The sequence below is a fragment of the uncultured Tenacibaculum sp. genome (genome assembly GCF_947495995.1).
Taxonomy (GTDB): Bacteria; Bacteroidota; Bacteroidia; order Flavobacteriales; family Flavobacteriaceae; genus Polaribacter.
Map to the genome: position 1 here is coordinate 1 of NZ_CANMAX010000011.1, position 57,671 is coordinate 57,671.

Consider the following 57,671-nt stretch of genomic DNA (forward strand, 5'->3'; position numbering starts at 1 on the left):
AATACTTACTACTTACTTACACTTCAAAGATAGGACTCTTATTCCTTGAAAGCCTTTAGAAATCGATGTCAAACATATCTCTGATGATTAGAAGGCAAATAAATACGTTAAAATGATTCTCCTACAATTCATCGATACTAAAAACTAATAAAAAAGAAAAAACCTTTTACAATTAGGGATTTGCAAAAGGCTCTTACTTATTAACCAAATAAATCTAAAACTGTTCTTAACACTAAAATTGAAAACTTACATAGTGTAATACTTACTACTTACTTACACTTCAAAGATAGAACTCTTATTCCTTGAAAACCTTTAGAAATCGATGTCAAACATACCTCTGATGATTAGAAGGCTAATAAATACGTTAAAATGATTCTCCTACAATTCATCGATACTAAAAACTCATGAAAAAGAAAAAACCTTTTGCAATTAGGGGTTTGCAAAAGGCTCTTACTTATTAACCAAATAAACTTAAAAACTGTTCTTAACACTAAAATTGAAAACTTACATAGTGTAATACTTACTACTTACTTACACTTCAAAGATAGGACTCTTATTCCTTGAAAGCCTTTAGAAATCGATATCAAACATAACTTTGATGATTAGAAGACAAATAAATACGTTAAAACGATTCTTCAGCAATTCATCGATACTAAAAACTATAAAAAAGAAAAAACCTTTTGCAATTGGGGTTTGCAAAAGGTTTCATTAATCAACCAAATAAATCTAAAAAACCTTCAATTTATGAAGAAGGGTGTTTTTCTATAATGAAAAAACAAAAAAACTTTTATGTAAACTTTATATATTTTTCTACTTATTTACACTTCAAAGATAGTTCTGTTTTCTCTTTATTTTTCACTTTTTTAGTTGTTATACATTTAACTATAGATCAATGGTTTAAAATAATCGACAAGCTGTTTTCAAACATTAAAACCTTATTTAAAACAAGATTAAACAAATAAAAAAACCCTTCTAAAAGAAGGGTTTATAATCAACCAAATAAATCTAAAAACTTCACTTGAGTTGTGAAGTGGGGAATTTCAAATAATGAAAAAAACAAAACTTTTATATATATAATTTGAACTTTGTAACTTAAATACAATACAAATATATCTAGGATATTATGATAAAATATCCAATATTCGATATAGTCAAATTGAAATGTCGATTAAATGAAGTGTTTAAATCGACGAACGGTAAATAGCTGTAAATGTTACAAATACAACTTAATTACAACAAGTTAAGTCTCTTCATTAATTCTGAACGATTAGATCTACTTACAGGTATTACATCTTTCTCTATTAATACACTATTATCCTCAATATCAACTATCTTTTTTAGATTGATAATATAAGATCTGTGTACTTTAAGAAATAAATCGTTAGGCAGTTTCTCTTCTATCTTTTTTAATGTAGAATGAACGGTGTAGTTTTTATCTTGAGTTTTAATTAAAATATAATCTCCTTTAGCTTCAACAATGTTAATACTAGGGATTTCTATTTTAATTAACCTTCTATCTATATTAATATATAATTGTTGGTCTTCGTCTTTCTCTTCTTTAGCCGCTGAAGAATTATTCTGTTTATCGGTAACTGGAGTTCTAAAAGTAAATTTCTTAGCTTTTTCAATTGCTTTTACAAAACGAGGAAGCGTAATTGGTTTAACCAAATAATCAACAATACATTCATACTCAAATGCATCTATAGCAAACTTCTCATCAGAAGTAGTTAAAATTATTCTTGGTGGCTTTTTTAAAGTTTGAATAAGATCGAAACCAGTAAAGTCTGGCATATGAATATCTAAGAAGATTAAATCAACATCATTCTGATTTAAATACTTTATCGCTTGAAGAGCATTCGAAAATTGGTCTATTACCTCTATAGTTCCCTCACTTTTACAAAGTTGTTCAACAATAACTCTTGCAGCAGACTCGTCATCAATAATTATACAATTCATGTATTTAAATCGTTTTATGCATTGTCTAAAAAACTAGACATTTTGGTTAATAATTCTTCAAAATCAGTGTGACCTTTCATATCTCCTTCAAGAAGTTCTTTTTCGTATTTTACAGCTGATTCATATGATTTCTCTAACCCTAAAATACTAATTTTATGTTTAATTTTATGAACAATTTCAGCTATTTGCTTAAATTCTTGATTTTCAACGTGATTTTGATACGTTTCTATTTCTTCTGGCAGTTCACTTTTTAAAATTGAAAGCATTTTCTGCTCAAACTCTTCATCTCCACCAGATAACTCTCTGATGTAACTTAAATTTGGTTCTTCTAAACTCATGGTTTTTTACTTATTAAATTCGATAAAAAATGTTGTTCCCATTCCCTCGATACTTTCTAACCATATTTTCCCTCCATAAACATCTACAATCTTTTTAACTATTGATAAACCAATACCTGTAGAATCTTTATGGTTTCCTAAAGATTGAAATACTTCAAATATTTTCGCATGATATTCGGGCTTTATTCCAATACCATTATCCTGAACACTAAATATATATCTTTTCTTTTTTTCTTTTACTCCAATAGTAATTAATCCTTCTTCTTTATCAATATAATTTACTGCATTACTCATTAAGTTCTGAAAAAGTTGTTGAATTCTAACTTTATCAGCTTTAATTTTAGGTAAATTTTTATCTATTTCTATTTTAATATGTTTAGGAACGTAAATTAATTTACTTATTCCTTCAATTACTTTATAAGTGTCGACCTCTTCTGTTGGTTCTCCATCATTATTAATACTAGAGTAATTTAAAATGTCGTTAATTAATCGCTCCATTTTTTCAACAACTTCTTGAATCATATCTACATTTCGAACTCCATCTTCACCTAAAACACCTCCATGATCTTCTTTTAACCAACTCGTTAATGCAGAAATACTTCGTAGCGGAGATTTTAAATCGTGAGAAACTATATGCGCATATTCTTCAAGCTCAACATTTCGTTGTTCTAACTGCTTTAATAATTGCTCTTTTTGTGATTCTAACTTTTTAATATTGGTAATGTCTAAAACAATACCAATAGAACCTGTGATATCTCCCTGAATATCAAAACTTGGCGCTGCACTAACTAGCAATACTTTTTCAACTCCTAAGTTGTTTATGAATTTGAATTCATACGATCTTGATTTGCGTTTTCCTTTTTTATCTTTATTTCTATCTTGAATAAAATCAATAATCTCTTCTTTTTTGAAAAGTTCTCTTATGTTTTTATCTAAGATTTTCTCTTCGTCAAAACCAGTCATTTTAACAAAGTTATTATTAGCAGAAAGTACTTTATTATTTCTATCTAACTCTACTAAACCAAGTTTCAAATTGGCGATAATGTTACTATATCTCTTTTTATGTGCTTCTAAACTTTTTCGATAATTTCTAGATAAAGTAACATCTCTATAAGTCCATAAATGACCTTTATATTCATTGTTTTTAGAAATCGGTATATAGTCTCGTTCTAATATTCTTCCATCAACTAATCGTAGTTCATCACCTAAAACTACTTTCTTGTCTTTAATTAGTTTATTAATTCTATTGACAAAATAATCTGGATTCTCAAAAATGTCTTTAGTTTCTCCTAACATCTGTACGCAATTCAATCCCACTAAATCAGTTGCTTTTTTAGGGATTGAAAATATGTCACAGAACTTTTTATTAGAAATTACGATTTCTCGTTGTTCATTCTCCAACAAAACAGCACTATCTAAATTAGATACTAAAGATGATAATCTATTTTCAGATTCAATTAATCTTTGTTCTGCCAACTTATTCTCTGTAATATCTTCAATAGTTGCCACCTGGAATTTAACCTTACTATCTTGATTTTTTACTGAGTTTACAATTGTTTTAGCCCAAAGTATATCTCCGTTTTTCTTGATATATCTTTTTTCTTGGATAAAATTATCTAATTCACCAGAAGCAACTTTATCTCTCATTTTTTTAGACTCTTCTCTATCATCAGGATGTGTAAAACCACCGATGGTTAGCGCTTTCATTTCCGGAACCGTGTAGCCTAGCATTTCTTTAATCGTAGTATTTACAAACAAAAACTCTTCATCTTGTTGCTCTGATAATACAATTCCGATAGGTGAATTATTAAAAATGATATCTAACTGATCTCTTTGTGCCTGAAGTAATTCTTGAATCTCTATTTGTTCTGTAATATCTCTCGCGATTCCTTGTGCTCCAACAACCTCTCCTTCAGGATCATAAACTAAACTACAGTTTACTTCAAGAGTTTTTATCGTTTTGTCTTTCGTAATTATTCTTGAGCGATATTTAGTGTAGAATCCTTCTTCTATTAAGTTTTTAAAAGCTTCTATCGTATATCCATAATCGTCAGGATGTACGACTTTCATTAAGTTTAGAGGTTTATTTTCTTCATAATCATAGCCAAACATTGTAACTGCTATGTCATTCATTTTGATCACATTTCCTCTTAAATCTATAAGAACAAATGCATCATTTATATTTTCAAAAATTCCTTTGAGTTCAGAATCTTTTTCTAATAACTTTTCTTCAAGTTGTTGGGCTTTCTCGTTTAAATCTTTAATTATGTTTTCAGACTTATCGAGATGATCCACTAGTTTTTTTTCGGCTGCTATTCTAGCTTTTCTTTCATTCTCTAAAGCCTGTTTTAAATCATTAATTACAATATCACTCATATCTTATTTTGGATATAGTATGAAACAAAACTGGTTTTATCCTGTAACAATTTACAAGATTAATTTGAAAAAGATTAAAACTAACGAAAAAGACTTTAAATAACTAGACTGAAATTAATTCATTTGCACTCCAGTAGGATAAAACTTTAATCAATTTATTTTGATAATCTTCATATTTAAGAGGCTTAACCATATAACCAGCAATACCAATCTTGTAACATTCTAACATATCTTTTTGATTTGTAGACGTTGTAAGAATAACAGTCGGTAGATATTTTAAAACATCGTCGTTTTTTAAAATCTTTAAAAACTCGATACCGTTAATCTTAGGCATATTAAGGTCTAGAAGTATTAAATTTGGTAAGTTATCTTTATCTGATAGGATTTTTAACGCTTCTTCTCCATTGTTAGCTTCAATTACATGATGCTTAGATTCTATCTTGGACAAGATTCTGTTAAATTTCATTACTTCTATTTGGTCATCTTCAATTAACAATATTGTTAATTTTCTTTGCATTTTTTAATTTTTTAGGTAGCTTTAAACTACAATTTACTATAATAATGCCTGTATTTTTTGTTCTTTAGTTTAAATCTTGATTTTGAACGACGAAATGTAAAAAAGTATAGACGAACAGTTTTCACTATTAACATATGTTTATAAGCTAAGCATGAAATTACTTTCGATATTTCCTAGAGTTATTTTTTACTCATTATTCTTTTTAACATTCGCTTGTACCAACCAAAAAAAAGATAAAGAACACGCATATACTAACGCTTTAATAAACGAATCGAGTCCTTATTTATTGCAGCATGCGCATAATCCAGTACAGTGGTTTCCTTGGGATAAAAAGCATTTAGATCGTGCTAAAAAAGAAGGGAAATTAGTCTTATTATCTATCGGTTATGCTTCTTGTCATTGGTGTCATGTAATGGAAAAAGAAACTTTTGAAAATAAAGAAGTAGCTGACTTTATGAACAAAAACTTTATCAATATAAAGATCGATCGAGAAGAACATCCTAACGTTGATAAAACATATTTAACTGCTGTTCAAATTATGACAGGAAATGGTGGTTGGCCATTAAACTGTGTTACTTTACCTGACGGAAAACCTATTTGGGGCGGCACTTATTTTAATAAAGAAAATTGGCTGGCTTCATTAAAAGAAATCCATAGAGTTTATAAAGAAAGTCCGAAAAAAACAGAAGGATTTGCAAATCAATTAACAGAAGATTTAAAATCGCTACAAGAATTTAATTCTGATATTTCTGATAAAGATTTCAACAGAGAAAACCTGAGTAATTTCGTCACAGAATGGAAAACTAAACTTGATACAATTAACGGCGGACTCGATGGTAGAAATCAATTTCCAAGAGCTAGTAATTATCAGTTTTTATTACGTTACGCTTATCAAACTGAAGATCAAGAACTAGAAAACTACATCTACAAAACTTTAGATAAAATTGCTAACGGAGGTTTAAATGACCATTTAGCTGGTGGTTTTGCACGCTACACGGTTGATAATAAGTGGCACATTCCTCATTTTGAAAAAATGCTATACGATAATGCTCAACTCGTTTCTTTATTTTCTTATGCGTATCAATTAAAAAAAGAAGATCAGTATAAGGAAATTGTGTATCAAACACTCGATTTCTTACACAAAGAATTTTATACTAATGGTTTGTATTTCTCTTCTTTAAATGCTGATAGTTTAAATGAAGAAAATGAATTTGAAGAAGGAGCTTATTACACTTGGAAAATTGAAGAATTACAAAATAGTATTACTTCAGACTTTTCTCTATTCAAAACATATTTTGGTATTGATAGTATCGAGAAAGTTGATGAAAAACATGCGTTAGTAAAAGTTTATGATGATGAAACTTTCAGTAAAAAACATCAATTACCTATTGAAGAATTAAAAAGTAAAATAACAAACTGGAAAGAAATCCTATTAAAAATAAGACAACAAAGAGTTAAACCTACAACAGACAAGAAAATACTTACATCTTGGAATGCTCTTTTATTACAAGCATATACAGATGCTTATAAAGTTTTTAATGACGATAATTTTAAACTAAAAGCTATTCAATGTGGTAAAACTTTAAAACGTAAAGCTATCTCTAAACATTGGGAAGTTTCTAGAAGTTTAAATACAAAAAACAAAAGCATAAAAGGTTATTTAGAAGATTATGCTTTGTTAATTAATAGTTTTATTTCTCTGTATGAAATTACTTTTGACGAGCAATGGTTGTTAAGCGCAAAAGAACTAACTGAGTATACGTTTACAAACTTTTTAAATACAGAAAACGAATACTTTAATTATACAGCTAAAAATGGTGATCAATTAATTACTGCGAATTATGAAATTGAAGATATTGTAATTCCTTCTTCAAATTCTGTGATGTGTAAAAACTTATTCAAATTAGGTCATTATTTTAGTTATGATGCTTACTTAGATTTGAGCAAGAAAATGCTACAAAGAATGTTACCAAAAATTGAAGATTACCCGCATATCTATTCCAACTGGTTAAATTCTTATTTAAATCATGCTTATCCTTTCTACGAAACAGCCATTTCTGGAAAAGATGCTTTATCTAAAGCTCAAGAATTACAACAACAATATATTCCTAATCAATTATTGATTGGTAGTTTAACAGATAGTAATTTACCGTTATTGAAAGGAAAATTTAACAATCAAAAAACATTGATCTATGTATGCGTAAACAAAGCTTGTAAATTACCTACTGAAAATATCGATAAAGCATTGGCGTTATTAAAAAAGAACTAATTACTTTTTCTGAAGAAATATTGAATAATCGTACATATTCATAATAACTGAAGTGTATGGCGCATTACTCTCTTCACTTGTTTCATCTATACTTTCAATAAATTGATTTATACTTTTTAATTGAATTTTTCCCTTTGTAGTATTTGGAAAATAATACAGATTCGTTTGAGTGCCTTCTTTCTCAATAACCAAATTACTTTTCTCTGATTTTGAATAGTAATTCGCCCCTATTTCCGATTCCTCTTGAAGTTGGAAGATTCCTGTTCTTGAAATTTCTTTATCTATTATACATCCTTCTTCAGCAAAACTAAAAGGTATTGTTTTCGGAAATGATATAGGGTTTTCATAAGGAATATTAAACTTTATTGTTGTACTGTAGCAATCTGGAGCTCCACAATCAAAACCATGCAAATCAAACACTAAATTGAATAATAAAGTATCTTCATTTCTATGAACTAAATTTCTTAAATACAATTCAGCTAACAGACTGTTTTTAAGGTTTTCGTCTGGTTTAGAAGCTAACAACTTTTGACGAAGCTTTTTTTGTTTTTCTTCAAAACTTTGTTCATTTTCAAGAAGTTTTTCTTTAAGCTGATTGACCTCTTCTTTTTCTGTAGTAATTTTTTGAATCATTTTATTCTCTTGCTTCTTTTCACCACAGGAAAACAAAATACATACTACTAACACTAAAGCTATTCTCATAATTTTTCTTTCGACAAAGTTACATCATCTATCCAAACTTTTCGATTACCTCCTCCTTTTTGGTAATCTACCCAGCCTAACGTAACTTTTTCAAAGACAGGAAAACTCCATTCTCCATTATTTCCATTTTCTAAACACCCCTTGTCAAAAGATTGATGTTCTTTTAAATCGTGAACTAATTCTTCATTAATCCACAATCGCATATTGTTTGTTTTTCTATTTACATACCAATTCACAACAAACCATTCGTTTTCTGGAATTTTCACTTTTGTATGATCCCAGCAATCCGACTTTATTGGATTTGTATCGTAATTTACCATTAAGCGTTTGTGATGTTGTCCGCCATAACGAACCTCAGCATGAAAACCTTGAGATGTTTTTCCACTAGTTTGAATCATTGTCCAGTGAACTCCATTTGGTGAAGCTTCTTCAACAAACATTTTTAAACTTCCATAATATTCATCTAGCTTCATCAATTTCTCACTTGAAAAAGATAAAAATGCACGATTGTCATATCCTTCTCCTGAAATAAACTTTAAAGATTTATTTCCTGAAACATGTTTTAAAGAATCTATTTCTATTTTACCGTTACCTGAAGTTTCCCAAGGAAAAAAAGTAGTTTGACCAGCTCTATAGGTTTCAAAATCGTCTTCTAAAATAATCTGATTTCGAAATTCTTTACAAGAACTTAAACACAATAAAACTAAAATTATACTAAGCTTTTTCATAATTTTAAATAAATGAAGTACACATTCTAACAATATGATATGGTGATTTCCACATGGCAACTTTGGGTACAACTATTGTTTTTTTATCTGCTGATAATTTCTCGTGCCATTCCCCATTTTCGTTATCAATAAAATATTGCTTGGTAAAATTAAATAACTTATTTCGATATGTAAGATATTTTTCTTCTTTTGTAAACTCTAATAGTTTTTGAAAAGCAATAATAGTTTCAGTTTGCATCCACCATTGAAATTCTTTGGTAAAATCTTTACTTTTTACATTCTGAAACATATACAAACCTCCAAATTTATCAATTAATTTCATTGAAAGTTGACAATAATTTTCAAGTTTAGAAATTAACTTTTCTTGATATTCATGCTCATCAACCAACTTCGAGAAATCTAACAACATAGAAGGAACTTCAGCATTATGACCAATTGAAATATTATCAGTCTTTGATTTCCAATTTTTATCAAAATCCAATTCACAAAACTCGTTTTGATGTAGGAATTTACTGATTAAAATTTCAAATAAATTCTGAATTCGGTCTTTAAGTTGATCTGTTTTATAAAATTGATAAAGATTAGTATATGCTTCTAAAAGATGTAAATGTGTACCTAAACTTTTGCTTTCAAAATCAATAGGATTTAATTCACGAGTAAGTTCATTATAATAAAAATTAGATTCTTTATTATAAAAATTGTCCTCAATACAAAGAAACAATTGAACACACTTATTCTTTATTTTTTCTTCTTTAGTAACCAAATAATATTCTGACAATCCAAGTAAAGTATAAGCTTGAGCTATAGCCTTTTTTTCAGTATGAATAACATTTCCTTGGTAATCTAATTCCCAAAAAACTCCATTATATTTTTCATCAAAAAAATACTGATCTACATACGCATAACTTCTTTCTAAAACATCTGAAAAATCATTACTTTTTGTATGATTTGCAACTTTTGCAAAAGACCATAATAAACGAGCATTTAAAATGATTCCTTTATTACTATTAGCTATAGGATTTCCATAAAAATCAAGTTTTCCATAAAAACCTCCATAATTAAAATCGACAGTTTTTTCGGACCAAAAATTCATGACTTCTGAAAGTACAGCAATCATTTCTTCTCTTAAAGAATGCATTATTTACGTAAGATTATTCGTTAGCTTCTGCTCTTTGAATTTTTAACTCTTCTTCGATTTCTTTCATTCTTTTTTGAGTTAATGGATAAGCTAATAATGCCACAACACCTAACAACACAAATACCGCCGGAACAATACTCATGTTTAATTTAATTCCTTGTAACATTTCTGCTGTTTTAACAGCTGCTTGTCCGTCGTAATTGTATAAATTCAGAACTGCTAAAGTGATAGCTCCAGCTACACCTCCACCGAATTTCATTGCGAAAGTTCCTGCTGAAAAAATTAATCCTGTAGCTCTTCTTCCGTTTTTCAATTCAGAATAATCAGCTGCGTCACCTAACATTGCAAAGAATAAAATAGGCATTAAACCTGCTCCGAATTCTGAGATAATTCCTAAAGTAAAAATTGATCCGATTTGATTTGCTTCTAACCAATACATTGCAGCAACAGAAGCTGCAGAAAATAAAATACTAAAAATGAATAATTTTACTTTTCCAAAAAACTTAGTTAAAGCTGGTGCAAAAAATGTAGAAATCATTGAAATAACTAACAGTGATAATAAATATAAACCTGCTAATCCGTTTTTACCACCCCAACTCGTTAAACTTCCGAAGAAATTATTTTCATCATTCACATAATGTGTAAAGTAGAACATTATTGAACTTTGCTTAATAATGTTGTATGTAACAAATACAAAACCAATAAATAATAAAATCAACCACGGTTTATTACTTGCTAAATCTTTATAATCTTTTGATAAATCGCCAGTTTCAACAGATTTTACACGCTCTCTTGTGGTATAAAAAGTGATAAAAGAAAAACAAACTAAAACAAATGCCAACACATACATAGTGTATTGATAGCCTGCATTTTTATCTCCATTTCCTAAAAAATCAACTAAAGTAATTACACCAATAGTAGCAATTACACCTCCTAAATATGCTCCAAAGAAGCGAAAAGAAGACAATACTGTTCTTTCTTTCTGGCTAGTCGTCATTACTCCCATCAAAGCAGAATATGGAACATTATTCGCCGTATATGCGAGAATATAAAATATAGACGTTGCATACGCCCAGAAAATTTTCCCTCCCAAACTTAAATCGGGAGTTGTAAATCGTAATACTAAAGCTACACCTAACGGTAAAGCTGTCCAAAGTAACCATGGTCTGAATTTTCCCCATTTTGTTCGGGTTCTATCAGCAATATTCCCCATGATTAAATCTGTTGCTCCATCTCCTAAGCGAACTACCAATAATAACGTTGCTACAGCTGCTGTTCCTAATCCGAAAACATCGGTATAAAAAATTGGTAAAAAAGGCCCCATTGTCCTCCATGCAATATTAGCTGCTGTATCTCCTAAGGCATAGCCTATTTTTTCTTTTAATGATAGTTTACTTAATTCTGACATATACTTTATTTGTATTTGGTTGTTTCTCTATGTATTAAACTGGTATCGATAACTAAAGTTTTGTTTTCTGATACGTCTTTTTTTTCTATTCTGTCTATTAATAATTGTAAAGCTCTTTTTCCAATTTCCTCGGTATGCTGGCTTATCGTTGTTAATTTTGGGTTGGTAAAAACCACCACATTCTTTCCTGAAAAACCTATGATAGAAAGTTCAGAAGGCATTGAAATGTTGAATTTCCTAGCAATATTTAATGCAACTACACCTAACACATTATCGATTGCAATTATTGCATCGATATCTTTATGTGTTGACATGATTTTTTCAATACTATCATCGACATTAGCATCGTTGGTAACTTCAAAAATTATTGGTGAGTTTTTATATGAAGTAGATTCTTCAATTGCTTTTTTATAACCGTCTACTCTTAACTTTCCAACATTTAATCCGGTTAAAGAATCTAAGAGTATAATCTTTTTTCTTCCTTCAGAAATTAAATAATTCGTTGCTTCGTAAACAGCTTTTAAATCATCTATAATCACTTTATCACAATCGATAGATTTTATAAAACGATCGAACATTACCACAGGTAATCGATTGTATAACATTAATTCTTCTAAATGTTCTACTTCACCTGAAGTTTGCGTTTCTTCTGCCACAGAAATTAAAAATCCATCTACACTTCCATCAGTTAAAAGCTCGATACTCTTTTTTTCTTTATCAATAGATTCATTTGAAATACATGTAATAATGCTGTAATCGTGCTTCGAAGCTTCTTGCTCTATACTATGCAGTGATCTCGCAAAAAATGGATTTAAAATATTAGGTAAAACAACACCAATAGTTCTTGTTTTACTTTTCTTTAGACTTAGCGCAGCTTTGTTTGGCTTGTAATTATATTTTTTTGCTAACTCTTTAACTTTAGCAATGGTATCTTCACTGATTTCGTAACTGTTATTTAATGCTTTAGAAACAGTAGAAATCGATACATTTAATTCTTTGGCTAAATCTTTTAGTGTAATCATGGCTTAAACGAGTAATGATAAAATGGTTATTATAGTAAAACTTGTTAAAGCTAATATAGTTGTCATTACCGTCCAACTTTTAAACGTTTGTTTTTCTGTTAAACCTAAATATTTTCCAACGAGCCAAAATCCACTATCGTTAACATGAGACATTATTGATGCGCCAGAAGCAACTGCGATTACCAATAATGCTTTACTAGGTTCACTTAAATCTGCTCCAGTTAACAAAGGAGCCGTAACTCCTGCTGCTGTAATCATTGCAACAGTTGCTGAACCTTGAAGAATACGAACTAAAACTGCTATAAAGAATCCGAAGAATAAAACTCCGATTCCGATAGTTGAGAAATAATTTGCTAACATTTCTCCTGTTCCTGTATTCACTAACATTTGTTTAAAAACACCACCCGCTCCTGTTAACAGAATAATTAATCCAGCTGGAGCCATTGAATTTGTTGCAATTTTCAATAATTCATCTTTTGACAATCCTCTTTTTATTCCCAATAAATACCAAGCGATTAAATTCGCTATGATTAATGCGATAAACGGATTACCAATCATTCCTATCCAATCTTTCACATTTTGGGAAACTAAATCTTCACCTATTAACGGACTGTTTAATAATGTATTTGCAACAATTAAAACTATTGGAATTCCAATAATCATAATAATTAATCGTACCGCTGGATAATTCTGAATTTCAGTTGTATCGGAAGATAATTTTGGTGCTTCAATATGAATTTTATTAGCAATATAATTTGCAAATATTGGTCCGCATACCACAGCTGTTGGAACTCCAACAATAAAACCAAAGAGAATTACCCAACCTAAATCTGCTTTTAAAATATCGGAAACCGCAACTGGACCTGGCGTTGGCGGAATAAATGAATGTGTAATTGCTAAACCAGCTAATAAAGGAATTGCATACAATAACAATGACTTTTTTGTTCTTCGCTGTAATGAGTATACTAACGGAATTAAAATGATAAACGCTACATCAAAAAACACTGGTATTGCAACTAAGAATCCTGTTAACATTAATGCCCAAGATGCTCTTTTATCTCCAAATTTGGATAACAAATAATTCGCTAAGGCTTCTGCCCCACCAGATTGTTCTAGAATGGAACCAAAAATTGCTCCTAACCCAACAACTAAAGCTACAAAACCTAATGTTCCTCCCATACCTTGTTGCATGGTTGTAATAATTTCTTTTGGAGGCATTCCTGAAAAAACCCCAACAAAAACACTGGCTATAAGTAACGATATAAATGCCTGAATTTTAAAACGTAAAATTAAAATCAGTAAAATAGCTACTCCGCCTAAAACTGCAAGAACTAAATTAAAATCTAACATATCTAGCTCCAATTATGATGAAATGTTTCTTCTCCTTCTATATCAATTCTTTGATATCTATGCGCTCCAAAGAAATCTCGTTGTGCCTGAATGACATTTGCTGAAGACTTTTCTGTTGTCATAGCTACCCAAAAATTATACGACTCGAATAAACAAGGAACATGAATTCTATTTAATAACGCATAATTTAAAACAGAAGCAATACTCGATTCGTTTTTGAACAATTCTAAGATTGTTTTTTCATCATCGAAAAGTGTGGCTACTTCTTTTAAAATCTTACTATATTCTTTTATTTTTTCAGATTTAATAATGCATCCACTAGACCAAACTCTACAGATTTCAGCTAAGTCTAAATTCCAATTGTGTTCTTTAGAAGCTTCTTGTAATAACTGAAAACCTTGATGTAAGTTTATAGTTCTTGCAAAATCGTATGCTTCTTCCAATTGTTTAAGATCAACTGGTTCTTTTGGAGTTAGATCTTGTTTATAAGCTGATAATCGTTTACGCTCATCTTTAAAAGAAGACGTATAACGTGCATGAACTGCGGCTGTTTTTACTGTTGTTGGAATTCCTAATTGTAATGATACAATACTAGACCACGATCCTGTTCCTTTGTTTCCTGCTCTATCTAAAATGGTATCTAAAACATAGGTTCCATTCTCTTGTTCTTCTAGAATTTTTGTTGTGATTTCTAATAAATAACTCGAATGTTTTCCTGAATTCCATTGTTTTAAAAGTGAGGCTATTTCTTCATAACTCATAGTTTTAGATAAAATCGCATACACCTCAGCCAAAAGTTGCATGTCTCCATACTCTATTCCGTTATGGACCATTTTTACGAAATGACCTGCTCCATCTAGACCTATATAATTGCAACATGCTTGTCCGTCTTCATCTTTAGCGGCTATTGCTTCTAAAAATTTAGCAACTTTATCGTAACTCGATTTATTTCCTCCAGGCATTAAAGACGGACCTTTTAAAGCTCCTTCTTCTCCACCAGAAACACCTAAACCAATAAATTCTATATTTTTTTTCTGAAGATTATCACTTCTCTTTTTTGTATTTTCATAATGAGAATTTCCTCCATCAATTAAAATATCACCTTCATCTAAAAAAGGCACAATACTATCAATAACAGCATCTGTAACTTTTCCTGCTTTAATCATCATTAAAATCTTACGAGGCTTTTCTATAGAATCCACAAAATCTTTTAATACTGTAAATCCTAAAACTTTGTCATAAGAATTGGCATCTACAAAAGCTTCGACTATTCCTTCTTCTCCCTGAGTTTCTCTATTATATACTGACAATGAAAAACCATTGTTTAAGATATTTTTTGCTAGACTTTTCCCCATTACACCTAAGCCTAGTACACCAAAAGATGATTTATCCATAACTTTTGTTATTGTTTTTATAATTTCTGAAGGATCTTTATCTATATCGATATGAGTTCCGTAAGAAGGAACTTCCAAACAGTCAAACTGAGATTTTAGCATTGCTGATCCCATAAAATGTCCGGATCTTTCTTCCATTCTATTCTTTATCAATTCGTATGTTCCATTTAAAATACACCAATGAATATTGGTTATATTTTTAGCAAGAATTTGTCGGTACGATTCTTTTAATGCAGAACAACCTAAGATTACTCCTTGATTTCCTTCAGCTTTGATTAATTCTTGATTTAAAATTTCGAGCCATGGTTTCCTATCTTGATCATTTAAAGGAATTCCATTGCTCATTTTTTCAACATTTGACTTCGGATGAAAATCATCTGCATCTATAAAAGGAATAGCGATTTCTTCAGAAAGTAATTTTCCAATAGTAGATTTTCCACTACCACTTACTCCCATTAAGATGATAATTTTACTACTCATAAACGAAACTACCTTTTAATCCTTCTGCAGAATTTTTTCCGATCCAAACATTAAAGTCTCCTTTTTCTACTCCGTAAATAAGTTCACTGTTGTAATATTTTAAATCTTTCACACCAATTGAAAAACTTACTTTTTGCTCTTCTCCTTGCTTTAAACTTACTCTCTTAAATCCTTTTAATTCTTTTACAGGTCTAGTAATACTTCCTACAACATCTTGTACATAAAACTGTACTAATTCTTCACCATCTCTTTTACCTGTATTCTTCAAAATAACTTCAACAGTTATTTCATTTGTATCAGTTAATTTATTCGTTGATAATTTTAAATTACTGTACTCAAAAGAAGTGTAACTTAAACCATATCCAAAAGGAAAGTGAGGTGTATAACCCGCATCTAAATAATGAGAAGTATTACCTAAAGAACTCTGCCAAGCTCCTACAGGAATATCATTCATTTGCACAAATTTCTCTGGAATTACAGGTCTTCCTGTATTTTTATGATTGTAGAATAATGGTAATTGACCTGCTACCTTTGGCCATGTAACTGGTAAACGCCCTTGTGGCTCTTTTACACCAAACAGCATGTCGTGAATAGCAGGTCCTCCCATAGTCCCAGGATGCCAAGCCATTAAAACAGCATCGACATCGTTAATAATATTTGTTAATGTAATTGGTCTACCTGCCATGATAACCAACACAATTGGTTTTCCTGTTTTTGCTAATTCTTTAATTAATTTTTCTTGCGCTCCTGGCAAATCTATATTCGCTCTACTATGCGCTTCACCAGAAAGAATTGCTTCTTCTCCACCAATAAAAACAATAACATCTGATTTCTTTCCTGCTGCAATTGCCTTTTGAAAATCTTTTTCAGAGACATCTCTGCTGTACGATAATCCTTCTACGAAATTGTAGTTTACATTTGCTTTTTTGAAACTTGCTACTGGAGTTACCGTATGTGTTTTATCTCCATCGAAAGTCCAAGTTCCTAATTGTTCTCTTGGTTTATCAGCTAATGGTCCGATTACGGCAATTTTAGTTCCTTTACTGAAAGGCAAAATATTTCCTTCATTCTTTAATAAAACAGAACTTTCAATTGCAGATTTTTTTGCCAATTCTAAATGTGATTCAGCATATAAATTTCCAGTATGATTTTTATCTCTATTCGGATTTTCAAATAATCCCATTCTGAATTTAACTCGTAAAATTTCAGCTACTAAACTGTTGATTTGAATTTCATTTAATTTTCCTTCTTTTAGTAAATCTTTTACATGATTTTCATAGGATTTACTAGTCATTTCCATGTTTAATCCAGAAGTGATTCCTATTTCAGCAGCATGTTTTTCATCTTTAGCAAATCCGTGAGGAATCATTTCAGTCACAGAATTCCAATCACTTACTACAAAACCATCAAATTTTAATTGCTTTCTTAAAATATCTTGCAATAACTTTTTATCACCAGAAGCTGGAATTCCGTTAGTTTCATTAAACGAAGTCATTACCGTTTGACTTCCTGCTTCAAAAGCTGCTTTAAAAGGTGGTAAATACACATTTTGCATTAACTCTTTATTAATGATTGCTGTGTTGTAATCTCGACCACCAATAGCTGCTCCGTAACCAATAAAATGCTTTGCACAAGCAATCATGCTTGTAGAACTTTTTAAGTCTTCTCCTTGAAAACCTTTTATATATGCTGTTGATAATTTTGAAGCTAAAAACGGATCTTCACCTGGCGATTCTGCAATTCTTCCCCAACGGCTATCTCTAGCTATATCTAACATTGGAGCAAATGTCCATCGAATACCAGAAGATGAAGCTTCTACTGCAGCTACTCTTGAAGAAGCCTCTACAGTTTCTGGATTCCAAGACGCTGCCAATCCTAAAGGAATTGGAAAAATTGTTTTAAAACCATGAATAACATCTCTAGCAAAAATTAATGGAATTTTATTCGGACTTTCTTCTGTTGCAATTCGTTGTAATTCATCTACATAATCAGTATTCATTACATTTAAAAAAGCTCCTACTTTTCCATCTCTTACAGCTTGTTTCAATTCTTCTGGTAACGAACCTTTTACCCTACTTGATGTTCCTCTTAAATTTAATTGTCCAATTTTTTCTTCAATGGTCATTTTAGCCAATAAAGCTTGAACTTTCTCTTCAACAGGATTATTACTTGTATTTTTTGTTTCTTCATTTTTACATGAAACCAACACTAATGCTAGTGTACATATAATTAATTTAGTAATTTTCATTTAAGTAGTCGTTTATTTTAATTCAGCAATTTGAATACTTGGTTTCTTAAAAAAGTTGCTTTTAACTCCTTTTTCTTTTAGTTTAATTTTGAACACCGAACCTGCTAAAGGAAATTGTTTTTTCTCTTCATCTGTCATATCTACAGAAGCTGTAGTTATGTATAGCTCATCAAAATTATCACCTCCAAAAGCACATGAAGTTACGTTGTGTGCAGGCACTTGAATTTTCTTCTCTAAGGTTCCTGTTTTAGGATTGTATTTAGCCACAGCATTTCCATTCCACATACCAACCCATAACATATCTTGATCGTCAATAGCCATTCCATCAGGAAAACCATCTTTTGGATCGACAGTTACCACAACTCTTTCATTAGATATTTTACTCGTAGTTTTATCATAGTCGAAAGCTCTAATAGTTCCTTTAGGCGTATCGATATAATACATTGTAGATTTATCTTTAGTCCAAACAATTCCGTTTGAAATTGTTATTCCTTCAAGCATTTTATCACTCTCTCCTTTTTCGTTTATTTTATATAAACTTGCATTAGGTTTATTCTGAGCTAAATGCATTGAACCCACCCAAAAATCACCATTTGGATCACATTTCCCATCGTTAAAACGATTCTCTGTAATATCAGATTCAACATCAGATAACAACATTAATTCTTCTGTTACTGTATCAACTATATAAACACCATCTTCTAAAGCGACTATGGCTTTATTCTCTTCTTCACTAGGCACAACAGTACCAATTCTACAGGGCAATGTTATTGTTTTATTTTTCTTCGTTTCTGGATGATACACATGTAGTTTTTTTCCTTCGATATCTATCCAATACAATTCGTTAGATTTATAATTCCATATTGCTCCTTCTCCTAAATCTGCATTAATTTGATATTCTAAAACTGCAACCTCAGCAGTTTTTTTATCTTCTTGTTTACAAGCTACCACACAAAAAGCTAAAAGTCCAATTATAATATTTCTCATCATTTAATTTCTTTGCTCTATAAACTGTACGTAATCGTTGTTTTTTATAGACATTATATATTTTTTACTTGCTATTTTAATTCTTTGTAAATCCTTTACATCTCCAGCAGTGTAGAATCCGCTTTCTCTAACAGAAACAGGTTTAAACTCACCTTTCCCATTTCCTTTTAATAGTAATCCATAACCTGCATCATTCCTTGGTGTTTCAACTTCTGAATTGTATAAATTACCAGCTACTAAAGCATCTAAGAATCCGTCTCCATCAAAATCTTCAGTAAGGATTTGATTTATGCTAGACAATTGAGCTTCCATTGGAAGTTTTTTAATAATGAACTTTCCATCTTTATTTTCTAAGTAAATACTGGCAAATGATTTTACTTGGTAGTGTAATGAATTTTCTAAGTTCTTTTTTCCATAAACATCAATTAATGTTGCTCTTGAAAACTCATCGTAATTCTTGAATTTTTTCTTGATTCCTGGAATTTGTTCAGAAGAACATTGCCTCCCTCTCACAGGATATTGCTTTCCTTTATTGTAGTAACTTAACACAATATCTGACTTTCGATTTTTATCAAAGTCTTTCATAAAAATGTCGAAAGTTTCATCTTCGGTCGCTTTATATTTATAGTTCAATCCATTATTTCCGACTATAAAATCGATATCTCCATCTTGATCAAAATCTCCTGAAGCAATACTCCACCACCATCCTGTGGTATCCGATAATCCTGAACTTTTTGAAACATCTTCAAATTGTCCTTTATTATTTTTTAGGACTTTTATTCCCATCCACTCACCTACAATAAAAATATCTTCCCAACCATCTTTATTAAAATCAATAACTACAGCGCTTGTTGCCATTCCTAAATTTTCTAGCATTGGTACAGCTTTTTCGGTTACGTTTGAAAATTTGACTGTAGCGTTTTCTGTATTATTTTCTAAAATAAATGAAGATGTTGGCGCTGGATAATTTCCAGGAACTTGACGCCCTAAAACAAGAATATCTTTTTTTCCATCTTTATTGAAATCGATTTCATAAGCTTTTGATCCGCTAATTTTGATATCTGGAATTGCATTTGAGCTTTTGAAATCTCCTTTCCCGTTATTTATATATAAACGATCTTTCAATCTTTTTGAATCTGCAGGAAACTCATAACCTCCACTTACAACATATAAATCTTGATCACCGTCGTTATCTACATCAGTAAATAAAGCTCCGGAATCTTCAGAGAACTCTCCATCTTTGAAACTGCTATTTTCTTGTACTGCAAATCCTGTTTCGTTTTGAATGAAAAACTTCGCCTTTTTACCATACGATCCTCCAACATAAATATCTTCTAAACCATCGTTATTCACATCTGCAACTGCGATAGCCGGACCTAAAGTTGACATTTTATGCGGCAATAAAACTTGCGTTTGAAAATCGTCGTGATCGTTTTCTGTATGTTTAATCTGATTTGAAAACTCTTCGTTAGAAGCAAATAAACTCTTTTCACCTAGATGATTTTCTTGATCGATTGTTCTCGCTTTTTCCTTAGAAAAAACTAATGTTTGATTCGATTTAATATTTTTAATTATCTCAGTGTTTTTTGTATCCCAAATTACTTTGATGCTATCAATTTTAGATGCTTTACCTAAACCGAATAACAATTCTGGAGCTACAGAAGACTGAAAACCTCTTGTTAATGTTAATTCTTGAACCTGAGTTTGATTCTCTGAATAAACTTTCACCAAAGTATTGAATCCGAAACTATTTTGCTTGTTTCCTTTTAATTGAATTTTAATAAAGTTATTCTTTTCTGAAGCATTGTTTTTGAAAATAGTTGCTGCCTCATCGATATTATTGATTACTAAATCAAGATCGCCATCGTTATCTAAATCTCCATAAGCCACTCCATTTGAAAAACCTTCATGAACAATTCCCCAATCTTCATTTGCTTTAGAGAATTCTAATCCATTGTGATTTTGAAACATGAAGTTGTCTATTTTTTCACTTGGAATTCTTTTCGTTTTTTCTAAAAGTGATAAATTATCATATTTTTCATCACCTATTTTATTGAAAAAGTCTTTGTTATTAACTTCTCTTCTTGTTCCGTTCGTTACGTATAAATCTTTAAATCCATCGTTATTAAAATCAGCAAGTAGCGGAGCCCAACTCCAATCTGTAGAAGAAGTTCCTGTTAATCTCGAAATATTTGAAAACTTAGGAATTCCGTTTTCAGCATATCCAGAATTCAATTGAAAACAATTATGCATATACTGATAATGAAAACCATATAATAGTGTTTCGTAAAATAATCTCGGATTCATACTCGACATATTTGCTTTTTGCCTACGATTATCATCAGAATCCATATCTACTTGAAAAATATCCATAAAACCATCGTTGTTCACATCGGCAATGTCTATTCCCATTCCATAAAAAGCAGTTTGAGAGGTCGCTTTTTTAATCACCTCTTTAAAAGTTCCGTCTTGATTATTTAAGTACAGAAAATCAGGAATACTATAATCGTTAGAAACGTATAAATCTACCCAACCATCGCTATTAATATCTGAAGCAGTAATTCCTAAGGAGAAACTATAATTTTTTACGCCACTTTCTTCAGAAACATCAATAAATTTTCCATTATCATTTCTATATAATTTATCTGACTCTTCACTAGTCACATTTTGCATGCGGTGCTTATACACCATATTTGAAGTAGAAGGATGCGCCCTAGGATAATTTGCAATGTAAGCATCTAAATCTCCATCATTATCATAATCGAAAAAAGTTGCTTGTACAGCATTTCCATTATCTGCTAAACCATATTCTTCTGCTTTTTCAGTAAATGTATTATTCCCGTTATTGATGAATAATTGATTCTTTTTATTCTTTCCAATACCAGAAACTGCACAATAAATATCTAAATAACCATCTGCATTAATATCTACCATTGTTGTTCCTGAATACCATCTATCGTCACCAGAAATTCCAGCAGCATCTGTGATATCTTCAAAAGAAAAATCTCCTTTATTTAAGTATAATTTATTTGAAACTTGATTTCCTGTAAAGAAAACATCTAAAAGTCCATCATTATTTATATCACCAATAGACACACCTCCACCCATGTAAATGGACGTGTATTTAAAGTAATTCAATGAATCTGTTTCTGTTAAGTTATTACTGAAATCAACCTTAGTATTCGTTGATTCTAGTTTTGAAAACAACTTTGTAGTAACCTTTTCGGTTGTTTTAGATTTACAGTTAAATAGAAAAATAATTAAGAAAAAATAAGGAATATATTTCATAAAGAACGAGTAAATAAATTAATAAAGCAGCATGAAAAATCATACTGCTTTACCAATTTAGATCATTAATTCAAATACAATCTACAGTGATGATATTATATTAGTATCCTGGATTCTGATCAGCATCTGTAAGTCCAGTATTTTTATCAATTTCAGTTTGAGGAATAGGAAATAAATCATTTTTAGATGTATATCCAGTTCCTGCTAACTCTGTAGCAGCTCTATCCCATCTTACTAAATCCCAAAAACGTTGACCTTCATGAGCTAATTCTAAGAATTTCTCATTTACAATTGCGTCGAATAAATCGCTTCCAGCTGTAGTTGCAGGTATATCTGCTAAACCAGCTCTTTGTCTGATTTTATTTAACTCTGTTCTTGCAGCAGCATCGTTAGCTGATTGGTTATACGCTTCAGCAGCTAATAACAACACCTCAGCATATCTAAATAATCTGAAGTTTGTACTGTAGTTTAATTCACGTACACCACCAGAACTTGTATCTTCTGATCTTGTCGCATATTTTAAACGGATAGCACCTTCGTAATCCCAGATTGCTCCACCAGTTGCCGCACCAGCATCTACACCACCACCAGCTGCAACTAATTCTGCTTCTGTCATTAATGTTGCTCTTTTTCTTACTACGTCTCCGCTAGCATCAAAAGCATTAGCTAGTTTACTTGTTGGTAAATTGAATCCCCATCCGTTTAATAAACCAATAGAGTTTACATCAAAGATTCCATCACCTCTTGGTCCCATTAACTGAATGTGTAAGTTACTTTCGTTTCTTCCACCCCAAGCGATGTTACCCCAATCTCTTCCTGTAGTAGAAATGTAACCTAACTCTAATAAAGATTCTTGTCCGAATTCATTAGCGATAGACCACACATCTCCTGGAGTAGCTTCTAAATCGTGAGCTGGATCGTTAATAACAGCTTCAAAAAATGGAATAGCTTGTGCGTGATTCCCTTCGAAAACTAAAACTTTACCCATTAAAGCTTGTGCAGCTCCTTTTGAAACTCTGAACACATCTGAAACAGCTGCTTTATTTGGTAAAAACTGAATTGCATCCGTTAAATCTGCTTTAACTTGTGCATAAATATCACTACGAGGAGATTTTCCTAATCCGAAATCAGCAGCACCTTCTGGTAATTGTAAACGTAATGGAACATCACCAAACATTGTTGTTAATTCAAAATAACACCATGCTCTGAAAAACTTAGCTTCAGCAGAAGCTCTATCTTTATTACTTAAAGTACTCGTTTCTAAATTTTGTATTACTAAGTTAGATAAAGCGATTGTTCTGTAGTACAAATCCCAAATACTTTGAATTGAAGAATTTGACGTAGAAACATTTGTATAGTCGTCTATATCTTGTAATTGTTGTTGATCTCCTGAGTTACCTCCCGCAGCGTTAGCATCGTCTCCTGGTAATAATTTTACTAGAAATGCACTGTGCCAATCTCTTGCGTAATTAAACTGCATTAAATCGTAAATACCAATTACAGCTTGTTCAACATTTCCCTCTTCCAAGAAAAAAGTATCTAGATCCTGAACATTTTCTGGAGGATTGTTTGTAAAGTCCTCACTACATGCAATAATTCCTAAGCAAATGAATGCTAATCCAAAAATTATTTTTTTCATTTAATTAATAGTTTGTTTAAAATGATTAAAAGTTAACTGAAAATCCAAAAAGTGCTCTAGCAGCAGTTGGATAAAAACCTCTATCTACACCTGTATCGTTAAAACTGAAGTTACCTACCTCTGGATCTAAACCATTATATCCAGTGAATGTAAAAAAGTCATCTAAAGATACGTAAAATCTTACTCTATTCATACGTAATTTATTAGTAAAACTCTCTGGTAATGTGTAACCTAACTGAATTTGTTTGATTCTCATAAAAGAACCATCTTCAACAACTAAGTCTGTATCGTAAGCAGAAGAAGCAAATTGTGGTGCTGGAAAAGTAGCACTTGTATCTCCTGGACCTGTCCATCTTCCATCAAAGAACTGAATTGGCTTATTGGTAATTGGTCTTGAAGGTTGGTGATATGTTGCGAAAATATCGTTTCCAATTGTACCTTGGAACTGTACATTAAAATCTAAACCTTTATAACCTAATCTAATATTACCTCCGAATAAAATATCTGGATGAGGAGAACCGATGAATGTTTTATCTGCATTATTAACGATTCCGTCTCCATTTTGATCTACTTTAATTACATCTCCAGTAGCCGGATCAATTCCGTTAGTTTCAAAACCAAAGAAATACCATGCTGGTAAACCTTCTGTAAACCTTGTTACACCATCATCATTTTGTGGCGCTCCTGCACCTACTAAAGAAGTACCTTGAGGTAAGAATTTAATTTCAGTTACTTCATTATCTAAAGTAGATAAGTTCGCATTAATTTGGTAACTAAAATCACCGTCTGTAGTATCTGAATATCCTACTTCAAATTCGAAACCTTGATTCACAATTGTACCTGCATTGAACGAATTTGAGTTGAATCCTGCAGAACCAGGTGTAATTAAACTACCATCTAATACAATTAAATCTCTAGTTGTTTTCTTGTAGTAATCTACAGAGAAGTTTAATTTATTTTGAATTGCTCTTAAATCTACACCAAAACCTAATTGTTCTGAAGTTTCCCAAACTAAATTTTGATTCGCAAATCCTGTAATTTGAGCACCAACGTTACCTAAATAACTTAATGTAGCTCCATTATCTTCTGTAGTAACAGCAATTAAATCTGAGTTACCAGCTAAATTTCCTTTGTTACCATTTTGTCCCCAACTCGCTCTAGCTTTAAGATAATCTATAGCGAAATCGTCTGGCCAGAAATCTTCCTTAGAAATTACCCAACCAGCAGAAAATGATGGGAATACTGCCGCTCTATTTGCAGACGGGAATTTATCTGATTTATCACGTCTTACTGTAGCTTCAAATAAATATTTCTCTTTGAAATCGTATGATAATCTACCATACATAGACACTAAATTATCTCTAAATGTTCTTGAAATTGGAGAATTAGGATCTAAAGTAAATGCTGAAGTATTTGGGTCGAATACTCTGAATAAATTTACTGGAGCAGAAAATTGTCTTGTTGTAAACGTTGGTCTTCTACTTTGTTCAGCAGAAAAACCTGCTAAAAACTTAAAATTATGATCTTCGAAAGATTTCTCATAAGATGCAAAATTCTCCCACAACCACCTACTAAATCTCACTCTAGAATCTCTAATATTATATTGTGTATTAGACGCTTCCGATGCTACATAATATGCATTAGTCGTAGTAGTATTTAAAAATAAATTTTGCTCAATACCATATCTAGTTGTGAATTCTAATCCATCAATAATTTTTGCTTTTAGATATAATGTTGATAAAAACTGACTAGAACTACTTAGGTTTGTTTGTATATCGTTTGCGAAAGCAACTGGGTTAATTACCTCTCCTGTAGAATATGTAGGATAACCATATACATTACCATCTTTATCTGTTAAAACTGGTACTCCATTATCTCTAGATCTATCGATAACACTTGCTGGTACTCCATTAGTGTATGTAACAGGTGTTAATGGATCGATAATTAACATATTTTGAATAACACCTCTTGTATCACTATTTTCAGAAATACCTCTTCTTTTGATAAATGCAGCATTTGCGTTTGCTCCTGCCTCTAACCATTTCGTAATATTTGTCGTAAGATTTAAACGAATTGAGTTTCTTTCAAAGTTTGAATTTTCACCTCCAACAATACCATCTTGATCTGTATGCCCAACAGAAAAATAATAAGAAGTACTTTCTGTAGCTCCAGACATACTAAAATCGTAACGCTCCATAAAAGCAGAATCGAACGTTTCGTCAATCCAATCTGTATCAATACCGTTATCAACAACACCTGTAATTCCACCTTCATTCATATATGTTACAAACTGTTGTGCATTCATTAGCTCCATATCAGTATTTACAAACTGCATACCTAATTGAGAACTAAACGTAAATTGAGGTCCACCAACTCTACCTTTCTTAGTAGTAACGATTACTACACCATTGGCACCCTCAGTACCATAAATAGCAGATGAAGCAGCATCTTTTAAAATTTCAATATTTGCAATATCAGACGGTGCAATATTATCAATTGTAGTTACTTTCATACCATCTACAATAAATAAAGGATTAGAACTACCACTTGAACCAGTACCTCTAATTCTAATTTTTGTTTGAGAACCAGGTGAACCTGAAGATGATGATACAGTAACACCAGATGTTCGACCTTGTAAGACCTGATCTACTCTCTGATTCGACACATTTTGAATCTCTTTACTATCAATACTAGAAATTGCTCCAGTTACCAAACTTTTCTTTTTGGTACCATAACCAACTACTACTACTTCTTCAAGAGTACTTGTATCTTCTTCAAGAGTTACATTAACAGTACTTCTACCGTTAACAGCTACTTCTATTGTTTTGTACCCTACATAACTAAAGATTAAAACAGCATTAGACTCTACGTTACTCAAAGAGTATTTACCATCAAAATCTGTTTCAACTCCTCGAGTCGTACCTTTTACGATAACATTAACCCCAGGAAGCGGGCCGGAATTGTCTTTAACAACTCCATTTACATTTTGTGCATTTAAGCCGAAAGTGGATATCAGCATAAATAAAAGCAAGAAAAACGAAAAGATATTTTTTTTCATATTAATAAGTAATTTGGTCATTTTTTGATCAAAAAGCAATTTCAAAACACATTATTTGTTATAACCTCAAAATGTTTTAATATACTTTTAACTACAAAAATTATTGTTTTAGACAAAAGTATATCCAATATTAACTAAACGTTAATATAATTTTGTCATTCATTAATAATTTTTTAATATTATTGACGTATAAAAAATACAAACAACGCAAAAACAACCTTAAATAATTACAAAATGAATAAAAATATACATAGAGAGATCACTCAACTTTCTCCTTCGGATAGCTTCTTGGTATACTATAGAGTAAAAGACGATTTTGACTTCCCTTTACACTTCCATCCGGAATACGAGCTTAACTTTATACACAAAGGTTCTGGAGTTAGGAGGGTTATTGGAGATCATATAGGAGAGATTAGTGATTATGAACTTGTACTTGTTGGTCCTAATTTACCGCATTGCTGGGAATTACACAACTGCAAACAAAAAGAAATACACGAAATAACGATACATATACATAATGATTTACTTGATGAAAAACTACTTTCAAGAAGAGTATTCAAATCCGTTAGAGACATGCTTAACAGATCAATACACGGTATTTCTTTCTCTGAAAAAACAATAAAAGAAATCATGCCCAGACTACTAGAACTCCCTAAAACCTCGGGAATTGATTATTTTTTAGAGTTCATTTCTATACTACATGATTTATCAATTTCAAGAAATCAAAAACTACTTTCGACTTCTTTTTCTAACTATAACGACTTCGAAAACAGCGATAAAATCAAAAAAGTTTACGAATACATTCAAAATAATTTCAGCAGAAAAATTTCTTTAGATGAAATATCTGAATTAGTAAACATGACACCAGTATCCTTTAATAGATTTATTAAAAAAAGAACAGGAAAAACTTTTGTTTCCTACATAAACAATACAAGGGTTAGCTACGCAAGTAGACTTTTATTAGAAACAGATTTAAGCGTTGGCGAAATCGCCTATAAATGCGGGTTCAATAACTTAGCTAACTTCAATAGAATGTTTAAAAAAATAAAAAACAGCACACCTAGTGAATTTAGATCAGAATTTAACGGTATACAAAAAGTACTTTAATACTTTTTTATCAAAATAAAACCAAAAAATCATCATAGTATTAAAAAAATATCAAATTTTGATCATTTGAGTGAACAATAGAAACGTTTTCTAATTTAATTTTACAAAACTTTTCTAAAACAACAGATCACATATGAAACATCAAATCAGAAAAACAACAGTATATTGTATATCAGCAATATTTCTTTTTGGATGTTCTTACAAAAAAAATGACAACTCAATGATTGATACAAAAAACGAAACTATAAATGAAAGAGTAGATTCTTTACTGTCTAAAATGACTATTGAGGAAAAAGTTGGACAAATGAATCAATATAATGGTTTTTGGGATGTTACTGGACCTGTACCTGAAGAAGGCACAGCAAAAACAAAATTCGAACACCTTAAAAAAGGATGGGTTGGATCTATGTTAAATGTAAGAGGAACAGAAAACGTTAAAGAAGTACAAAGAATAGCCGTAGAAGAAACTCGATTAGGAATACCTTTAATAATAGGATTCGACGTTATTCATGGATACAAAACACTAAGCCCAATACCATTAGCCGAAGCTGCTAGTTGGGATTTAGAAGCAATAGAAAAATCTGCTAGAATTGCAGCAATAGAAGCATCTGCATCTGGAATCAATTGGACCTTCGCTCCAATGGTTGACATCTCTAGAGATGCAAGATGGGGAAGAGTAATGGAAGGCGCTGGAGAAGACCCATATTTAGGCTCTAAAATCGCAAAAGCCAGAGTTAAAGGATTCCAAGGAGATGACTTATCTAAAAATAACACTATTGCAGCTTGTGCAAAGCATTTCGCTGCGTATGGTTTTTCTGAATCAGGAAAAGAATACAACACAGTTGACATAGGAACCTCTACTTTACACAATTTAGTACTACCTCCTTTCAAAGCAGCAGTAGACAGCGATGTAAAAACCATCATGAATTCTTTTAATGAATTAAATGGAGTTCCAGTTACTGCAAGTAAATATCTTCAAAGAGATATTTTAAAAGAAAAATGGGGCTTTAACGGTTTTGTAATTTCTGATTGGGCATCCATCAACGAAATCATAAGCTGGGGACACGCTGAAAATAAAAGAGAAGCAGCTAAATTAGCTTCAACAGCAGGTTCTGACATGGACATGGAAGGATATGTATACGTAAGAGAATTAGCTAAACTTGTAGAAGACGGAGTTATTAAAGAAGAGATTTTAGATGACGCTGTTAGAAGAATCTTAAGAGTAAAATTTGAATTAGGATTATTTGACGATCCATACAAATATTGTGATGAAGAAAATGAAAAACAAAATATCGGAAACAAATCTCATCATGACGCTGTTTTAGATGTAGCAAAAAAATCTATCGTATTACTTAAAAACGAGAACAACCTTTTGCCTTTAAAGAAAAAAGGACAAAAAATTGCTCTTATCGGACCATTAGCAGATGAAAAAAACAGTCCGCTTGGTAGCTGGAGACTAGGTTCTGACGACAATACAGCTATTTCTGTTTTGGAAGGAATGCAGCAATACAAAGAAAACACACTTGTTTTCGAAAAAGGCTTAGACCTAGTTGAAGGCAACACAGCTTTTACACAACAAGTAAACATAAACAACACCGACAGATCTAAAATAAAAAAGGCTATTGCAGCAGCTAAAAACGCAGATGTAGTTGTTATGGTTTTAGGCGAACACGGATTCCAAAGTGGAGAAGGAAGAAGTAGAACAGAGTTAGATCTACCAGGTTTACAACAAGAACTTTTAGAAGAAGTTTACAAAGCAAACAAAAACATTGTTTTAGTTTTAAACAACGGTAGACCATTAACCATAGAATGGGCAGATGCAAACATTCCAACTATAGTTGAAGCTTGGCAATTAGGAAGTCAATCAGGTAATGCTATTGCTAGTGTATTATACGGCGATTACAACCCAAGTGGAAAATTACCTATGACATTCCCTAGAAACGTGGGACAAGTACCTATTTATTACAACTACAAAAGTACAGGAAGACCAAATAAAGAATCACATGTTTTTTGGTCGCATTATATCGATTCAGAAAACACACCACTTTACCCGTTCGGACATGGTTTAAGCTACACTTCTTTTGAGTACAGCAACTTCAAAATCCACGGAGAAAAATTTTCTATAAACGACGAAATAAAAGTTACCGTAGACCTTAAAAATTCTGGAGAATACGACGGAAAAGAAGTAGTTCAACTTTACATAAGAGATCTTTTCGGTAGCACAACAAGACCCGTGAGAGAACTTAAAGGATTCGAATTAGTTCCTCTAAAAAAAGGAGAAAGCAAAACAATAGAATTCAAACTAACCAGAAAAGAACTTGGTTTCTTTGACAACCAAGGAAACTACATTGTAGAACCAGGAAAGTTTAAAGTGTTTGTTGGAGGTAGCTCAACCACAAAACTAGAACTTGATTTTGAGCTAACAGAATAGAGAAAATTTAAATTAATTTGTTTTGGCATAGTTTATGCTAATATAAAAGTACAGTACGGAAGACGTTCTGTACTTTTCTTTTTCATAGCAATTTTCCCACTCGTTTATTAAATGAGTGGGTTTTATCTTATAAACTACCCCATCGAATTCATACGTACAGAAGCTTTCACTAAAGCCATAGCTCTTATTTTAGACATTTTAATATCTTTTGGCTGATGATGCTTATTCTGAGAGACTAACTTAATATAATCCTCTCCTTTTTCAGATTTTTGAATATATTTCACACTAATAAACTCCTCTTCAGCAACCTCAACAGAAATCAAATACATTTCCCCCCAAAAAATCTCCGAATAAAAATCATAAATCTGCTTGTACGCAACAATATCTCCACTCTTTAACAAAGGATACATACTGTCTCCAGTAACAAAAACAGCACCATCACATTTAGGTAAATTAGGTATATTCAAAGTTCCAACTGGCTGTGTATCTCCGTGAGATTGAAATAACTCAACCAAACCAGCCGCAGCCTCTACATTATATAAAGGTACCGCTTGCTTACCAATAGGATAATCAGTTTTTAACTTAAATACATTATTAGCAACTACTTCACCAGAAACAACCACAGCATCATTTTTCACCAACATATCTCCTTTACCAGTTAACAACCACAAAGAATCAAAATGGGGATAATTTTCAATTATCTTAGTCAACCACTTACTCTGTATATCTGTTTTATTATTAAAAGCCCTACTTAAAACACCTTTACTAGCACCGATTTGTTTTTCAAGCGCTGTAATTTTTATCCCTTCGTGATCAGCTAAAACCTTTATCCTATCTATTGTACTCATAAAAAATTACTTTTATTTCCATATTCATTTATAATTATTACAAAATCTAAAGAAGCACAAAAGCCTTCAATAAATTTAATTCTTAAAACATTCTTTAATATATCCAGGGGGAACTCTATGGGGAACTGTGATTTTTTAAAAAAAGAAATAATTTTCTTCAATTTTATTTTTTTGTTGAAAATTATCTACATATATTTGTCGTGCAATAATTGAGAAACAAATATATATAAATAATAATCACTTAAACAACAATTAACAACAAAAAAATTGAAAATTATCATTTAAGCAGCTTAAATATTAGAAAATATGAGATTCTACAGAAAAACAATTAAAACACTATAAAACAAGAAAAGTTATAAAATTTGATTTATTTCAAAAAAAAAATAAAAGGATTCAGTAGCACAACAATAAAAATAAAAGAAGAAAATTATCACCAAAAAATTACATTCTATGAAAAACCTCTTTAAAAATAAAAAGTCAATTAAAATTGAAAAGTATGAAAACACAAAAAAAACTCAGAAAACGAATAGAAGAATATGATTTAATGCTAACTCAGAATTTTGATGATGAGATCTACGCAACACTATTAAAAGAAAAAAACGAAATTGAATTAGAACTAAAAAAAAATCTAGAAAATGAGAATAAGAGAAATCGAAAGTAGAATTATACAATTAAGGAATGCAATTGCTTATAGTAGAAACGAACAAAAAATTATGACACTTGGAGAAGGAATTTGCTGTAATCTAGAAATTGCTTCATGGTTTAGAGTTTTAGACGGTCAAAGTTCTCAACCAAAATATACTATCAGTGAAATTGTTAACGACAAAGTAAGAGATATTAACGATTGTATTATTGAAGAAAACTGGGTAAAACCTGAAATCATTTAAAAAAAAAGAAAAAAATAAGCTTATGAATACCGTAATTAACCTCGAAAACCTAACCGAACATCAATTAGCAACTGCATTAGCTAAAAAACAACAAGAAAGAAGATTAGTATACCAACAAAAAAGAGCTCAGTTAGAAAAAGAAAATGAATCTTTTTGTAATAGAACCGCAGAAAAGTTTGCTATACTTTCTAACCAATTAAAACAGTTGAAAGACGAGACTATAAAAGAAGCTAATAGACTATACGCAGAAATGTATAATCTTAACGGAAAAAAACCTAAGGATGTAAAATCATTTTCTCGTAAAAACAAAAATGGCAACATCATGATTACAGTAGATTACCAAGAACGCATTGAATTTACTGAAGAAGCTAATGTTCATATAAACGCAATTAAAGATATTTTCAAAAACAAATTTGCTAATAGAAATAAAGGCTTATATAACATTTTAGACGGATTATTAATCAAAGGAAACAAAGGAGAATACGATCCCAAATTATTAGCAAAAGCTCGAAAACAAGTAAAAGACATGGGAGACAAAAAGCTAATAGAAGAATTTGAAAAACTTAGTGATTGTCAACGTGTTTCTGGTTCTTCAAAATATTGTAGAGTTAAAACAAAAGACAAATACAATAAATGGAAAGACATTAACATTCAATTTTCTAGTCTTTAACCTTTTATTTAATTCTTATGGAAAATTTCAGATTAATAATTATTGGAATGTCGTGTATTGCGTTACTAATTACAGTAATATTAATACAACTGACAACTTTGAACGTTAATATGCTCTTGAAAATCCAGGCTAATACAGCCATGATTATGATTTGCACATTGGTAATACATTTCCTTTTAGAAGAAAAAAACAGCAAAAAGAATTACTAAAACTATGGAACAGCAAGCTTATTTGAAAAAGAAAGGCAAAAAAGCATTGAAACTTGCCAAAACTTTAGAAAAAGAAAAGATAAACAAAGGCTCTAAATACAAGAGACTTGATAGTAAAACTATAATATTAAAAGATTAACCTCTAAACTGTGTAGTTACGTGCTACACAGTTAATTTAAAATAACCTCCACAATACCAAAATATCTATGGCTAGAAATAATAATTTAATTGCACTTAGAAATCAAAAAGTAAAACAACGTTTCAGTCAATTATCAGTAAAACATCCGCAATGGAAATACGATGCAGTTTTAGAAACCTTATCACTAGAATTTTTTATTAGTAAAAGAACTATATCTGCAATATTAAATAATGAAGGCGCTTATAAAAGCGCCCTTTTTAACTAGTTTAAAATATAATTAGTTATACCTACTTTTTTATAAATATTAGTAGAGAACGTAACTTTATACGCTGGTCTCTTGTAAGTAGGAGTTAAATCTTCTTCAGCAATCTGTGTCAAATCTGTAAAATAATTTCCAGAGGTTTTCTGAATAGCCTCAACAACATCATCAATTGTAGACAAAATTGCTAAAGACGTTTCTTGATTAGAAGCTCCTACTTCAGTATCAGCATCCTGCTTAAAAAAGATATACACATCTAACTGTAAATCTCCTTCTAAAACATCCAATACCATATCTTGATACGTAATACTTCCTATAGAAATATAGGCTGCCGGGAATCTATTTAACCCATTACTATCTTCTTCATCAAACTGACCTTTATATAAATCAATTAAAGTAAATGTTCCGATAGCATCTAATTTAGATGCTACCGATTGATAAATTTCTTTTCTTACACTCATATTCTTCTTTTTTTTAAAAATTAAACTTCTTTATAAGGAGCATCTACAATAATATCTCCTTTAGCATTAAAATCTAGTTGATTTACTTCCATACCATCATATTCAAAATTTCTTCTGATTTGCGTGATGACATCTCTTGGATTTTCATCATTAAGCATATTTGAAATCCCCACTCCTATTTCAGGAAACTCTTTATACTCTCCTTTTTGAGCCAGAATTATATGTTCTTGATGCTGCAAAGTAGCATCTGCAATTACAAAATCTCCATTTACAATTAGTAAATCTCCGGTTTCATCTAATTTAAAATCATTCATGTTTTTTTAGTTTAAATTCTGATACAAAGTTGCTTTAACTCTATGGATTTTTAAAACCTAAAATCAACCATTGTATTCATATTTACAACCATTGCAAATCTATCCGCAAACACTGATAATCAAGTTGTCAGAACTTCAAATCTATCCCATCTTTGCATCGTCAAACAACTCGAACGAAGTATTAAAACATACTAATAAAGAGTTACCCAAAGGCAGTTCTCCTCCTCTTTTGAACGAGGGAACTGCAAACCCTTCGGGGGAAGTTTTAAACAAAAAAAGAATGAGAAAAATTAAACACATTGTTATTCATTGCACAGCAACTGTAGAAGGAAAAAGTTTTTCAGCTAGCGACATTGATAGATGGCACAAAGAAAGAGGATGGAAAGGTATAGGTTACCATTATGTAATAGGATTAGATGGAACTATTGAAGAAGGAAGGGCAGAAAATAAGATTGGCGCTCATGTAAAACGTCACAATCGTCATTCTATAGGAATCGCTTACATCGGAGGTTTAAATAAAAGACTTTCTCCTAAAGATACCAGAACAAGAAAACAAAAAAGAGCTTTAAAAGAATTATTAATAACACTAAAAAGAAAATACCCACAAGCAATAATACTCGGACACCGAGATTTCTCAGAAGATTTAAACAGAAACGGAATCATTGAACCTTTTGAATTTTCTAAAGCTTGTCCCTGTTTCGATGCTAGAAAAGAATATAGAAATCTGTAAAAACAAAAATGAAGAGAAAATTAAAAATTTTAAGCTATGTAATTCTCTTCGCTCTCTTAAGTAACGCTTGTCAAAGTTTTAAAAAATTACCAAAAACAGAAAGTACGGTAAAAATCAAAGATTCCATCTTTAAAGAACACCGAACAATAGACACCATTGTAATTGCAAGAAAAGCAGACACAGTTAAACTGAAAGAAACCATAGACAAATTAACTGAAGCTGCAATTGTAAAACGCTCAAACTACACAAGATTGAGTATTAAAAGAGTTGGTAATACTATTGAAGCTGAATGCATTGCAGAAGAATTAAAAGAGCTTATTGAATTACAAAAAGAAATTATAAAACACTACAAAGAAATTAATCAGCAAAAACAGGAAACAATTGTCATTCCACAGAAATACATTCCTGTGCTGTTGAGACCTCTTATTTGGATCGGTGGTATCACACTGGCCCTACTTTTAGGAGGAACGATTGTGAAATTTGTTAAACCAAAAATCCTATAAAAAAATGAATGGATTACCTAAAGTAAAAATTAATGTAAACAATGATGGTTTAGGGCAAGTAGCTCAAACCGAAGATGGCGTATCTGCTATGATTTTAACAGGAGCTTCTGTTGTTGATGGTGCTCAAGTTGGAGAATCTTTCCAAGTATTTAGTTTGGATGATGCTCAAGCTAAAGGAATCACACAAGCAGCAAATCCTTACGCCTACAAACAAGTTCAACAATTCTATGAAGAAGCTGGTAACGGAGCTGAATTATGGTTAATGTTAGTAGCAGACACTGTTTCTATGGAAGACATGGTATCTTCAGACCAAGATTTTGCTAAGAAATTATTAGATGACGCAAAAGGAGCAATCCGTTTAATTGCTGTGTCTAGAGAATCTGCTGGTGCAGTAACACTTTCTGACGGGATTGATGAAGATGTAGACAACGCAGCTGTAAAAGCTCAATCTCTTATCGAAGGTTACGCTAGCAAGTACAAAGAAGCTTCTGTAATTATTGATGGTAAAGATTTCAACGGAACTGTTGGAGACTTAAAAGACTACACTGAATCTGATAACGAGTTTGTTTCTATCTTATTATCTAATATTGATGGAAGTAAAAATGCCGCAGTAGGTTTATTATTAGGACGATTAGCTAAAGATCCTGTAATGAGAAATCCAGGACGTGTTAAATCTGGTTCATTACCTGCAACTCAAGGCTATTTTACTAACGAGCAAGCTATTGAAGAATTAGAAAATGCTTGGGATAGTATCCACGACAAAGGTTATATCTTCTTAAGATCTTTCGTAGGTCGTTCTGGATATTTCTTCAACGATGCTCCAACTTGTACTACAGGAAGCGATGATTTAAACAACATCACTAGAGTTCGTACAATTTACAAAGCAAGACGTGTAGCTTATGACGTGTTTGTAAACGAAATCTTAGATGAAATTCCATTAGAAGCTAACGGGAAAATTGCTCCTGCTTTAATTAAGAGTTGGGAAGGATTAGTTGATAACGCAATCAACTTAACTATGACTCAAAATGGTGAAATCTCTGCTGTTAGAACTTCTATCGATCCTGCTCAAGACGTATTAGCAACAAACGAAGTAAAAGTATCATTAGATATTTTACCTGTTGGATATGCAAAGTATATCACTGTTGAATTAGGGTTTACAACTAGCTTATCGTAAGCAACAAAAAATAACGTATTAACTTATTAATAATTTAAAAAAATGACTTTTGATAGTAAAAGCCCTGAATACCGTTGGGCAGACGTACAAATTGTAATGTTAGGTAGAATTCTTACTCGTGTTCGTGGAGTTAAGTTTTCAGTAAAAAGAGAAAAAGAATACTTAATGGCAAGAGGTGAAGACCCTCACGCTATCCAATATGGAAATAAAACTCCAGAAGGAGAATTAACATTATTACAAAGCGAAGTTGAAGCTTTACAATTATTATTATCTCCAGAGGAAGATTTAACAGATTTACCTCCATTCGATATCACAGTTTCTTTTGTTAGAAACTCTGCTCCAGGAAAAATTGCTACTTACATGTTAAAAGGAGTAGAATTTACTGAAGATAACAGAGAATTAAAGCAAGGTGATAAATTCATGGAAATCACATTACCTATTATGTACTTACGCAGATTAGCAGCGTAACACCAACACTTGGTACTAGTGTTTGTGAACAAAAGATTAGTTTTTTAGCTAGTGTATTTGTTTCATTCTTCAGGAGCAGGGCTCAAGATAAGCCCTTTATTAGAAAGCCTTGCTCCTTTCTTCAACAAACACTTTTACCATAAAATAAGAATCAAAAACACAATACTTTAAAACTATAAAATTTTACAATTATGAAAATCAATAAAGAGCAAATCAACAGCTGGAAACAACAACATGGAGAAGTATTCGAAGTAGCCGTAGATGGAAAAAAAGGATACTTAAAAAAACCAGATCGTAAAACGCTTTCGTATGCAATGACAAATGCACAAACTAATCCATTAGGTTTTGCAGAAGTTGTATTAGAGAACTGTTGGTTAGGTGGTGACGAAGACATTAAAACTAATGATGGTTTATTCTTCGCTGCTGCTGGACAAATTGATAAACTAATCGAAATAAAAGAGGCTGAGCTAAAAAAGTGCTAGAGGGTGCCAAAGGGGACCCGAAACATAACTGGATTACTTATGTAGATACACTTATGCAGTATCACTTGAATATTGAACCCTCTGCCCTAACCGATAAACAATGGGCAGAGAAGTTCAAACAACTTGAAGATATTAGACAAAAAGAAGCTAAAGCCGCAAGTTAAAATCAAAATATAATCATGGAAGAATTACTTAAAGTACTGAAAGAGTTAAACACAACTTTCGATAAAATAGTACAACCTATTTCTGAAACCATTGATAAAATAGAAAAGCTAGATGAAAACGTTAAAGAAGCTTCTAAAAACACAATTTCTTATCAAGAGCATTTAGATAATTTAAAAAGTGGTTTTAGTGATATTCGACAAGCTGCATCAAAAACACAAGAAAGCTTTAAAAGTTTTACAGGAATAATAAGTAAATCTTTTGACCCTATAAGAAAAGCAGCAAGTAGTGTAGCAGAATCAATTAATGGAGTCTATGATGGTGTAGTATCATCTGTAAACAATAAATTTAAAGAACTTACAAACTTTGTAGATTCAAACTCTAAAAAAGCTGTAAACTTTATCAACTCAAACTTTAACAAAGCTTCAGCTGGAGTTAAAACTTTTATTGATAATTCTAAAAATCAATTTAAAGCTCTGAGCTTTGCTGCTCTTTTCACTTTAGGGACAGAAGGAATAATCGACAGTCAATTTGTTACTGACATTATAAATTTTGGGAAATTTATCCAAAATACAACAACACAGTTTAAAAACTATACTAGTGGTATAGCCAACTATATTTCTGAAGGCGTAAATGGTTTAGCAAATACTATAACCAATACTTTACAACCAGTAACAGAGAAAGTTTCTAAGTTTTTCGGTAGCCTTATTAAAGCTTTACCTGGAAAAAGTGTTGTTGCAGGAATTGTTAAAACTTTTGCCAACGGAATTGCTAAAATTGGAGGATCTGCTCTTGGGTTAGTAGGTAAAGGATTGGTTTCTTTAGGAAGCGCTGCTTTAGGCGCAGCTAAGAAAGGAGCAAATGTAGTTTCAAAAGTAGTCGCTGCTCCATTCAAATTAATAAAAGCTACAGTTGAAAAATACGGGAAGTTTAAAGAGAAATATGAAGCTTTTCAAAAGAAATATGCTGTACCATCTTTAAATTTCAAAGGAGTAAAAGGAAAATTAAAATCTGCTTATGATAGTGTAAGCAAGTTTGTTAAAAAGTTTGGAGATAAAAAGAAACTTGACAACCTAAATAAAATTTACAAGAAAGAATTTAGTAGAATCACTAGTGTATTTAAACCTGTTGCGAATAAACTTATTGATTTTGCTACCGAATTTGTAAAAGGTTTCAAAACAATATCTAAAGCCGCCGAGCCAATTATTAGCATGATAGTTAATCTTGCTGGAACTATTGGAGGCTTCTTAAGAGCAATGTTCGGACTTAAAGAAGGAACTTCTGCAGCAGCTGGAGCAATAAGTATTTTCAAAAAAGTTTTAGACTTTTTAGTTACTCCGATTTCATACATCGCTTTAGGTTTAAATACTTTATTCGAAGTTTTAAAACCTGCCGCACCAATTATTGGAGCTGTTGCTGGCGCTTGGTTAATTTGGAATATTATCATGGGACTTAGTCCGATTACTTGGATAGTTCTTGGTGTTGTTGCACTTATTTCTGTAATAGCAATTGTTATAAAATACACTAAAGGTTGGGCTACTGCATGGCAAGGTTTTAAAGATATTCTGAGCGCAGTTTGGAGTCAACTTAAAGAAAACTTTAGCTTCTTTATTGACTCTATAGTTTACGGATTTCAGAAAGCCTGGTATAATGTTGTCGATTTTGGTCAAAGAGCAATTCAATATGTAAAAAATGTTGGAGCTGCAATTAAGTTAGCTTGGAACGGAGATTTCTCTGGTGCACGAGCTAAATTAAATGAAAAAATTACTACTGAAGCTGAAGTCAAACTTAAAAAAATTGAGGAAGAAAGACAGCAACGAGTAAATGATTTTAGACAGAAAACAGCATCTAATGCATTGCAAGCTCTTAATGGAGCAAAAAAAATGGGAAGCCTTTCTTTTGATACAAAAGGATTTAATGCTGACCTAAAGAAAATGCAAAAAGGCTTTAAGTTTCCTGATAAAGCTCCGGCCAGTTCAACAACAAACAACACAACAACTCAAGGTATTAACAACATTACTGATGGAGGTAAAAAGCAAACTCATATTAATGTTCACTTTGATCGTTTAGTTGAAAATATGGTTATTCAGTCTGAAAATTTAAAAGAAGGAACTAACGATATGGAAGACATGTTAATTACATCACTGTTACGTGTTTTAAACTCAGTTAACCACATGCAAACAAATAATTCGTAATGATCAATATTTTTAACATAAGAGACTTTACAGAAAGGGCTCATAATAAATCAGGAAAAGAATTTGATAAATCTTTACTCAAACAGAGTATAAAAAATAAAAATTCTATTGGAACTGCAGTCGGTAAAACGCATTTAGGAACTCCATTTTTTATGGATGTTACGATCGGAAAAACTCGATTACCTAACGAACCTTTATTAACATTTAGCACTCAAAAAAGAATAGTTCAAACCGTTGTAGTTGGTAGTCAAAACAGAGGAACAGTTAAAGAATTAATTAGTGCTAACGATTATAAAATAAAGATTGAAGGCGTTTGTATTGAACCTGGAAAACGAGAATATCCAACAGATCAAGTTAATAAAATCATCAAACTTTGTCAGCTTCAAGAAGCATTAGAGTTTAAAAACGATTTAGCGCAATTATTAGGAATAGAAAAAATTGTAATTACTGGGTACAACCTCGATAAAATGGAAGGCCAACCCTATTCTCAAAGGTACACTATAGACGCTATTAGTGACGATGATTTCTTTGCCGAATTAAATAATAGAAATAAATCTATTCCAAAATAAAAGCACATGTTTGTTTTAGACTGTAACATAAAAATAGGGCAATACACATTTAAACGTGTACACGATGTACAGATAGTAAAATCAGTAGACCTATTATCTGATACAGCTGTGATTAAAATGCCTGCCAGTGCGTTCTTTGATTCTGGAAACAAAACCAAAGAACGCAAACAACTGGAAAGTGAAATTAAAACAGGAATGCCTGTAAGCATAAAGCTATCTTATAAAGACGTTGATGAAGAACGAGAAGAGTTTAAAGGTTTCGTAAAACACATCAGTCCGAAAAATCACATTGTAAATATTGAATGTGAAGACGCTGTGTATCATATTAGAAAAACAAGAATTAATAAAAACTTTAAAAAGATAACACTAAAGGAAGTTCTTGCTCATATTCTAGATGAAACCAATAAAACTCAAGAAGATGCTAACATTAAACTTGGTGGAAACATTCCTGATGTAAACTTTGAAAAATTTGCTATAAAAAGTAAAAATGGAGCGCAAGCTTTAAAGAAAATAAAAGACGAATACGGACTCTCAATATTCTTAGACGATGAAGGAAAACTTCATGCTGGTTTACGAATGGATATTAATATCGGAAAAACTGCTAATTATCATGTTCAAAAAAACGTAGTAAGTCACGATTTGAAATATGTTAAAAAGGAAGATGTTGAGTTATATGTAAAAGTAATCGGTGTTCAAAAAGACAACACAAAAATTGAAACTATTGTTGGTGAACAAACAGGTGAACAACGCACGTTACATTTTTACAATTTAAGCACAGAAAAAGAATTAAAAGGAAGAGGCGAAGCAGAATTAGACAAGCTTAAATACACGGGATACAGAGGTGATTTAACTAGTTTTTTAATTCCGTATGCAACTCGAGGCATGGGAGTTTCTATTACAGATAATAGATATCCATCTAGAAACGGTCAACAAGAAGGATCTGACTCGAATTCGCCACAATCTAAAAGTAAAACTGTTCAATATTTTGTTCCGAAAGTAACAACATCATTCGGACAAAATGGAGCAAGAAGAAAAGTAGAATTGGGAGCAATTATTCTTCCAAAAGATAAAATCGGATAACATGGGAAGAGATAAAGATTTACAAGACGCATTTCGACAACTAGTCAGTAAAGAACCTGAAACTTTTATCGCTACTGTGACAAAAGTTGACAAAGAAACTAAAACTATTGAAATTATTGATACCGATGGTTTTGATTACGATGAAGTTCGATTAACTAGTGTTATTGACGACACCAACAAAGTTGTTCAATACCCAAAAGAAGAAACATCTGTTTTAGTTAGTAGAATTGGAGACGACGATAATACACTTTTTGTAAGTGCCATTAGTGAAGTTGAAAGTATCGAAGGAACGATTGAAGACACTCACTTTCTAATTGATAAAGATGGCTATACTGTTGAAAAAGGAGAAAACAATGTTCATTTCAATATTACCGATGATGGTTACATTATTAAAAAAGGTGATGTACGATTAAAAGACATTATTAATGAAATTCAAAATCAAATTGGAAGTCTTTGTGATGAAGTAAATAAAATCGTTGTTTCTATCGGAGTAACCCCAAATGTAGCTGCAATAACACAGATTAAAACTGCTGTTACTGATACATTAAATTCAGAAATAGATAAAATTTTAAAACCATAGCTATGCCTTTAAATAAAATTGCATTGGAAGCACAAATCAAAAGTATTTTGGCTCCTTCTAACAATACAGATAATAATTACGAGCAAGTAGCTGCAGATCTAGCTAGCGCTATCGATACATATGTAAAAACAATGACCATTATTGGAGTTGGTAATCAAGGTGCACCATTAAGCTTAACTGTTACGTAATATGAAAGAGTTTTTAGTAAATCATATAGATGTCATTATCGGATATCTATTTGGAGCTGGCGGAATGTTTACAGCATGGACAGAAAGAAAGAAAAGAAGACAAGAGCTTGTAAAAGCAGAAACTCAAAACCAACAACAAGTAGTGGATTTATATCAAGAAGCGTTAGACGATTTGAAGAAAAGATACGATGAAAAATTCAACGAATTAGAAACAGAAATTAAACAATTAAGAACAAATTTAGATCTATGGAAAAGTAAGTACCGAGATTTAAAAAACGAATTTGAAGTTTATAAAAACAATCATAAAATAGCATAGAAACGCTAGAATTAACAAAAGTTTAAGGTAAGTAAAAGTTAAAAAGCACAGTATTAGCGATTAATTTAAAATCGAAAATTATTTTACCACGCTATATTGAAAAATTCAAAAAAAAAATTAAAAATGAAATTAAATTACCTCGAACTTCCGTCGTTCATTCCAGCATCTAAAACCAATGCTACTAAAAATGATTTTGTTATCACTAAAACTATAGAAATAACACTCTCTGATGGAAGACAGCTTTTTATCCCTAAAGGATATACTATATTATCTTCAAATATCCCTAAATGGATAAAAAAGCTCTCTTTCAACAATAAAAAAATTTCTATTGCCACTTTAATCTACGATCGATTATGGACAGAGCAAATTAGTGAAATAGAACACTTTGGTAATATCTATGAAGCCTTTACTTTTTCAACAAAAGAGTTTTATAAATGGAATCAAGCGAGTAGCCAAAGTAACCGATTTTTAAACTTTATCAAATACTTGTTTTTAAAACACTTTTCTATTCGAAATTATATAAAAAACGCTTAAGAAAGCCACCTATTATATCAAAGTTAAACCAAACAAAATTAATAAGAATACACTTGTTAAACTGCTTTAGCATACACGTTATTCTTATCCTAACGCTATAGAATATGATAAATACAATAACAGTAAGCAATAATCAATCTTTATTTGATATCGCTATACAAGCTACTGGCATAGCTACAAATGCTCTTGCTATAGCTCAAGAAAACGGACTTGCGACTACTGATACTTTAATAGTTGGTAGCGAATTAAAAATTCCGGAAAACATCACCTTTGATAACACCATTAAAAACTACTATCAGCAAGAAGATTTATATCCTGCCTCAGGTTTAACCAAAAAAGACGAAGGAGTTTCTCAAGGACTTCAAGGAATTGGATACTGGATTATTGGATCTAGTTTTAGAGTGGAAAAAGAGAATGAAACCAGCTTTGTAAACACTGAACTTATAAAAACAGAGCTTACAAAGTTCAACAGATAAAAAACGAATTAGAAAAAGACTAATGAAAACCAGTATAGATATATTAAAAAGTTGGTTTCAAACAGGTGACAAACCTACTGAAAATCAATTTGAGAATTTAATTGATAGCTTTCATCATAAAGATGACGGTAATATCATCTCTAATTACGAAGTTTTACAAAATGGAGATGTTTCATTTACTTTCTCTGACGGAAATACAACCAAAATAGAAAAGTTTGTTTTACCAAATACAATGCCTCAAAATTTTATTGAAGGTTTAGTAGAAACATTAAACTCTAAAGTTAACAAAGCAACTGGAAAACAACTTTCTGACGAGAATTTTAGTTTAGAATTAAAACAAAAACTAGAAGGATTACAAAATTATATACATCCTGAATTTCATCAAATTACAGAAATTGAAGGATTACAAGAAATTATTGAAGCTAAAGTAGATAATATAGCAGGAAAACAACTTTCTGATGAAAATTTTTCAAGCGAAGAAAAAGAAAAATTAGCTGGATTAGAAAACTATATAGCTCCAGATTCAAAACCTATCAGCTATATAGAAGAACTAGAAGATTCTTTAGCAAAAATCAATCAAGATTTAGAAAATAAAGTTGAAATAATAGAAGGAAAACAACTTTCTGATGAAAATTTTACAACACTAGAAAAAGAAAAGTTAGCTAATTTCAGTATTAATGCTTTTTCTGAGGTTACTGATGGAGAAAACAGTTTTACTGCACAAGGAGTGGGTGATCAAATTACTTTTGAAGGAGTAACTATAGATCCTGTTGAAAAAATAATTAAAATCAATACCCCAGAACTAGCTATCAGTAATATTGAAAACCTACAAGATGAATTAGATAGTTTAAACACAGATATAAGTGAAAAAATAAGTAGTGAGGATTTACAAATAGAGCTAGAATCTATTAAAAACGATCTCGATAATAAAATCGATGAAGGTGGACTAGAACCATATATTGAAAATTTAGAAAATCAAATCAGTAATCGTGTTACTGGCGAAGAATTACATAGCGAGTTAGATCAAGTAAAACTTGAGATCGATGATAAAATTAATGAAAGTCAAGTTGATGAGAAGTTAACTGAAGTTAAATCTGAAATCGACAATAAAGTTGATAAAGTTGCAGGAAAACAACTTTCTACAAATGATTTTACTACTGAAGAAAAACAAAAACTAGCAGGCTTAAATAACTCTACAAATAGAGATGTTCAAATATATCTTGCCACTATTAGACAAACAGGAACTGATGTACCTGTACTTGAACCTATTATTAACGATGGTGGATTTGAATTTACAATTAGAAGATCGAATGTTGGCTGGTATTTAATGCAGATCACTCCAGAAACTACCCCAAAATATAGATATGTAGATATTGTATTCGTTCAAGACAAAAACTATGGACCTTTGGTTGAAGCTATTTCAGATGAATTACGTTTTGAAGCTAGCGGAGGTGGAAGTTACGCTATATATAGTTTAAGAAACAGAGAAAGATCAGATGATGTTTTAAGACATAAAATTGCAATTCATTTTTATAAAAGATAACTCATGAAAACAAGTATTGACATATTAAAAAGCTGGTTTCAAACTGGTGACAAACCAACAGAAAACCAATTCGAAAACTTAATTGATAGTTTTCATCATAAAGACGAAGGAAATATTATCACTAGCTATCAAGTTTTTGATAATGGAAATGTATCTTTTACTTTATCTGATGGTAATACGACTTTAATTGAAAAATTTATTTTACCGAATACTATGCCACAAAATTTCATTGATGGTTTAGTAGAGACTTTAAATTCGAAAGTAGATAAAGTAACCGGTAAACAACTCTCTGATGAAAATTTCAGTTTAGCACTTAAGCAAAAACTAGAAACATTAGAGAATTATATTCACCCTGAATTCCATCAAATTACTGAAGTAGATGGATTACAAGAAGCTATCGAATCTAAAGTAGATAAAATTGAAGGGAAACAACTTTCTGATGAAAACTTCTCTTCTGAAGAAAAAGAAAAATTAGCAGGATTAGAAAATTACGTAGCTCCAGATTCAAAACCGATTAGCTATATCGAAGAGCTTGAAGATACTATAACAAAGATAAATCAAGATTTAGATAGTAAAGTTGATATTATTGAAGGAAAACAACTTTCTGATGAAAACTTTACATCACTAGAAAAGGAAAAACTAGCTAATTTTAATATCAATGCTTTTTCAAGTGTAACAGACGGAGAAAACAGCATCATAGCAAACGGACAAGGTGATCAAATAACATTCGAAGGAGCTATCATTGATGTTGATAAAAATGCAATTGTAATTGAAAATAATAGCTCTGGTTTAAATAAAATAACTGAAGAGACAAACTCAGGTTGGAGATTAGCAGGTCAAAACCCAATACATTACGGAAATATTGGACTTAATGCTGTAGATTTAAGTCAAAATAATAAGTTCGAAAATGATTTAACTGGTGCAACAGGATCTGTTTCATTTGCTGCTAACTTAAGAACTACCGCAAACTCTCAAGCTTCTTCTGCCTTTGGTAGAGACACACAAGCTTTAGCTAATGAATCATTCGCTGCTGGTGCAAGTACAACATCTCATTCTCATGCAGAGTTTAGTATAGGTCAATTCAATACTGAATACACGCCTAAATCAAAAATAAGTTTCAATGCTGAAGACCGTGTTTTCAACATTGGTAATGGTGAAACAAGTTCCGCAAAAAGTGATGCTTTAACAGTATATAAAAATGGTGCCATTACTGCTCCTTCCCTATCCTATAATTTAATTGAGAATTATGGAAAGCAATCATTAATTACTAAAGAATATGCTGATATCAATTATGGTGGGAAAAAAGTATATCAAGAAAATATCAATTTAGAATTCTTTAATACTGCAAACGATACAGAAATTAAGTTTTTAAACTTATTTGAAAACACTGCACCTAATAGTCTTATTATTCCTACCAATGTTACTATTGTAGGACATATTGAACCTTTTACAGAATATGGATATTTTTTAAGATTAGGATTTGCAGATTTAACTCAAAAGAAAGCATATATAGATACGTTTCACAACATTCATCTAGCCAATTTAAACGGTTACACAATGAATGCACCATATGTTGAAAGTAATAATTTAGACATGCGATATACTAATTTAAAAGATTATGCGCCTAATTTCTTACATGGTGTTAACCTTATAGGTGAACCTAACAAAATGATTGACAGCTTAAAAGGTTATTTAACAATCAAAATAGAATATTCAACAGTAACTATTGAATCTAGACAAGTTGTAGAAACAAAATTACCACCTATAACAACAAATACATTTTAACTAAAATGAAAACTAGCATAGACATCTTAAAAAGTTGGTTTCAAACAGGTGACAAACCTACTGAGAATCAATTTGAAAACTTAATTGATAGTTTTCACCATAAAGACGATGGAAACATCATCACAAATTACGAAGTATCAAAAAATGGAGATATTATATTTACATTTTCTGATGGTAACATTACTAAAATAGAAAAGTTCGTATTACCGAATACGATGCCTTTAAACTTTATTGATGATTTAATTTCAATATTAAATTCAAAAGTCGATAAAGTTACTGGAAAACAGCTTTCTGATGAAAATTTTAGTTTAGAGTTAAAACAAAAGTTAGAAACATTAGAAAACTATATCCATCCAGAGCTTCATCAGATCACAGAAGTTGATGGTTTACAAGAAGCTATTGAATCTAAAGTAGATAAAATCGAAGGAAAACAACTTTCTGATGAAAATTTTTCTTCGGAAGAGAAAACAAAATTAGCTGATTTAGAGAATTATGTAGCACCAGATTCTAAACCTATCACTTACATTGAAGAACTAGAAGACACATTAACAAAAATTAATCAAGATCTGGATAGTAAGGTTGAAATTGTAGAAGGAAAACAATTATCAGATGAAAACTTTACATCATTAGAAAAAGAAAAGCTAGCTAATTTTAGCATTAATGCTTTCTCTGGTGTAACTGATGGTGAAGATACAATTCTCGCAAATGGACAAGGAGATCAAATTACTTTTGAGGGAGCAGAAATTGACACAGAAAACAACAAAGTTATTATCAATCAGATTAAAAATGTCTCTGAATTAAATAACGATGCAAATTATGCTATTTCTGGAGATCCACTGAAAAACGGCACTCTTTTTCAAATCACACCATCACAAATTGGTTTTCGTGTAACAAAAACTGGGGCAATTAAAATCAATGTTCCTAAGGAGATTCAAGTTAATACTTTAAGTTTATATCTAGATATTAGTACAGGATATCATGGTGCTGATCGTATTTCTGCTAACATGATAATTAACACTTATATTTATTCTAATCAAGATTCAGGAACCAACTTCCATACAGAATCTACCAGAATAATAGCTTCAGATAAAAAATATGATTTTAATGTCCGTTTTGAACAAGGAGAAAACCCTGCTATTTACATTGGTGAGTTAGATACTGACTTTAGATATGCGAATGTTGCTATAACAAAAATCACTGGTCAATACAATGGTATACTTGAAGATGCATTACTTAAAAGAATACAAGATGAATTTGTAATTGAACTAACTGATACTTTTGGAACTATTAACACAACACTAAGTAACAACTTAGTACAAGGAAAGTCTGATGATAGTAAGGTTGACAAAATAGAAGGCAAGCAATTATCTTCTAATGATTTTACCGATGCGGAAAAAGAAAAATTAGCCAAAATTAATACTAGTGGTTTTAAAACTATAAGTGATGGAACTAATACATTTTCTGCAACTAAAGTAGAAGATCAAATTTCTTTTAAAGGCGCAACAATAAATCCTGAAAATAATTCTATTTCGATAGATAATAGCGAAAGTATTTTCCCAGAATTTAATCTTTCTTGGGGAGATAAATCTAGAAATTTCACTAAAAATTACAATAACGATTCAACCAAATCATACACCGGAAATGTAAACCTATTAGAATGTGAGTTTACCAACGGAGCTAAGAACTTTCTAGATTATGAACCTAAGATATTATTATACAGATATAAATCAAAAAAGAAACTTAGGTATTATGACGAAGTTGAGAAGTCAGGAAAAGTGTATTCAAAAAAAGCAGGTTTCTATCATTATTTTTCAAAAGGTACAAGAAATACGGTTATCGAAATAAAAGATAAAAAATCAGTATTAGACTTTGGTTTAGAACACTTTTTTAGTGCTAGCACTACTCCTATAGCAGGTAGATTAAAAGCACAAGGAATGAAAAATAGTGTATCTAATACCTTATACAGAAAAAAATCGCGTTCTCAGGCTCATTTTTATATTAAATTAAAGTTACAACTAAATTATAAAGGAGAAACGATAACATCTCCTTTTTCAGAAACTTTAAGAGTTTTCATAGATCAAAACGAAAAATATAAAATTAGTTACGAAAGAACTTAAAAACATTCATTAAAACGAGGTAACTCTTAACTGAGATATCACTTAACGTAACTCTTAATTGAGCTGCGCCCTAAAATGACTCTTAACTGAGATATATGTCCCTGGATAAAAGACAGCTAAACTATTAGCTGTCTCCATGGACATGATTAAAAAAACTTAAAAATATTCATTAAAACGAGATAACTCTTAACTGAGATATCACTTAACCTAACTCTTAATTGAGCTGCGCCCTAAAATAACTCTTAACTGAGCTATATGTCCCTGGGCAAAAGACAGCTAAACTATTAGCTGTCTCCACGGACATGATTAAAAAAACTTAAAAATATTCATTAAAACGAGATAACTCTTAACTGAGATATCACTTAACGTAACTCTTAATTGAGTTGCGCCTCAAAATAACTCTTAACTGAGCTATATGTCCCTGGGCAAAAGACAGCTAAATTATTAGCTGTCTCCACGGACATGATTAAAAACAGAATAATATCTATTAAATAACAAGTAACATGGCAAGAAGCATTAATGAAATCCAAGAAAGCATTCTTGAAAGTATTAATTCAGATACAGAATTAAATGCTTTAGAAGTATTAACAAACAGCGAAAAAAACAATCTTACAAGTGTATCTAAAGTTTCAATATGGAGACTATTTGTCTTTATTATCTCAGTAAGTTTTTGGACTATTGAAAAACTTTTCGACACTTTAAAACAAGAAATCGAAGAACTTTTGTATCTACTAAAACCTCATAAACCAAGTTGGTACAGAAAAAAAGTTTTGGATTTTCAGTTTGGACACGAATTGAACGAAAAAGACACTTATGATAACGATGGTTTAACTGTTAAACAAATCGAAGATGCTAAAGTTGTTAAATATGCAGCTGTAGTAGAAATCAATTCAATTCTTTATGTAAAAGTAGCTGGAGAAGATGAAACCGTTAGAACCAAACTATCATCTGATGAAGAAGCAGCATTAATTCAGTACATAAAATTAATTAGAGATGCTGGTGTTAAAGTTGTATTAATCAACAGAGATGCTGATTTATTAAAATTAGAAATTGACGCTTATTACAATCCTTTAGAAATTGACGCAAGTGGAGCTCGATTAGATGGTTCAGATAATGAACCTCTTCAAAATAAATTAAGACAATACTTAAAAGAATTTGAATTTAACGGTGAACTTGTACTTACGAAATTAACAGATCAACTTCAACAAGTAGACGGTATTGAAATGCCTGTAATTAAAGATGCTTACTACAGGTTTGGTAACCAAGCAGATTGGACCCCTATTAATGAAGTATATCAATCAGATGCTGGTCATATGAAAATAAACACAGAAGATTTAACTATTAATTGGATACCAAGAGATGTCACGCTATAAGATATATGAAACGGATTTTAATAGACAAATAAGTCTATTACTCCCAACATTTAAGAGAAAAACAAAAATTGTTAATTACTTAAAATCTCTCATTAAGCCCCTGGTAGAATTATATCAAACATTTCAAAAATTCAGATCTGAAACCTTATATAAAATTAATCACAACGGACAAGTTGTGTATTTACAAAAGGTTTTAAACGATCGATTTGATAAAACTTTACGACGTATTTACATATCTGATGGATTATTTAACAATCCTACATATGTGTATCCATATGAAGATCAAAAAGATATCTTTTTAAATACACAATATATTTTCAATCAAACAGAATTAGAATTTAAAGATGTTGATTTTGTTGTTGTATTACCATCAGATATTACTGTTTCAGATGAAGAAAATATTAGAATGAGATCATTAATTAACTATTACAAATTAGCTAGTAAAACCTATAAAATAACCACAGAAAATGAATAAACTAGAACTATTTGACGGAGGATTTCCGTTAGCAACAGAAACTTTAGATTTTTTACAAGGTCAGAGTTACATGGCAGCAGGCTTAACTGCTTTAGGTGGAAGTGAAACATATATTCTTTCTGGAGCAGTAACTCAAGGAAGTAATGTAACCAATGGAACAATCGTTTATAAAGGAGAAATTTTACCTTTTACAGGAGGACCAATTCAATCTAATGTTACTATCATAGAAACAAAAGAAGAAGTTACTTATCAAACTGATGCTGATGGAGACGGATTAGGAGATGAAAAATCTGCTTATGTAAGAAGAAGAGCTGAATTTGGGAACTCTGGAGTTGAAACTTTTAGTTTTTCCGAATTAAAACCTTTCATTCAAGGAGTAGCGAATCAAATGTTTACTACATTCTTTAAAGATGTAAGATTACCTTACGTTGGAGCTATTGAAGATATTCCTGAAGGATGGGAATTATGCGAAATCTTATCTGGTCATTTCCCTGTAATATATGATCCTACAAATTCTGATTACAATTTAATTGGAAAAACTGGCGGATCTAATAGTAGAGTTTTAACTCAAGCGCAAATGCCTGCTCATAATCATACAGGAACTACAGCTACTGCAGGTAGTCACTCACATACTGGTAATACAACTACAGCAGGAAGTCATACGCATTCTGGAAGTACTTCTTCAGGAGGAAATCATAGACACACAGGTTCAACATCATATAACGGTAGCCATACACATGGTATTAAAAATGATTACCATAGAACACCTAGGCATACTGATACAAGTGTAGGAGAATGGGGAGGACACAATGCTGGAATTGACCAATACATTCAAACTCAAAGCGCTGGAAATCACAGCCATAGCTTTACCTCAAACTATGCTGGAACACACTCACATACTATATCTACCAGTTCAGCTGGAAATCATACACATAGTGTAAACACAAATGTTACTGGAAATCATAATCACTCTTTTACTACTCAATCAAGAGGAGGAAACCAAGCTTTTGATAACAGACCTCGATATAAAGTAATTGCTTTAATAAAATATGTAGGATTTAGTACCGATTCTTAATTGGATTAATTATGTAAGTTGCCACTAAAAACCGTCTTAAGACGGTTTTTTTTGTACCCTCTATTAAAACTCATTCTATTCTCTTTTTTTGTAGTGACTATTTTTATTACAAAAACTGAATTTTAGTATTGAAATTTTAGAACTAGTAATCTTAAATTCGTGCCACATTTACATTCCCCATGATAAATGTATAAGTAATCGATAATCCCTAACCACTCATTTTTGAGTGGTTTTTATGCTACTAGTTTTACAAAAAACTTCAGCTCGTAAGCAATAGTTAAAATCATTATAATTTCTTATAAACTTCATAAACTATCTTTATTATAAAAGAGAATATTACGTAAATTTATACTTGTAAGTATTAAGTTATACAGTTAATTTTTTGATCAATTATGTATTCTACAAAGCCTCTTCTTTAAGAGGCTTTTATATTTTATAACTAACAATATCTATCTAAATGAAAAACAGTGTTTTTCCCTATAAATAAACCAAGAGTTTATTATACTTTTATAACTCATTATTCCCCCGCGTTCCCTTCCAATCTAAACGCATTTAAGCCTCAATTCTTTGAGGCTTTTTCATTTCTAAAATATAAAGGGAAATCAAATTTGATTTTTTTCATAAAAATCTTGTATTTTAATTTTATGAAAAAACTTACACTTTTAATTTTATTCTTAACTATTAAGATTAGTCTTGTAGCTCAAGAAAATTCAAAAACTAGCACATTTTTCTTTATTCGTCATGCAGAAAAGATTTTAAATATTAAAAATCCTGACCTAACAGAAAAAGGAAAACAAAGAGCTATTAAATGGGCCAATATTTTTCAATACTATAAAATTGATCAAGTATTATCTACGGATTATAAAAGAACAATTCAAACTGCAACACCTATTGCTAAGAGCAATAACTTGAAAATTAAAAAATATCATCCATTTAAATTTAATGTTGAAGAATTTATAGAAAACTCAAAAGGACAAAATATTGTATTTGTTGGTCATAGTAATACTATTCCTGATTTAGTAAATTCATTTATTCAAAAGAAAAAATACAAACAAATTGATGATCTTACTTATGGAAATCTTTATATCGTAACCATAAAAGATAAAAATCGTAGCGATATTATTTTAAACATCAAGTAAAACTACTTCCTTTTAGAAACTTTTTTTATCAAAAACCGCAATCATTAAATTACTAAATAACACCTAAAAACACATTAAAAAATAAATCAAAATCGGTTTTTAAAAATTTTTAAAAATTGCATCTTTTAAGACAATAAAATTTCATTAAAACTAGCGAAATCACTAACGCAACCATGTTGCTTTAAATTTAATTTTCTCCTACAACTAAAACATAACAAACTACACTACAATAATTTAAACCAACTTTAACTCATTTTTTTATTAAAGTGATATTTATAAATTTGACCAATCAAAAAATTTAATTAACCCTTCTAAATCATGAAAAATTTTAGCAAATTTTCGATTGGTGCTATTTTATTTTCGGCACTTTTAATTACTTCTTGTCAGAATGAAAACACTGCTGACAACGACATTCAAACAAACATTGAAGCTACTGGTAATCAAGGAAACATTATTCCTGGACAATACATTGTAGTTTTCAAAGAGTCTTCGGTAACACCTACCTCAAAACTTTTATCTAAAACTCAGTTTACAAACAGAGCCTTAAAAGCAAAATCTGTAGATGACATTTCAGAAAAATCAATTTCTAAAATGAAAACGATTTTATCTGAAAATGGATTAGATCAAACAAACGTTCTAAATTTTTACACAACAAAAATTTCTGGATTAGCAATGAAATTATCTACACAAGAATTTCAGAAGTTATCTGCTGATCCAAATGTAGCTGCTATAGAGCACGACAGAATTGTTGAGTTACCAGATTTTCAAGTAGAAGATGTACAATCTAGAGGTGTATCTCAAAGAATGGCACAACAAACTCCTTGTGGTATTACAAGAGCAGGTGGTTTTGCTAACGGTGCTGGTAAAGATCAGTGGATTTGGATTATCGATAGTGGTATCGATTTAGATCATCCAGATTTAAATGTTGTTACAAATTCTACTTACGCTAGATCTTTTGTTGGTGGTTCAGCTAACGATTGTAACGGACACGGTACTCACGTAGCTGGAACAGCTGCTGCGATTAACAACAATATTGGTGTTGTTGGTGTATCTGCTGGTGCTAGTGTAGTTCCTGTAAGAGTATTTGGTTGTGGAGGTTCTAGTGCTACTTCTACTATTTTAGCTGGAATTAACCACGTAGGTCGTTATGACATCGCTGGTGACATTGCTAACTTAAGTTTAGGTGGATTCTTTGGTTCTGGATGTGGAAGTTCTTCTTCTTATATCAGTGCTATTAGAGGATTAGGAAATGCTGGAACTTTCGTTTCTATTGCTGCTGGAAACAGTGCTGCTAACGCTGCTAACTACGATCCTGCTTGTATTAACGGAACAAACATTTTTACTGTTGCATCTATGACATGTAACCGTGGTTTCTCTTCTTTCCCTAACTATAACATGAATCCTGTTGATGTAATTGCAACTGGAAGTAGTGTAAGAAGTACATACTTAAATGGAGGATATGCTACTTTAAGTGGTACATCTATGGCTGCTCCACACGTAGCTGGTATTATGCATGCTAGAGGTGGTGCTCCAAGAACTTCTGGATCTGTTAGTAACAGAGGTGAAAACTACCCTATCGCTGTACGATAAAATATAGTCTATATTTAAAGACACTATATAATTGTAATTTTTAACCGCTTGTTTTAAACAAGCGGTTTTTCTTTGCTACAATCTTAACACAATTACCTTTTAGATCATCTTCTACATTATATATGTAAAACGAATGTTAACTCTTTATTTCTTCTCTAAGCTTTGAAAAAATAAACATAAGAGCTCAAAAGTATGTATCTATAAACATCGCCAAATTGTATTTTTTAAATTAAAAAGAGTAAATCAGTAATTATTAACCCTATTTTTTAACAAAAAAACAGGAAAAAACCTATTAAATTAACATATGTTAACCTGTAAAAACACATACAATGCAGTTAACAAAAAGTTAATTTATGTTAATTTATGTTAAAAAACATGAAGTAAAAATCGATGTTAAATTTATAAAAAGAAGCTTTCTTTTATTCATCATAAAAATCAAACCCATTGTTTTTACTATCGCAACAATGTTGCTTTAAAGTTTTTTTATTTTTTATGTTTTTTTGAATTTAAAAACTTAAAGGTATTTTAACCTACTTTTTTTTCATGTCTTAATTCCTCAAATTTGACCTGTCAAAAAATTTTAATTAACCCTTCAAAATCATGAAAAATTTCAGTAAATTTTCGATTGGTGCTGTTCTATTTTCAGCACTATTAATGACCTCATGTCAAAGTGAAAACACTAATGACAATGACTTACAAGCAAAAAACATTGAAGCTTCTGGTGAACAAGGAAATATTATTCCTGGTCAGTACATCGTAGTTTTCAAAGAATCGTCTGTAACTCCTACTTCTAAGCTTTTAGCTAGAACTCAATTCACAAACAGATCTTTAAAGGCAAAATCTGTTGATCAAATCTCAGAAAGATCTATTTCTAAAATGAATACGATTTTATTTGATAACGGATTAGATCAAGCTAACGTCCTAAATTATTTCACAACTAAGATTGCTGCGATGGCCGTTAAATTAAACGACCAAGAGTACAAAGCTTTAGCTAAAGATCCTAACATTGATTTTATCGAGCACGATAGAGTTGTAGAGTTAGAAAACTTCCAAATTAATGATGTACAATCTTCTGAGGTATCTCAAAGAATGGCGCAACAAACTCCATGTGGTATTTCAAGAGCTGGTGGGTTTGTAAATGGTGCTGGTAAAGATGCATGGATTTGGGTTGTAGACAGTGGTATTGATTTAGATCACCCAGATTTAAATGTTGTTACAAACTCTACGTATGCTAGATCATTTGTAGGCGGAACTCCAGATGATTGTAACGGACACGGAACACACGTAGCTGGTACTGCTGCTGCTATTAACAACGGTATTGGTGTTGTAGGTGTTTCTGCTGGTGCTAGTGTAGTTCCTGTAAGAGTATTTGGTTGTGGACCATCAAGTGCTACTTCTACTATTTTAGCAGGAATTAATCACGTTGGTAGATACGATTTAGCTGGTGATATTGTTAACTTAAGTTTAGGTGGTTTCTTTGGTTCTGGTTGTTCTACTAGAACTTCTTACAGAAGCGCTGTATTAGCTTTATCTAACGGTGGTTCTTATGTTGCTATCGCTGCTGGAAATAGCGGTGCTGATGCTGCTAATTACGATCCTGCTTGTATTAACGGAAGTAGAATTTATACTGTTGCAAATATGACTTGTAATGGACAATTTGCTGCTACTTCTAACTTTAACATGAATCCTGTTGATGTAATTGCAACTGGTACTAATGTATTATCTACTTGGCCAGGAGGAAGATATGCTACTTTAAGTGGTACTTCTATGGCTGCTCCACACGTTGCTGGTATTATGCACGCAAGAGGTGGTGCTCCAAGAACTTCTGGATCTGTACGTAGTAGAGGTGAAAATTACCCTATAGCTGTAAGATAATATTTCAGCTATATTTCAACTATAATTGTTACTAAAAAAACCACTTGTTTTACTACAAGTGGTTTTGTTTTTTATTTATTGATTGTTATGTAATGTGTAAATCTTTTTCTAGAAATATAACTTTTAACAATACCTACATTAGGATCTTTAAATACATGGTTTTGTTTTAACACAAAGTGCCCAACTCCATTTATGTCTTCAACTCTTACAATTGAGTTATTAGGAATATGCTCTTCTAAAATTTTAAAGGCTTTGACTAATGTTACTTTAAACCCTTTATCGTTTAAATACCACATAATCTCTTTCTCTAAACTTAATTCATTATAATTTTGAAGCTTAAGAGCAATATCTTCAATAGAATCTCCAGTAATCATACTCAAACATGCATGTCCGCATTGCTTTGAAAACAAAGGCTGTTCTACTAATCTCTGATTCATTTTATTTTTTTTGAAAATTGATAGTAACATTTTTATTTCAGATGGAACCTCACTGTAAATAACATATTAAATTAAATATTATGAAGAGAACAATCTCAAATCTAAAAGGTGTAAAAACATTAAATAAAACAGAACAACAAACTATTAATGGTTCTAGAGGTCCACAATCACAATCTGATTTATGTAGACATTTATGCTTCGGAATTGGTTCTGGTCAAGGTGTAATTTTATTTGAAACAGTTTGTAATTGTGACTAATTTAAGATCAAATAAAATAGCTTCTATTTAAAATGATTACTATTAAATCTAGCTTTAAATTTAAATGATTGTTTTTTAAGTAGACATTTTAATGTTTACGCAACTTGATAAGTTATTAAGGCCTCCTAAACAGAGGCCTTTTTATTTTTACACGACTACAAAAGTAGTCATCAAATTTCTTGAAAAAATAGTATTACAACACTTATATCAATCATTGCTTAAAATTTTACAAACATTGTAAAATATAAAAAAAGCCTTACTAGTTTAGTAAGGCCTTTTTAAATTTAGATATCACTTTCATAATATTCTGTTGTAACAAATTTAA

52 protein-coding genes (1 of these 52 running past the window's edge) are annotated in these 57,671 nt (G+C 31.0%); 31 read left to right on the forward strand and 21 right to left on the reverse strand.

The window, feature by feature from the left end; translation table 11 throughout:
- Positions 1-1,230: 1,230 nt before the first annotated feature.
- The 4 genes from Q1A15_RS18985 to Q1A15_RS19000 form a co-directional block, all read right to left on the reverse strand.
- Complete coding sequence (locus tag Q1A15_RS18985; RefSeq protein WP_299627694.1) at positions 1,231-1,956, reverse strand: LytTR family DNA-binding domain-containing protein; 726 nt, start codon at positions 1,954-1,956, stop codon at positions 1,231-1,233.
- A gap of 14 nt (positions 1,957-1,970) precedes the next feature.
- Positions 1,971-2,294, reverse strand: coding sequence for an Hpt domain-containing protein (locus tag Q1A15_RS18990; RefSeq protein ID WP_299627696.1), 324 nt, complete (start codon positions 2,292-2,294; stop codon positions 1,971-1,973).
- A gap of 6 nt (positions 2,295-2,300) precedes the next feature.
- The gene (locus tag Q1A15_RS18995) at positions 2,301-4,670 is read right to left on the reverse strand and encodes a PAS domain-containing sensor histidine kinase (protein WP_299627698.1); all 2,370 of its coding nucleotides are present in this window, start codon (positions 4,668-4,670) and stop codon (positions 2,301-2,303) included.
- A 103-nt stretch (positions 4,671-4,773) separates the two neighbouring features.
- Positions 4,774-5,187 (reverse strand): response regulator, encoded by a 414-nt coding sequence (locus Q1A15_RS19000; RefSeq protein ID WP_299627700.1) that lies wholly within the window; start codon positions 5,185-5,187, stop codon positions 4,774-4,776.
- 151 nt (positions 5,188-5,338) lie between these two features.
- Between Q1A15_RS19000 and Q1A15_RS19005 the strand changes: the two genes are divergently transcribed.
- Complete coding sequence (locus tag Q1A15_RS19005) at positions 5,339-7,456, forward strand: thioredoxin domain-containing protein (protein ID WP_299627702.1); 2,118 nt, start codon at positions 5,339-5,341, stop codon at positions 7,454-7,456.
- Here the strand turns inward: Q1A15_RS19005 and Q1A15_RS19010 are convergent, their stop codons facing one another.
- The 12 genes from Q1A15_RS19010 to Q1A15_RS19065 form a co-directional block, all read right to left on the reverse strand.
- Positions 7,457-8,158, reverse strand: coding sequence for a hypothetical protein (locus Q1A15_RS19010; protein ID WP_299627703.1), 702 nt, complete (start codon positions 8,156-8,158; stop codon positions 7,457-7,459).
- Positions 8,155-8,886 carry a hypothetical protein gene (locus tag Q1A15_RS19015; RefSeq protein WP_299627704.1) on the reverse strand — a complete coding sequence of 244 codons (732 nt, stop codon included), beginning with the start codon at positions 8,884-8,886 and terminating at the stop codon, positions 8,155-8,157. The genes Q1A15_RS19010 and Q1A15_RS19015 overlap by 4 nt, the downstream gene beginning before the upstream one ends.
- 4 nt (positions 8,887-8,890) lie before the next feature.
- Positions 8,891-10,024, reverse strand: coding sequence for an AGE family epimerase/isomerase (locus Q1A15_RS19020; RefSeq protein ID WP_299627705.1), 1,134 nt, complete (start codon positions 10,022-10,024; stop codon positions 8,891-8,893).
- A 13-nt stretch (positions 10,025-10,037) separates the two neighbouring features.
- A complete protein-coding gene (locus Q1A15_RS19025) occupies positions 10,038-11,432 on the reverse strand; it encodes an MFS transporter (RefSeq protein WP_299627706.1) in 1,395 nt (464 codons plus the stop codon).
- Positions 11,433-11,437: 5 nt separating this feature from the next.
- Positions 11,438-12,454 (reverse strand): LacI family DNA-binding transcriptional regulator, encoded by a 1,017-nt coding sequence (locus Q1A15_RS19030; protein ID WP_299627708.1) that lies wholly within the window; start codon positions 12,452-12,454, stop codon positions 11,438-11,440.
- Between the two features lie 3 nt (positions 12,455-12,457).
- Positions 12,458-13,804 (reverse strand): gluconate:H+ symporter, encoded by a 1,347-nt coding sequence (locus Q1A15_RS19035; RefSeq protein WP_299627709.1) that lies wholly within the window; start codon positions 13,802-13,804, stop codon positions 12,458-12,460.
- Between the two features lie 2 nt (positions 13,805-13,806).
- Positions 13,807-15,678, reverse strand: coding sequence for an NADP-dependent phosphogluconate dehydrogenase (gndA, locus tag Q1A15_RS19040; protein ID WP_299627710.1), 1,872 nt, complete (start codon positions 15,676-15,678; stop codon positions 13,807-13,809).
- Positions 15,671-17,926 (reverse strand): beta-glucosidase BglX, encoded by a 2,256-nt coding sequence (bglX, locus tag Q1A15_RS19045; protein WP_299627711.1) that lies wholly within the window; start codon positions 17,924-17,926, stop codon positions 15,671-15,673. Before bglX (Q1A15_RS19045) ends, gndA begins: the two co-directional genes overlap by 8 nt.
- A 12-nt stretch (positions 17,927-17,938) precedes the next feature.
- Positions 17,939-18,916: an SMP-30/gluconolactonase/LRE family protein gene (locus tag Q1A15_RS19050; RefSeq protein WP_299627713.1), complete on the reverse strand. Its 978-nt coding sequence runs from the start codon at positions 18,914-18,916 to the stop codon at positions 17,939-17,941.
- Positions 18,917-22,201 carry a VCBS repeat-containing protein gene (locus Q1A15_RS19055; RefSeq protein ID WP_299627715.1) on the reverse strand — a complete coding sequence of 1,095 codons (3,285 nt, stop codon included), beginning with the start codon at positions 22,199-22,201 and terminating at the stop codon, positions 18,917-18,919.
- Positions 22,202-22,301: 100 nt separating this feature from the next.
- Entirely contained in the window at positions 22,302-23,840 is a 1,539-nt protein-coding gene (locus Q1A15_RS19060) for a RagB/SusD family nutrient uptake outer membrane protein (protein ID WP_299627717.1), read from the reverse strand.
- A gap of 25 nt (positions 23,841-23,865) precedes the next feature.
- Positions 23,866-26,898 carry a SusC/RagA family TonB-linked outer membrane protein gene (locus Q1A15_RS19065; protein WP_299627719.1) on the reverse strand — a complete coding sequence of 1,011 codons (3,033 nt, stop codon included), beginning with the start codon at positions 26,896-26,898 and terminating at the stop codon, positions 23,866-23,868.
- 234 nt (positions 26,899-27,132) lie between these two features.
- Here Q1A15_RS19065 and Q1A15_RS19070 point away from each other — a divergent pair, with 234 nt between their 5' ends.
- Positions 27,133-28,005 (forward strand): AraC family transcriptional regulator, encoded by an 873-nt coding sequence (locus Q1A15_RS19070; protein WP_299627721.1) that lies wholly within the window; start codon positions 27,133-27,135, stop codon positions 28,003-28,005.
- Between the two features lie 220 nt (positions 28,006-28,225).
- Positions 28,226-30,436: a beta-glucosidase BglX gene (bglX, locus tag Q1A15_RS19075; RefSeq protein WP_299627841.1), complete on the forward strand. Its 2,211-nt coding sequence runs from the start codon at positions 28,226-28,228 to the stop codon at positions 30,434-30,436.
- 134 nt (positions 30,437-30,570) lie between these two features.
- On the opposite strand, the gene Q1A15_RS19080 is transcribed toward bglX (Q1A15_RS19075), so the two are convergent.
- The gene (locus Q1A15_RS19080; protein WP_299627723.1) at positions 30,571-31,284 is read right to left on the reverse strand and encodes a S24 family peptidase; all 714 of its coding nucleotides are present in this window, start codon (positions 31,282-31,284) and stop codon (positions 30,571-30,573) included.
- Between the two features lie 496 nt (positions 31,285-31,780).
- Between Q1A15_RS19080 and Q1A15_RS19085 the strand changes: the two genes are divergently transcribed.
- The 5 genes from Q1A15_RS19085 (at position 31,781) to Q1A15_RS19105 (ending at position 33,454) form a co-directional block, all read left to right on the forward strand.
- Positions 31,781-31,945, forward strand: coding sequence for a hypothetical protein (locus Q1A15_RS19085; RefSeq protein WP_299627725.1), 165 nt, complete (start codon positions 31,781-31,783; stop codon positions 31,943-31,945).
- Complete coding sequence (locus Q1A15_RS19090) at positions 31,920-32,171, forward strand: hypothetical protein (protein ID WP_299627727.1); 252 nt, start codon at positions 31,920-31,922, stop codon at positions 32,169-32,171. Before Q1A15_RS19085 ends, Q1A15_RS19090 begins: the two co-directional genes overlap by 26 nt.
- Positions 32,172-32,193: 22 nt before the next feature.
- Positions 32,194-32,841, forward strand: a complete 648-nt coding sequence (locus Q1A15_RS19095; protein ID WP_299627729.1) for a DUF3164 family protein — start codon at positions 32,194-32,196, stop codon at positions 32,839-32,841.
- 213 nt (positions 32,842-33,054) lie between these two features.
- Positions 33,055-33,189: a hypothetical protein gene (locus Q1A15_RS19100; RefSeq protein WP_299627731.1), complete on the forward strand. Its 135-nt coding sequence runs from the start codon at positions 33,055-33,057 to the stop codon at positions 33,187-33,189.
- Positions 33,190-33,256: 67 nt separating this feature from the next.
- A complete protein-coding gene (locus Q1A15_RS19105; RefSeq protein WP_299627733.1) occupies positions 33,257-33,454 on the forward strand; it encodes a hypothetical protein in 198 nt (65 codons plus the stop codon).
- Here Q1A15_RS19105 and Q1A15_RS19110 read toward each other — a convergent pair.
- Entirely contained in the window at positions 33,451-33,909 is a 459-nt protein-coding gene (locus Q1A15_RS19110) for a hypothetical protein (RefSeq protein WP_299627734.1), read from the reverse strand. The genes Q1A15_RS19105 and Q1A15_RS19110 overlap by 4 nt on opposite strands.
- A 20-nt stretch (positions 33,910-33,929) precedes the next feature.
- Positions 33,930-34,223, reverse strand: coding sequence for an oxidase (locus Q1A15_RS19115; RefSeq protein ID WP_299627735.1), 294 nt, complete (start codon positions 34,221-34,223; stop codon positions 33,930-33,932).
- A gap of 280 nt (positions 34,224-34,503) precedes the next feature.
- Between Q1A15_RS19115 and Q1A15_RS19120 the strand changes: the two genes are divergently transcribed.
- From Q1A15_RS19120 to Q1A15_RS19225, 22 genes are all read left to right on the forward strand, one after another.
- Positions 34,504-34,953 (forward strand): N-acetylmuramoyl-L-alanine amidase, encoded by a 450-nt coding sequence (locus tag Q1A15_RS19120; protein ID WP_299627736.1) that lies wholly within the window; start codon positions 34,504-34,506, stop codon positions 34,951-34,953.
- An 8-nt stretch (positions 34,954-34,961) separates the two neighbouring features.
- Positions 34,962-35,456 (forward strand): hypothetical protein, encoded by a 495-nt coding sequence (locus tag Q1A15_RS19125; protein WP_299627737.1) that lies wholly within the window; start codon positions 34,962-34,964, stop codon positions 35,454-35,456.
- A 4-nt stretch (positions 35,457-35,460) separates the two neighbouring features.
- Positions 35,461-36,630, forward strand: a complete 1,170-nt coding sequence (locus Q1A15_RS19130; protein ID WP_299627740.1) for a DUF2586 family protein — start codon at positions 35,461-35,463, stop codon at positions 36,628-36,630.
- A 42-nt stretch (positions 36,631-36,672) separates the two neighbouring features.
- A complete protein-coding gene (locus tag Q1A15_RS19135; RefSeq protein WP_299627742.1) occupies positions 36,673-37,098 on the forward strand; it encodes a hypothetical protein in 426 nt (141 codons plus the stop codon).
- 191 nt (positions 37,099-37,289) lie between these two features.
- Positions 37,290-37,580, forward strand: a complete 291-nt coding sequence (locus Q1A15_RS19140) for a hypothetical protein (protein WP_299627744.1) — start codon at positions 37,290-37,292, stop codon at positions 37,578-37,580.
- Between the two features lie 179 nt (positions 37,581-37,759).
- A complete protein-coding gene (locus tag Q1A15_RS19145; RefSeq protein ID WP_299627746.1) occupies positions 37,760-39,937 on the forward strand; it encodes a hypothetical protein in 2,178 nt (725 codons plus the stop codon).
- Positions 39,937-40,506 carry a DUF6046 domain-containing protein gene (locus tag Q1A15_RS19150; RefSeq protein ID WP_299627748.1) on the forward strand — a complete coding sequence of 190 codons (570 nt, stop codon included), beginning with the start codon at positions 39,937-39,939 and terminating at the stop codon, positions 40,504-40,506. Before Q1A15_RS19145 ends, Q1A15_RS19150 begins: the two co-directional genes overlap by 1 nt.
- 6 nt (positions 40,507-40,512) lie before the next feature.
- Positions 40,513-41,586 (forward strand): late control protein, encoded by a 1,074-nt coding sequence (locus Q1A15_RS19155; protein WP_299627750.1) that lies wholly within the window; start codon positions 40,513-40,515, stop codon positions 41,584-41,586.
- Position 41,587: 1 nt separating this feature from the next.
- Complete coding sequence (locus tag Q1A15_RS19160; RefSeq protein ID WP_299627752.1) at positions 41,588-42,166, forward strand: hypothetical protein; 579 nt, start codon at positions 41,588-41,590, stop codon at positions 42,164-42,166.
- Between the two features lie 2 nt (positions 42,167-42,168).
- A complete protein-coding gene (locus Q1A15_RS19165; RefSeq protein WP_299627754.1) occupies positions 42,169-42,354 on the forward strand; it encodes a hypothetical protein in 186 nt (61 codons plus the stop codon).
- A gap of 1 nt (position 42,355) precedes the next feature.
- Positions 42,356-42,670 (forward strand): hypothetical protein, encoded by a 315-nt coding sequence (locus Q1A15_RS19170; protein ID WP_299627756.1) that lies wholly within the window; start codon positions 42,356-42,358, stop codon positions 42,668-42,670.
- A 123-nt stretch (positions 42,671-42,793) separates the two neighbouring features.
- Complete coding sequence (locus tag Q1A15_RS19175; protein ID WP_299627757.1) at positions 42,794-43,204, forward strand: hypothetical protein; 411 nt, start codon at positions 42,794-42,796, stop codon at positions 43,202-43,204.
- 104 nt (positions 43,205-43,308) lie between these two features.
- Positions 43,309-43,680 (forward strand): LysM peptidoglycan-binding domain-containing protein, encoded by a 372-nt coding sequence (locus Q1A15_RS19180; RefSeq protein ID WP_299627759.1) that lies wholly within the window; start codon positions 43,309-43,311, stop codon positions 43,678-43,680.
- Positions 43,681-43,702: 22 nt separating this feature from the next.
- On the forward strand, positions 43,703-45,223 hold the full coding sequence (locus Q1A15_RS19185) for a hypothetical protein (protein WP_299627760.1): 1,521 nt from the start codon (positions 43,703-43,705) through the stop codon (positions 45,221-45,223).
- A 3-nt stretch (positions 45,224-45,226) separates the two neighbouring features.
- Complete coding sequence (locus Q1A15_RS19190) at positions 45,227-47,008, forward strand: hypothetical protein (protein WP_299627762.1); 1,782 nt, start codon at positions 45,227-45,229, stop codon at positions 47,006-47,008.
- 5 nt (positions 47,009-47,013) lie between these two features.
- A complete protein-coding gene (locus Q1A15_RS19195; RefSeq protein ID WP_299627764.1) occupies positions 47,014-49,125 on the forward strand; it encodes a hypothetical protein in 2,112 nt (703 codons plus the stop codon).
- A gap of 503 nt (positions 49,126-49,628) precedes the next feature.
- Positions 49,629-50,498, forward strand: a complete 870-nt coding sequence (locus Q1A15_RS19200) for a nucleotidyltransferase (RefSeq protein WP_299627766.1) — start codon at positions 49,629-49,631, stop codon at positions 50,496-50,498.
- Between the two features lie 175 nt (positions 50,499-50,673).
- Entirely contained in the window at positions 50,674-50,973 is a 300-nt protein-coding gene (locus tag Q1A15_RS19205) for a hypothetical protein (protein WP_299627767.1), read from the forward strand.
- The gene (locus tag Q1A15_RS19210) at positions 50,966-52,048 is read left to right on the forward strand and encodes a hypothetical protein (protein WP_299627768.1); all 1,083 of its coding nucleotides are present in this window, start codon (positions 50,966-50,968) and stop codon (positions 52,046-52,048) included. The genes Q1A15_RS19205 and Q1A15_RS19210 overlap by 8 nt, the downstream gene beginning before the upstream one ends.
- Before the next feature lie 644 nt (positions 52,049-52,692).
- Positions 52,693-53,187 (forward strand): phosphoglycerate mutase family protein, encoded by a 495-nt coding sequence (locus tag Q1A15_RS19215; RefSeq protein WP_299627769.1) that lies wholly within the window; start codon positions 52,693-52,695, stop codon positions 53,185-53,187.
- 318 nt (positions 53,188-53,505) lie between these two features.
- Complete coding sequence (locus Q1A15_RS19220) at positions 53,506-54,777, forward strand: S8 family serine peptidase (RefSeq protein ID WP_299627771.1); 1,272 nt, start codon at positions 53,506-53,508, stop codon at positions 54,775-54,777.
- A 600-nt stretch (positions 54,778-55,377) separates the two neighbouring features.
- Entirely contained in the window at positions 55,378-56,652 is a 1,275-nt protein-coding gene (locus Q1A15_RS19225; RefSeq protein WP_299627773.1) for a S8 family serine peptidase, read from the forward strand.
- A 71-nt stretch (positions 56,653-56,723) separates the two neighbouring features.
- Here the strand turns inward: Q1A15_RS19225 and Q1A15_RS19230 are convergent, their stop codons facing one another.
- Entirely contained in the window at positions 56,724-57,089 is a 366-nt protein-coding gene (locus Q1A15_RS19230; RefSeq protein WP_299627775.1) for a hypothetical protein, read from the reverse strand.
- Positions 57,090-57,169: 80 nt separating this feature from the next.
- On the opposite strand from Q1A15_RS19230, the gene Q1A15_RS19235 reads away from it, so the two are divergent.
- Positions 57,170-57,346 (forward strand): hypothetical protein, encoded by a 177-nt coding sequence (locus Q1A15_RS19235; protein WP_299627777.1) that lies wholly within the window; start codon positions 57,170-57,172, stop codon positions 57,344-57,346.
- A gap of 284 nt (positions 57,347-57,630) precedes the next feature.
- On the opposite strand, the gene Q1A15_RS19240 is transcribed toward Q1A15_RS19235, so the two are convergent.
- On the reverse strand, positions 57,631-57,671 hold the final stretch of the coding sequence (locus Q1A15_RS19240; protein WP_299627779.1) for a hypothetical protein. Its footprint extends 208 nt past the window's final position; only the last 41 of its 249 coding nucleotides appear in the window; its start codon lies beyond the right edge, outside the window; the stop codon is at positions 57,631-57,633.

What these genes read in the sequence shown, in the direction of transcription:
- Q1A15_RS18995 (WP_299627698.1), bottom strand. Translation starts at nt 4,670, where the DNA reads ATGAGTGATATTGTAATTAATGATTTAAAACAGGCTTTAGAGAATGAA.
- Q1A15_RS19225 (WP_299627773.1), top strand. Translation starts at nt 55,378, where the DNA reads ATGAAAAATTTCAGTAAATTTTCGATTGGTGCTGTTCTATTTTCAGCA.
- Q1A15_RS19020 (WP_299627705.1), bottom strand. Translation starts at nt 10,024, where the DNA reads ATGCATTCTTTAAGAGAAGAAATGATTGCTGTACTTTCAGAAGTCATG.
- Q1A15_RS19190 (WP_299627762.1), top strand. Translation starts at nt 45,227, where the DNA reads ATGAAAACAAGTATTGACATATTAAAAAGCTGGTTTCAAACTGGTGAC.
- Q1A15_RS19010 (WP_299627703.1), bottom strand. Translation starts at nt 8,158, where the DNA reads ATGAGAATAGCTTTAGTGTTAGTAGTATGTATTTTGTTTTCCTGTGGT.
- Q1A15_RS19150 (WP_299627748.1), top strand. Translation starts at nt 39,937, where the DNA reads ATGATCAATATTTTTAACATAAGAGACTTTACAGAAAGGGCTCATAAT.
- Q1A15_RS19005 (WP_299627702.1), top strand. Translation starts at nt 5,339, where the DNA reads ATGAAATTACTTTCGATATTTCCTAGAGTTATTTTTTACTCATTATTC.
- Q1A15_RS19035 (WP_299627709.1), bottom strand. Translation starts at nt 13,804, where the DNA reads ATGTTAGATTTTAATTTAGTTCTTGCAGTTTTAGGCGGAGTAGCTATT.
- Q1A15_RS19155 (WP_299627750.1), top strand. Translation starts at nt 40,513, where the DNA reads ATGTTTGTTTTAGACTGTAACATAAAAATAGGGCAATACACATTTAAA.
- Q1A15_RS19115 (WP_299627735.1), bottom strand. Translation starts at nt 34,223, where the DNA reads ATGAATGATTTTAAATTAGATGAAACCGGAGATTTACTAATTGTAAAT.
- Q1A15_RS19180 (WP_299627759.1), top strand. Translation starts at nt 43,309, where the DNA reads ATGATAAATACAATAACAGTAAGCAATAATCAATCTTTATTTGATATC.
- Q1A15_RS19220 (WP_299627771.1), top strand. Translation starts at nt 53,506, where the DNA reads ATGAAAAATTTTAGCAAATTTTCGATTGGTGCTATTTTATTTTCGGCA.
- Q1A15_RS19125 (WP_299627737.1), top strand. Translation starts at nt 34,962, where the DNA reads ATGAAGAGAAAATTAAAAATTTTAAGCTATGTAATTCTCTTCGCTCTC.
- Q1A15_RS19090 (WP_299627727.1), top strand. Translation starts at nt 31,920, where the DNA reads ATGAGAATAAGAGAAATCGAAAGTAGAATTATACAATTAAGGAATGCA.
- Q1A15_RS19000 (WP_299627700.1), bottom strand. Translation starts at nt 5,187, where the DNA reads ATGCAAAGAAAATTAACAATATTGTTAATTGAAGATGACCAAATAGAA.
- Q1A15_RS19080 (WP_299627723.1), bottom strand. Translation starts at nt 31,284, where the DNA reads ATGAGTACAATAGATAGGATAAAGGTTTTAGCTGATCACGAAGGGATA.
- Q1A15_RS19215 (WP_299627769.1), top strand. Translation starts at nt 52,693, where the DNA reads ATGAAAAAACTTACACTTTTAATTTTATTCTTAACTATTAAGATTAGT.
- Q1A15_RS19135 (WP_299627742.1), top strand. Translation starts at nt 36,673, where the DNA reads ATGACTTTTGATAGTAAAAGCCCTGAATACCGTTGGGCAGACGTACAA.
- Q1A15_RS19145 (WP_299627746.1), top strand. Translation starts at nt 37,760, where the DNA reads ATGGAAGAATTACTTAAAGTACTGAAAGAGTTAAACACAACTTTCGAT.
- Q1A15_RS19110 (WP_299627734.1), bottom strand. Translation starts at nt 33,909, where the DNA reads ATGAGTGTAAGAAAAGAAATTTATCAATCGGTAGCATCTAAATTAGAT.
- Q1A15_RS19230 (WP_299627775.1), bottom strand. Translation starts at nt 57,089, where the DNA reads ATGAATCAGAGATTAGTAGAACAGCCTTTGTTTTCAAAGCAATGCGGA.
- Q1A15_RS19055 (WP_299627715.1), bottom strand. Translation starts at nt 22,201, where the DNA reads ATGAAATATATTCCTTATTTTTTCTTAATTATTTTTCTATTTAACTGT.
- Q1A15_RS19200 (WP_299627766.1), top strand. Translation starts at nt 49,629, where the DNA reads ATGGCAAGAAGCATTAATGAAATCCAAGAAAGCATTCTTGAAAGTATT.
- Q1A15_RS18990 (WP_299627696.1), bottom strand. Translation starts at nt 2,294, where the DNA reads ATGAGTTTAGAAGAACCAAATTTAAGTTACATCAGAGAGTTATCTGGT.
- Q1A15_RS19065 (WP_299627719.1), bottom strand. Translation starts at nt 26,898, where the DNA reads ATGAAAAAAAATATCTTTTCGTTTTTCTTGCTTTTATTTATGCTGATA.
- Q1A15_RS19175 (WP_299627757.1), top strand. Translation starts at nt 42,794, where the DNA reads ATGAAATTAAATTACCTCGAACTTCCGTCGTTCATTCCAGCATCTAAA.
- Q1A15_RS19130 (WP_299627740.1), top strand. Translation starts at nt 35,461, where the DNA reads ATGAATGGATTACCTAAAGTAAAAATTAATGTAAACAATGATGGTTTA.
- Q1A15_RS19025 (WP_299627706.1), bottom strand. Translation starts at nt 11,432, where the DNA reads ATGTCAGAATTAAGTAAACTATCATTAAAAGAAAAAATAGGCTATGCC.
- gndA (WP_299627710.1), bottom strand. Translation starts at nt 15,678, where the DNA reads ATGAGTAGTAAAATTATCATCTTAATGGGAGTAAGTGGTAGTGGAAAA.
- bglX (WP_299627841.1), top strand. Translation starts at nt 28,226, where the DNA reads ATGATTGATACAAAAAACGAAACTATAAATGAAAGAGTAGATTCTTTA.
- Q1A15_RS19050 (WP_299627713.1), bottom strand. Translation starts at nt 18,916, where the DNA reads ATGATGAGAAATATTATAATTGGACTTTTAGCTTTTTGTGTGGTAGCT.
- Q1A15_RS18985 (WP_299627694.1), bottom strand. Translation starts at nt 1,956, where the DNA reads ATGAATTGTATAATTATTGATGACGAGTCTGCTGCAAGAGTTATTGTT.
- Q1A15_RS19030 (WP_299627708.1), bottom strand. Translation starts at nt 12,454, where the DNA reads ATGATTACACTAAAAGATTTAGCCAAAGAATTAAATGTATCGATTTCT.
- Q1A15_RS19140 (WP_299627744.1), top strand. Translation starts at nt 37,290, where the DNA reads ATGAAAATCAATAAAGAGCAAATCAACAGCTGGAAACAACAACATGGA.
- Q1A15_RS19160 (WP_299627752.1), top strand. Translation starts at nt 41,588, where the DNA reads ATGGGAAGAGATAAAGATTTACAAGACGCATTTCGACAACTAGTCAGT.
- Q1A15_RS19060 (WP_299627717.1), bottom strand. Translation starts at nt 23,840, where the DNA reads ATGAAAAAAATAATTTTTGGATTAGCATTCATTTGCTTAGGAATTATT.
- Q1A15_RS19165 (WP_299627754.1), top strand. Translation starts at nt 42,169, where the DNA reads ATGCCTTTAAATAAAATTGCATTGGAAGCACAAATCAAAAGTATTTTG.
- Q1A15_RS19095 (WP_299627729.1), top strand. Translation starts at nt 32,194, where the DNA reads ATGAATACCGTAATTAACCTCGAAAACCTAACCGAACATCAATTAGCA.
- Q1A15_RS19120 (WP_299627736.1), top strand. Translation starts at nt 34,504, where the DNA reads ATGAGAAAAATTAAACACATTGTTATTCATTGCACAGCAACTGTAGAA.
- Q1A15_RS19085 (WP_299627725.1), top strand. Translation starts at nt 31,781, where the DNA reads ATGAAAACACAAAAAAAACTCAGAAAACGAATAGAAGAATATGATTTA.
- bglX (WP_299627711.1), bottom strand. Translation starts at nt 17,926, where the DNA reads ATGAAAATTACTAAATTAATTATATGTACACTAGCATTAGTGTTGGTT.
- Q1A15_RS19100 (WP_299627731.1), top strand. Translation starts at nt 33,055, where the DNA reads ATGGAACAGCAAGCTTATTTGAAAAAGAAAGGCAAAAAAGCATTGAAA.
- Q1A15_RS19105 (WP_299627733.1), top strand. Translation starts at nt 33,257, where the DNA reads ATGGCTAGAAATAATAATTTAATTGCACTTAGAAATCAAAAAGTAAAA.
- Q1A15_RS19210 (WP_299627768.1), top strand. Translation starts at nt 50,966, where the DNA reads ATGAATAAACTAGAACTATTTGACGGAGGATTTCCGTTAGCAACAGAA.
- Q1A15_RS19015 (WP_299627704.1), bottom strand. Translation starts at nt 8,886, where the DNA reads ATGAAAAAGCTTAGTATAATTTTAGTTTTATTGTGTTTAAGTTCTTGT.
- Q1A15_RS19235 (WP_299627777.1), top strand. Translation starts at nt 57,170, where the DNA reads ATGAAGAGAACAATCTCAAATCTAAAAGGTGTAAAAACATTAAATAAA.
- Q1A15_RS19170 (WP_299627756.1), top strand. Translation starts at nt 42,356, where the DNA reads ATGAAAGAGTTTTTAGTAAATCATATAGATGTCATTATCGGATATCTA.
- Q1A15_RS19185 (WP_299627760.1), top strand. Translation starts at nt 43,703, where the DNA reads ATGAAAACCAGTATAGATATATTAAAAAGTTGGTTTCAAACAGGTGAC.
- Q1A15_RS19070 (WP_299627721.1), top strand. Translation starts at nt 27,133, where the DNA reads ATGAATAAAAATATACATAGAGAGATCACTCAACTTTCTCCTTCGGAT.
- Q1A15_RS19195 (WP_299627764.1), top strand. Translation starts at nt 47,014, where the DNA reads ATGAAAACTAGCATAGACATCTTAAAAAGTTGGTTTCAAACAGGTGAC.